At 56.6% G+C, this 57,406-nt stretch carries 51 protein-coding genes, 2 tRNA genes and 3 pseudogenes (2 of these 56 only partly in view); 13 read left to right on the forward strand and 43 right to left on the reverse strand.

The window, feature by feature from the left end; all coding sequences use genetic code 11:
- From secA to ACZ1GM_RS09905, 3 genes and pseudogenes are all read right to left on the reverse strand, one after another.
- A pseudogene (gene secA, locus ACZ1GM_RS09895) lies at positions 1–1,579 on the reverse strand (preprotein translocase subunit SecA); it reaches 1,191 nt to the left of the window's first position.
- Positions 1,580–1,670: 91 nt separating this feature from the next.
- Positions 1,671–1,892, reverse strand: coding sequence for a hypothetical protein (locus ACZ1GM_RS09900; RefSeq protein WP_472676311.1), 222 nt, complete (start codon positions 1,890–1,892; stop codon positions 1,671–1,673).
- A 116-nt stretch (positions 1,893–2,008) separates the two neighbouring features.
- Positions 2,009–2,338 carry a TonB family protein gene (locus tag ACZ1GM_RS09905; RefSeq protein ID WP_472676312.1) on the reverse strand — a complete coding sequence of 110 codons (330 nt, stop codon included), beginning with the start codon at positions 2,336–2,338 and terminating at the stop codon, positions 2,009–2,011.
- 82 nt (positions 2,339–2,420) lie between these two features.
- Between ACZ1GM_RS09905 and argJ the strand changes: the two genes are divergently transcribed.
- Both argJ and ACZ1GM_RS09915 read left to right on the forward strand, forming a co-directional pair.
- Positions 2,421–3,647: a bifunctional glutamate N-acetyltransferase/amino-acid acetyltransferase ArgJ gene (gene argJ / locus ACZ1GM_RS09910; protein ID WP_472676313.1), complete on the forward strand. Its 1,227-nt coding sequence runs from the start codon at positions 2,421–2,423 to the stop codon at positions 3,645–3,647.
- Entirely contained in the window at positions 3,647–4,459 is an 813-nt protein-coding gene (locus tag ACZ1GM_RS09915; RefSeq protein ID WP_472678541.1) for an inositol monophosphatase family protein, read from the forward strand. The genes argJ and ACZ1GM_RS09915 overlap by 1 nt, the downstream gene beginning before the upstream one ends.
- A 52-nt stretch (positions 4,460–4,511) precedes the next feature.
- On the opposite strand, the gene trxA is transcribed toward ACZ1GM_RS09915, so the two are convergent.
- The 9 genes from trxA to ACZ1GM_RS09960 form a co-directional block, all read right to left on the reverse strand.
- Positions 4,512–4,832, reverse strand: a complete 321-nt coding sequence (gene trxA, locus ACZ1GM_RS09920) for a thioredoxin (protein WP_472676314.1) — start codon at positions 4,830–4,832, stop codon at positions 4,512–4,514.
- A 48-nt stretch (positions 4,833–4,880) separates the two neighbouring features.
- Positions 4,881–8,375: a double-strand break repair helicase AddA gene (addA, locus tag ACZ1GM_RS09925; RefSeq protein ID WP_472676315.1), complete on the reverse strand. Its 3,495-nt coding sequence runs from the start codon at positions 8,373–8,375 to the stop codon at positions 4,881–4,883.
- Complete coding sequence (gene addB, locus ACZ1GM_RS09930) at positions 8,372–11,410, reverse strand: double-strand break repair protein AddB (protein WP_472676316.1); 3,039 nt, start codon at positions 11,408–11,410, stop codon at positions 8,372–8,374. The genes addA and addB overlap by 4 nt, the downstream gene beginning before the upstream one ends.
- Entirely contained in the window at positions 11,403–12,125 is a 723-nt protein-coding gene (locus ACZ1GM_RS09935; RefSeq protein WP_472676317.1) for a nucleotidyltransferase family protein, read from the reverse strand. Before ACZ1GM_RS09935 ends, addB begins: the two co-directional genes overlap by 8 nt.
- Complete coding sequence (locus tag ACZ1GM_RS09940) at positions 12,122–13,105, reverse strand: aminoglycoside phosphotransferase family protein (protein WP_472676318.1); 984 nt, start codon at positions 13,103–13,105, stop codon at positions 12,122–12,124. The genes ACZ1GM_RS09935 and ACZ1GM_RS09940 overlap by 4 nt, the downstream gene beginning before the upstream one ends.
- The gene (tsaE, locus tag ACZ1GM_RS09945; RefSeq protein ID WP_472676319.1) at positions 13,102–13,539 is read right to left on the reverse strand and encodes a tRNA (adenosine(37)-N6)-threonylcarbamoyltransferase complex ATPase subunit type 1 TsaE; all 438 of its coding nucleotides are present in this window, start codon (positions 13,537–13,539) and stop codon (positions 13,102–13,104) included. The genes ACZ1GM_RS09940 and tsaE overlap by 4 nt, the downstream gene beginning before the upstream one ends.
- A gap of 8 nt (positions 13,540–13,547) precedes the next feature.
- Positions 13,548–15,893 carry a sensor histidine kinase gene (locus ACZ1GM_RS09950; RefSeq protein ID WP_472676320.1) on the reverse strand — a complete coding sequence of 782 codons (2,346 nt, stop codon included), beginning with the start codon at positions 15,891–15,893 and terminating at the stop codon, positions 13,548–13,550.
- Between the two features lie 98 nt (positions 15,894–15,991).
- Positions 15,992–17,401, reverse strand: coding sequence for an adenosylhomocysteinase (ahcY, locus tag ACZ1GM_RS09955; protein WP_472676321.1), 1,410 nt, complete (start codon positions 17,399–17,401; stop codon positions 15,992–15,994).
- Between the two features lie 158 nt (positions 17,402–17,559).
- Positions 17,560–18,021 carry an S-adenosyl-L-homocysteine hydrolase gene (locus ACZ1GM_RS09960; RefSeq protein ID WP_472676322.1) on the reverse strand — a complete coding sequence of 154 codons (462 nt, stop codon included), beginning with the start codon at positions 18,019–18,021 and terminating at the stop codon, positions 17,560–17,562.
- Between the two features lie 234 nt (positions 18,022–18,255).
- Here ACZ1GM_RS09960 and ACZ1GM_RS09965 point away from each other — a divergent pair, with 234 nt between their 5' ends.
- Positions 18,256–18,735 (forward strand): redoxin family protein, encoded by a 480-nt coding sequence (locus ACZ1GM_RS09965; protein WP_472676323.1) that lies wholly within the window; start codon positions 18,256–18,258, stop codon positions 18,733–18,735.
- A gap of 97 nt (positions 18,736–18,832) precedes the next feature.
- Here ACZ1GM_RS09965 and folE read toward each other — a convergent pair whose 3' ends face one another.
- From folE to ACZ1GM_RS09985, 4 genes are all read right to left on the reverse strand, one after another.
- Positions 18,833–19,450, reverse strand: coding sequence for a GTP cyclohydrolase I FolE (gene folE, locus ACZ1GM_RS09970; RefSeq protein WP_472676324.1), 618 nt, complete (start codon positions 19,448–19,450; stop codon positions 18,833–18,835).
- Positions 19,451–19,626: 176 nt separating this feature from the next.
- Positions 19,627–20,118, reverse strand: coding sequence for a hemerythrin domain-containing protein (locus ACZ1GM_RS09975; RefSeq protein WP_472676325.1), 492 nt, complete (start codon positions 20,116–20,118; stop codon positions 19,627–19,629).
- A 290-nt stretch (positions 20,119–20,408) separates the two neighbouring features.
- Positions 20,409–20,485, reverse strand: a tRNA-Arg gene (locus tag ACZ1GM_RS09980).
- A gap of 79 nt (positions 20,486–20,564) precedes the next feature.
- Positions 20,565–20,981, reverse strand: a complete 417-nt coding sequence (locus ACZ1GM_RS09985; RefSeq protein WP_472676326.1) for an NUDIX domain-containing protein — start codon at positions 20,979–20,981, stop codon at positions 20,565–20,567.
- A gap of 89 nt (positions 20,982–21,070) precedes the next feature.
- Between ACZ1GM_RS09985 and ACZ1GM_RS09990 the strand changes: the two genes are divergently transcribed.
- Positions 21,071–21,271, forward strand: coding sequence for a Flp family type IVb pilin (locus ACZ1GM_RS09990; RefSeq protein WP_472676327.1), 201 nt, complete (start codon positions 21,071–21,073; stop codon positions 21,269–21,271).
- A gap of 102 nt (positions 21,272–21,373) precedes the next feature.
- Positions 21,374–21,559 (forward strand): Flp family type IVb pilin, encoded by a 186-nt coding sequence (locus tag ACZ1GM_RS09995; protein ID WP_472676328.1) that lies wholly within the window; start codon positions 21,374–21,376, stop codon positions 21,557–21,559.
- A gap of 107 nt (positions 21,560–21,666) precedes the next feature.
- Here the strand turns inward: ACZ1GM_RS09995 and ACZ1GM_RS10000 are convergent.
- The 5 genes and pseudogenes from ACZ1GM_RS10000 to ACZ1GM_RS10020 form a co-directional block, all read right to left on the reverse strand.
- Positions 21,667–23,144 (reverse strand): annotated as a pseudogene (locus ACZ1GM_RS10000) (M48 family metalloprotease).
- 122 nt (positions 23,145–23,266) lie between these two features.
- Positions 23,267–24,211 (reverse strand): acetyl-CoA carboxylase carboxyltransferase subunit alpha, encoded by a 945-nt coding sequence (locus ACZ1GM_RS10005; protein WP_472676329.1) that lies wholly within the window; start codon positions 24,209–24,211, stop codon positions 23,267–23,269.
- A gap of 10 nt (positions 24,212–24,221) precedes the next feature.
- A pseudogene (locus ACZ1GM_RS10010) lies at positions 24,222–25,096 on the reverse strand (tyrosine recombinase).
- An 8-nt stretch (positions 25,097–25,104) separates the two neighbouring features.
- Positions 25,105–25,743 carry a hypothetical protein gene (locus ACZ1GM_RS10015; RefSeq protein WP_472676330.1) on the reverse strand — a complete coding sequence of 213 codons (639 nt, stop codon included), beginning with the start codon at positions 25,741–25,743 and terminating at the stop codon, positions 25,105–25,107.
- Positions 25,700–26,875, reverse strand: coding sequence for a hypothetical protein (locus ACZ1GM_RS10020; protein WP_472676331.1), 1,176 nt, complete (start codon positions 26,873–26,875; stop codon positions 25,700–25,702). The genes ACZ1GM_RS10015 and ACZ1GM_RS10020 overlap by 44 nt, the downstream gene beginning before the upstream one ends.
- Before the next feature lie 327 nt (positions 26,876–27,202).
- Between ACZ1GM_RS10020 and ACZ1GM_RS10025 the strand changes: the two genes are divergently transcribed.
- Both ACZ1GM_RS10025 and aroB read left to right on the forward strand, forming a co-directional pair.
- The gene (locus ACZ1GM_RS10025) at positions 27,203–27,769 is read left to right on the forward strand and encodes a shikimate kinase (protein WP_472676332.1); all 567 of its coding nucleotides are present in this window, start codon (positions 27,203–27,205) and stop codon (positions 27,767–27,769) included.
- Positions 27,760–28,866, forward strand: a complete 1,107-nt coding sequence (gene aroB / locus ACZ1GM_RS10030; RefSeq protein ID WP_472676333.1) for a 3-dehydroquinate synthase — start codon at positions 27,760–27,762, stop codon at positions 28,864–28,866. The genes ACZ1GM_RS10025 and aroB overlap by 10 nt, the downstream gene beginning before the upstream one ends.
- 21 nt (positions 28,867–28,887) lie before the next feature.
- Here the strand turns inward: aroB and ACZ1GM_RS10035 are convergent, their stop codons facing one another.
- From ACZ1GM_RS10035 to ACZ1GM_RS10105, 15 genes are all read right to left on the reverse strand, one after another.
- On the reverse strand, positions 28,888–29,262 hold the full coding sequence (locus ACZ1GM_RS10035) for a tRNA-binding protein (protein ID WP_472676334.1): 375 nt from the start codon (positions 29,260–29,262) through the stop codon (positions 28,888–28,890).
- A gap of 71 nt (positions 29,263–29,333) precedes the next feature.
- Positions 29,334–29,612, reverse strand: coding sequence for a hypothetical protein (locus ACZ1GM_RS10040; RefSeq protein WP_472676335.1), 279 nt, complete (start codon positions 29,610–29,612; stop codon positions 29,334–29,336).
- A 253-nt stretch (positions 29,613–29,865) separates the two neighbouring features.
- On the reverse strand, positions 29,866–31,905 hold the full coding sequence (locus tag ACZ1GM_RS10045; protein WP_472676336.1) for an ATP-binding protein: 2,040 nt from the start codon (positions 31,903–31,905) through the stop codon (positions 29,866–29,868).
- Between the two features lies 1 nt (position 31,906).
- Positions 31,907–32,707: a heme-dependent oxidative N-demethylase family protein gene (locus ACZ1GM_RS10050; protein WP_472676337.1), complete on the reverse strand. Its 801-nt coding sequence runs from the start codon at positions 32,705–32,707 to the stop codon at positions 31,907–31,909.
- 1 nt (position 32,708) lies between these two features.
- Entirely contained in the window at positions 32,709–33,719 is a 1,011-nt protein-coding gene (bioB, locus tag ACZ1GM_RS10055) for a biotin synthase BioB (protein WP_472676338.1), read from the reverse strand.
- A 408-nt stretch (positions 33,720–34,127) separates the two neighbouring features.
- Positions 34,128–35,414 (reverse strand): O-acetylhomoserine aminocarboxypropyltransferase, encoded by a 1,287-nt coding sequence (locus ACZ1GM_RS10060; RefSeq protein WP_472676339.1) that lies wholly within the window; start codon positions 35,412–35,414, stop codon positions 34,128–34,130.
- Between the two features lie 237 nt (positions 35,415–35,651).
- Positions 35,652–35,915 carry a DUF2442 domain-containing protein gene (locus tag ACZ1GM_RS10065; protein ID WP_472676340.1) on the reverse strand — a complete coding sequence of 88 codons (264 nt, stop codon included), beginning with the start codon at positions 35,913–35,915 and terminating at the stop codon, positions 35,652–35,654.
- Positions 35,899–36,132: a DUF4160 domain-containing protein gene (locus ACZ1GM_RS10070; RefSeq protein ID WP_472676341.1), complete on the reverse strand. Its 234-nt coding sequence runs from the start codon at positions 36,130–36,132 to the stop codon at positions 35,899–35,901. The genes ACZ1GM_RS10065 and ACZ1GM_RS10070 overlap by 17 nt, the downstream gene beginning before the upstream one ends.
- A gap of 2 nt (positions 36,133–36,134) precedes the next feature.
- Complete coding sequence (scpA, locus tag ACZ1GM_RS10075; protein WP_472676342.1) at positions 36,135–38,285, reverse strand: methylmalonyl-CoA mutase; 2,151 nt, start codon at positions 38,283–38,285, stop codon at positions 36,135–36,137.
- A 60-nt stretch (positions 38,286–38,345) separates the two neighbouring features.
- Positions 38,346–39,143, reverse strand: a complete 798-nt coding sequence (locus ACZ1GM_RS10080; protein WP_472676343.1) for an enoyl-CoA hydratase-related protein — start codon at positions 39,141–39,143, stop codon at positions 38,346–38,348.
- 210 nt (positions 39,144–39,353) lie between these two features.
- Entirely contained in the window at positions 39,354–39,788 is a 435-nt protein-coding gene (gene mce, locus ACZ1GM_RS10085; protein ID WP_472676344.1) for a methylmalonyl-CoA epimerase, read from the reverse strand.
- 80 nt (positions 39,789–39,868) lie between these two features.
- Positions 39,869–40,171, reverse strand: coding sequence for a GIY-YIG nuclease family protein (locus tag ACZ1GM_RS10090; RefSeq protein WP_472678542.1), 303 nt, complete (start codon positions 40,169–40,171; stop codon positions 39,869–39,871).
- Between the two features lie 97 nt (positions 40,172–40,268).
- Positions 40,269–40,493 carry a hypothetical protein gene (locus ACZ1GM_RS10095; protein WP_472676345.1) on the reverse strand — a complete coding sequence of 75 codons (225 nt, stop codon included), beginning with the start codon at positions 40,491–40,493 and terminating at the stop codon, positions 40,269–40,271.
- Positions 40,494–40,499: 6 nt separating this feature from the next.
- Positions 40,500–42,029, reverse strand: coding sequence for an acyl-CoA carboxylase subunit beta (locus tag ACZ1GM_RS10100; RefSeq protein WP_472678543.1), 1,530 nt, complete (start codon positions 42,027–42,029; stop codon positions 40,500–40,502).
- Between the two features lie 102 nt (positions 42,030–42,131).
- Positions 42,132–42,881, reverse strand: a complete 750-nt coding sequence (locus tag ACZ1GM_RS10105; RefSeq protein ID WP_472676346.1) for a TlyA family RNA methyltransferase — start codon at positions 42,879–42,881, stop codon at positions 42,132–42,134.
- On the opposite strand from ACZ1GM_RS10105, the gene ACZ1GM_RS10110 reads away from it, so the two are divergent.
- The 4 genes from ACZ1GM_RS10110 (at position 42,881) to ACZ1GM_RS10125 (ending at position 46,830) form a co-directional block, all read left to right on the forward strand.
- Positions 42,881–43,486 carry a hypothetical protein gene (locus ACZ1GM_RS10110; RefSeq protein WP_472676347.1) on the forward strand — a complete coding sequence of 202 codons (606 nt, stop codon included), beginning with the start codon at positions 42,881–42,883 and terminating at the stop codon, positions 43,484–43,486. The genes ACZ1GM_RS10105 and ACZ1GM_RS10110 overlap by 1 nt on opposite strands.
- A 652-nt stretch (positions 43,487–44,138) precedes the next feature.
- Positions 44,139–45,218, forward strand: coding sequence for a branched-chain amino acid aminotransferase (locus tag ACZ1GM_RS10115; protein WP_472676348.1), 1,080 nt, complete (start codon positions 44,139–44,141; stop codon positions 45,216–45,218).
- Complete coding sequence (gene trhO, locus ACZ1GM_RS10120) at positions 45,215–46,156, forward strand: oxygen-dependent tRNA uridine(34) hydroxylase TrhO (protein WP_472676349.1); 942 nt, start codon at positions 45,215–45,217, stop codon at positions 46,154–46,156. Before ACZ1GM_RS10115 ends, trhO begins: the two co-directional genes overlap by 4 nt.
- Complete coding sequence (locus tag ACZ1GM_RS10125) at positions 46,153–46,830, forward strand: glutathione S-transferase (protein WP_472676350.1); 678 nt, start codon at positions 46,153–46,155, stop codon at positions 46,828–46,830. The genes trhO and ACZ1GM_RS10125 overlap by 4 nt, the downstream gene beginning before the upstream one ends.
- Here ACZ1GM_RS10125 and ACZ1GM_RS10130 read toward each other — a convergent pair.
- On the reverse strand, positions 46,806–47,708 hold the full coding sequence (locus ACZ1GM_RS10130) for a LysR family transcriptional regulator (RefSeq protein WP_472676351.1): 903 nt from the start codon (positions 47,706–47,708) through the stop codon (positions 46,806–46,808). The two genes, ACZ1GM_RS10125 and ACZ1GM_RS10130, sit on opposite strands and share 25 nt — an antisense overlap.
- 111 nt (positions 47,709–47,819) lie before the next feature.
- Between ACZ1GM_RS10130 and ACZ1GM_RS10135 the strand changes: the two genes are divergently transcribed.
- Positions 47,820–48,521, forward strand: a complete 702-nt coding sequence (locus ACZ1GM_RS10135; protein WP_472676352.1) for a pirin family protein — start codon at positions 47,820–47,822, stop codon at positions 48,519–48,521.
- A 63-nt stretch (positions 48,522–48,584) separates the two neighbouring features.
- On the opposite strand, the gene ACZ1GM_RS10140 is transcribed toward ACZ1GM_RS10135, so the two are convergent.
- Both ACZ1GM_RS10140 and ACZ1GM_RS10145 read right to left on the reverse strand, forming a co-directional pair.
- A complete protein-coding gene (locus ACZ1GM_RS10140) occupies positions 48,585–50,657 on the reverse strand; it encodes an NAD(+) synthase (RefSeq protein ID WP_472678544.1) in 2,073 nt (690 codons plus the stop codon).
- Between the two features lie 295 nt (positions 50,658–50,952).
- The gene (locus tag ACZ1GM_RS10145; RefSeq protein WP_472676353.1) at positions 50,953–51,954 is read right to left on the reverse strand and encodes a DNA topoisomerase IB; all 1,002 of its coding nucleotides are present in this window, start codon (positions 51,952–51,954) and stop codon (positions 50,953–50,955) included.
- Positions 51,955–52,057: 103 nt separating this feature from the next.
- Here ACZ1GM_RS10145 and yghU point away from each other — a divergent pair, with 103 nt between their 5' ends.
- Positions 52,058–52,909, forward strand: coding sequence for a glutathione-dependent disulfide-bond oxidoreductase (gene yghU / locus ACZ1GM_RS10150; protein WP_472676354.1), 852 nt, complete (start codon positions 52,058–52,060; stop codon positions 52,907–52,909).
- A gap of 114 nt (positions 52,910–53,023) precedes the next feature.
- On the opposite strand, the gene argE is transcribed toward yghU, so the two are convergent.
- The 4 genes from argE to ACZ1GM_RS10170 form a co-directional block, all read right to left on the reverse strand.
- Complete coding sequence (gene argE / locus ACZ1GM_RS10155) at positions 53,024–54,187, reverse strand: acetylornithine deacetylase (RefSeq protein WP_472676355.1); 1,164 nt, start codon at positions 54,185–54,187, stop codon at positions 53,024–53,026.
- Between the two features lie 61 nt (positions 54,188–54,248).
- Positions 54,249–54,323, reverse strand: a tRNA-Gln gene (locus tag ACZ1GM_RS10160).
- Between the two features lie 110 nt (positions 54,324–54,433).
- Positions 54,434–55,555, reverse strand: coding sequence for a tetratricopeptide repeat protein (locus ACZ1GM_RS10165; RefSeq protein WP_472676356.1), 1,122 nt, complete (start codon positions 55,553–55,555; stop codon positions 54,434–54,436).
- A 22-nt stretch (positions 55,556–55,577) separates the two neighbouring features.
- A protein-coding gene (locus ACZ1GM_RS10170; protein ID WP_472676357.1) for a flagellar biosynthesis protein FlhA crosses the window boundary here: on the reverse strand, positions 55,578–57,406 show its 3' portion. It continues 223 nt past the right edge of the window; the window shows 1,829 of its 2,052 coding nt (coding positions 224–2,052); its start codon lies off the right edge, out of view; the stop codon is at positions 55,578–55,580.

A 57,406-nucleotide genomic window follows, 5' to 3' on the forward strand; every position in this document is an offset into this window, starting at 1 on the left:
CTCCGCATCCTTCGCCGGGCCGTCTTCCATCTCGCTCAGTTCGTCACCGATGCGGAATTCAATATTACCGCCCAGCTGAATATCCGTACCGCGCCCGGCCATGTTCGTCGCAATTGTTACGGCACCGATGCGGCCCGCCTGCGCGACAATATGCGCCTCACGCTCGTGCTGACGGGCGTTCAGGACTTCGTGCTTTACGCCTTCCTTGTCGAGAAACTGGCTAAGCAATTCGGACTTTTCGATAGAGACAGTGCCTACAAGAACGGGCTGACCGATCTCGTTCTTTTCCTTGATAGCTTTCGCAATCGCGGCGAACTTGTCCATCGTGTTCTTGTAGAACTGATCGTCCTCATCGATCCGCGCGACCGGCTTGTTAGTGGGGATTTCAGCGACGTTGAGCTTGTAAATGTCCCAGAATTCAGACGCCTCAGTGGCCGCCGTACCAGTCATGCCCGACAGCTTTGGATACATACGAAAATAGTTCTGAAATGTGATCGATGCCATCGTCTGGTTCTCGGGCTCGATCTTGGCCTTTTCCTTGGCTTCCACCGCCTGATGCAGGCCGTTTGACCAGCGCCGACCATCCATCATCCGACTCGGTAAACTCATCAATGATTACAACCTTGTCGTCTTTGACGATGTAGTCGATGTCGCGCTTGAACATGATGTTCGCTTTGAGCGCCTGATCGAGGTGGTGCACCACCTGCGTGTTCTCAACGTCATAAAGGTTATCGGTTTCAAGGAGACCTGCCTCACGCAGCTTGGCCTCGATCGCATCCGTGCCCTCTTCAGTCCAAGTGATGTTCTTGGTCTTTTCATCTGCCTCGTACCATTCTGGATCGAGGTCATTGACGATCTCATCAATCGCTACATACAGTTCTGACTTATCCTCCGTCGGGCCAGAAATGATCAACGGTGTCCGCGCTTCGTCGATCAGGATCGAATCAACCTCATCGACAATCGCGTAGTTAAACGGGCGCTGCACCATCTGGGCGCGCTCATGCTTCATATTGTCGCGCAGATAGTCGAAACCAAACTCGTTATTCGTACCATACGTGATGTCAGCATTGTAGGCATCGCGCCGCTCAAATTCGTTGAGATTAGGGATAATTACGCCGACCGTCAGACCGAGGAAACGGTAAATCTGACCCATCCATTCTGCGTCACGACTGGCAAGATAGTCATTAACGGTAACGACGTGGACGCCCTTACCCTCAATCGCATTCAAGTACGTCGCGAGAGTCGCAACCAGAGTTTTACCTTCACCGGTGCGCATCTCGGCGATTTCACCGCGGTGAAGAACGATTCCACCGACCATCTGCGTATCAAAATGCCGCATGCCGAGCACACGTTTGGAGGTTTCGCGAACTGTGGCAAACGCCTCTGGCAGAATGTCGTCTAAAGTTTTGCCGTCAGCTAATTGGCCGCGAAACTTGTCCGTCTGCGCAGCAAGCTCCTCGTCAGAGAGAGCCGTGATCTGATCTTCCAGCGCGTTCACCTGCGCGACAACCTTGTTCATCGAGCGCACGTAACGATCGTTAGACGAACCGAAGAAGGTCTTCATAATGGCATCAAACATGGATGGGTGCCCTTAAAAGTAGTATATAAAAGAGTTGGTTGGCGCGCCACATTGTGCGCACACTCACAAAAAATTGAAGATGTGAAGAGCTCTATTCGAGCGAGAGATCGACGCCCAGCTGTACTGTCGGCAAGAAGATGCGAACAGGTTCTGCATTCTCACAAGGGCGCGCAGGGGTTTCACGGTCACGCTTTCCACGCTTCTCGTGATGGCATTCGCAACGCCTCTCTTTCTTGGCATGCGTCTGCTTGTCATCAGCCTCTATCTGAGTGCTAAAAGCCTCAACCAGATTGGCCTGCGCTGGAGCGGACACGTACCGCAAGACCGGTCATGAGCGCAAAGCAGGCCAAGAGACGACGTAACATCATTCCGCAGCATATAGACGCTAACTCGTAAAAAATCTACCTCGCCAATTGATCGTCTCGCGGATTACTCAATATCATCCAAAGCGGTGGAGCCAGAGCTTCGCGAAACAAGGCAATTGGTCACTAGCCCATTCTCAGCGACGTCGAGAACATAGCTTACCGTTCCCTCGATACCATTTTTCCACTCAGAGCTAGGATAGTCCGAGTCTTTGATTAGGTCCCAGAAACCGCGCTTGGGTCTCGGATCCCGATTTGCTGGCGGAACCGCAATTGCTGGAGGAGCTGGAACCTCATAGAGTTCTACCGCCTCTGCCGCTTCGTCTGCCGATTGTGCCGTCGCGGGTGCAACACCCAATGTTCCAATCGCCAGCGCGACTGCGCAAAATCTGGTCATTTACTCTCCCGCCCTTATCAAATGCAGCGCCTTAGAAGGATTGCAATTGCTGCTTTATGAAGCACGCTTTAGAGCGCTCGCTATGGACTTACCACCCTCACCGCTCGCCAAACCCTTTCCAGATATGCCAGCGATTGGCGGTGTAACTGCACGCACCGTTCGCGCCGGTTACAAAGATTGGGACCGCTCAGATCTGACACTAATCGAGCTGGAAGAAGGCACCGCACTTGCGGGCGTCTTTACGCAGAGCGCCTGCGCTTCGAGCGAGGTGGAGCTGGGCCGCGAGCAGGTAAAAGCTGGCAAAGCCAGAGCGCTGGTCGTCAATGCCGGCAACTCAAATGCTTTCACCGGGTATCGCGGACGAGAAGCGGTCGAACAGATAATGGCGCAGGTCGCCGACGGCATAGGATGCGAAGCGTCTGAAGTATTTGTGTCGTCCACGGGCGTTATCGGTGTTCCGTTGCCCAAAGATGTTGCAAGCACTGGTGTTGCGGCAGCGCTTAGCACGCAACCTTGCGGATGGGAGGACGTGGCCAACGCAATCGGCACCACCGACACTTTCGCGAAGGGTGCGGCCGCGTCAGCGATGATAGAGAGTAAGCGGGTCGAAATTGCTGGCGTAATCAAAGGCAGTGGTATGATTGCGCCCGACATGGCCACGATGCTGGGCTATATTTTTACAGATGCAACGATCGTACCGAGCCTGCTTCAAGAAATGCTCACCAAAGCGAATGCAGTGACTTTTTCCTGCATCACGGTTGATGGTGACACGTCGACCAGTGACACCATTATGATCTTCGCAACTGGGCAAAGCGGCGCGCCCACCATCAGCACATGGAGCGATGCAGGAGCAGATGCGTTCTACGCCGCTTTACTCTCAGTCTGCCGTGAACTCGCTCAATTGGTTGTTCGCGACGGCGAAGGAGCAACCAAATTCATCACCATCGCAGTATCCGGGGCAGAAACAGACCAAAGCGCGCGCCGCATTGGCCTTTCCATCGCCAACTCTCCGCTTGTGAAGACGGCGATTGCAGGCGGTGATGCCAATTGGGGCCGTGTTGTGATGGCGGTGGGCAAAGCCGGGGAGCCCGCCAATCGCGATACGCTTTCTATCGGATTTGGTGGAACGTGGGCGGCAAAAGACGGGTTGCCGCTCGATGATTATGACGAAGCACCTGTTGCCGAGCATCTCAAGGGCGACGAGATTGGTATAGAAGTTGATATTGGCATTGGCCCTGGACGGGCAACCGTCTGGACTTGCGATCTAACACACGGATATATAACTATTAATGCGGATTATCGATCATGATGACCGCTCTTGATCGAGACGTCCTCGCACTAATGCAATCAGTCGCCCAGAAAACGATAATGCCGCGCTATAAGAACCTTCGCAGCGAAGATGTGATCGAAAAAGCGGCGGATGATCTGGTCACCGTAGCTGATCGCGAAGCCGAGGCGATGTTATCAGATGGCCTCGCGAAAATTCGTCCAGACTTGGCTATAATTGGCGAAGAAGCCGCGCATGCTGATCCGAGTGTGATGGATAGCCTGTCGCGCCCTTGCTGGATTATAGATCCTATTGACGGGACCAGCAATTTCGCGCGTGGTTCAGGCCATTTTGCGATCATGATCGCGATGGCCGAGGCGGGCGAAACCCAATCTGGATGGATATACGACCCGCGTCGCGAACGCCTGTGTCACGCCAGGCTCGGCAAAGGTGCATTCATTGATGGTGAGCGCATTGAAGCGAAATCGAGCGGCGCGACACCCCCTACCCTTGCCGCAATGACAAAGTTTATGGCGAGTGATCAACGCGCCCTATTCGAGGCTGAAATCGCGCCACATTACACACTCGTTGATGCGCCGGGCTGCGCAGCAGAGCAATATCCTCTCACCGCGCTAGGCGAGCATGAACTCGCGATCTACGAGCGCACGCTACCTTGGGACCATGCAGCGGGATGCCTATTCCTCAACGAAGCAGGTGGCACATGCCTCCGCCCCGATGCCTCGCACTATCGGGTCGATAGCGGCCGCAAAGGTATGATCGGAGCGTCTAGCCGTGCTTTATTTGACGAACTGACAGAACGCCTCTTGGCGGCAGGATATGCGCCCGCCGCCTGAGGTTTTGGGTTGGCCATAGCCGGAAGAGCGAGCCACCAACGCTAATAAGAACTTATAGCGCGCTTTCGATCCATGCCTTAAGCTGGCTTTTGGGCGTCGCACCCTTTTGCTCAGCTACAATCTCGCCATTCTTGTAAATCGCAAGATACGGAATGCCCTGAATACCGAGCTTCGTCGCAATGTCCGTGTTATCGACGATGTCGACCTTTGCGATCGTCACCTGATCAGCCAACTCATCGCTGATTTCTTCAAGTGCCGGGGCAATCATCTTGCACGGTCCGCACCAATCTGCCCAGAAGTCGACCAGAACTGGTTTGTCCGCCTCAAGCACATCTGCCTGAAAACTAGCATCGGTAACATTCACTGTTGCCATGGAAATTCTCCAAGTTTGTATTGCCGTAGAGATGGGTATGGTTCGCCGCTACTCAAGCGCCGGGAGCACAAAGCTTTCCTGCTTATCTGCGAAGCGGGTCTTGTATGGCGCGAGCATATCCGCCGACAAGGCGAAGAGCTGCGGCGTCTGTGTATAGAGCACCGCCGCCTGTACCGCGCGGTCTGGGTAAATCACCTCTAGCGCGGCGGTGTAGGCGGCCATCTGCTTGAGTATACTGTCAGGAATAGCATCTTGGGTCAGCGGAGGTCGCCGCGCAGTTTTAAAGTCGACCACAACAACGCGATCCGCAGTAACCAAAAGCCGATCCGCGATTCCAGTGATCACTTGCCCCTCCACCACAGCAGACAGGGGAACCTCCGCCAAGGCGCCGGGCGCAAAGATATCTGCAAAGTCCGGGTCTGTGACCACAGCGAGGCTTTGCGTTAGCATTTCTTGTCGCGCATCGTCAGGCAAGTCTGGTGCCTGCCTTGCCAGCCATGTGGTGGCGGTCGTTTCTCGCTGACCCGCTGGGACATCCGGCAAACGCTCAAGCAGCGCATGGATCAACACACCGCGCCGCGCCGCTCCACTCGGCTGCTCGGGTAACAGCGGCGGGTCGCTGCCCTCCATTTCGCCAAGACCAGATGGCGCGAGCGGTTTTGGTGGACGCGGTTCCTCTGGCGCAGGCCGCATCAGCCAATCAGGTAGCTGTGCGCTGCTATCAGCTTCAGACTGTCGTGTGGGCACCACAGCGTCGCTAAGCTTGCCCCATTCTCGCCGCGCGCCCCAGATCGCGTCCTCAAGCGGCTCCAGCTCAAAAAGCGGGATCAGTCTGGAATACCAGCTATCTTCGTGAGCAACGCCACGTTTCGCATCACGCGATCCGAGCGAGCCTGCCACAAACAGCGCCTCTTCCGCACGGGTCATAGCCACATAAAGCAAACGCCAGTGCTCTTCGGTCTCCGATTTCTGGGCGTTATCATGTGCCCGTGCGACAACACCAACAAGCTGCTCCTTGCGCAAGGCCGGCACAGGAACCTTCTTGCCCGATGTCCCATCAAGCTGAGGCTCCTCCAACACCAGATCGCGTGGCGAATCCGGTCCCATCGCAGCATCTGCAAGAATGACTATCGGTGCCTGCAGGCCTTTGGAGCCATGCACAGTCATCACACGAACTTGATCGCGGGCCTCACCAGCTTCTCGCTTCAGCTCCCCGTCACCTGCATCAAACCAACGAATGAAGCCTTGGAGGCTCGCAGTTTGCGCTGCGGCAAAAGCATTTGCTGCATTGAGAAGCTCATCAATCGGATCGTTGGCTTCTGAGCCCAGTCTCGCCACCAGCCGACGTCGCCCATCAAGCGGCCCGGTCAAAATCCAATGTAGCAACGCTTGTGGCATTTCGAAATCGGCGCGCCGCAAGATTTCGCGCAAACTCGTCAGAGTCTCTATGACCAACGGAGAATCGCTCGCTCGTAAATGCTCCCAAAGCGACATCTTCACTTCGGGATTGCGATAGCCGTGCTCCAGCAAATCCTCTTGGCTCCAGCCACATAGCGGTGAAACAAGCAGGCAAGCCAAGTTCAAATCGTCAAGGGGCTGCGCAGCGAACCGTAATGCTGCCATCAGGTCTTGAACGGCCAGAGGCGCACCTAATCTCAATCGGTCAACGCCCGCAACTGCAACGCCATAAGTATATAGCCTCGCAACTATCAGCGAGGCCAGCTCTCGTCTTTTGCGCACGAGCACCATTACGTCGCCAGGTGTTGCACGGCGCGCTATGCCCGGCTTTTCACCTTTCACCAGCGGGAAGCCATCGTCCATCCACGCCTTGATTTGCCGTGCGATATTGTCAGCCAACTTACGATCATGGCGTGAAAGCCAGGTCTCTTCACCGACGTCGTCTTGATCTTCGCCATCAACGACCAGGTTCCATTGCGCAACAAGCCCAGGCCTATCATCGCCAATATGCTCCGGCGGCACGCTATCCAGCCCAAATTCTTCGTGACCAACCGCAGCAATAGCACGATCAACAAAGGTCAACACAGGTTGTGCGGTGCGGAACGAGCGATCAAGATCAAGGCCTTGGAGGCGCCGCTTCTTCGGACCTCCGCGCATAGTTTCCACGCTATCAGCAACTTGATCCATTTGTGTCGCAACGCGCCGCTGTGCCTCGGCGAAATTCTCTGGGCTGGTGCCCTGGAAACCGAAGATCGCCTGTTTATAGTCACCTACAGTGAAGATCGTGCGGATCGCGTCACCGCGCGCGCCCTCACCGCTGAAGAAATCGCTAATCAGACCATCAATGATCGACCATTGCACCTGATTGGTATCCTGCGCTTCATCAATCAGGATGTGGTCGAAACTGCGATCAAGTTTGTAACGGATCCAGTCGGACAGCTCGCTATTGCTCAATAGGTCTGCGGCGCGCTGAATCTGATCGTCAAAATCTACCAAGCCTTCGCGCTGCTTCGTCTGATCCCATCTGAGTGCAAATTTGCGACCGAGCGAAAGTTGCGAAACAAGAAAGTCGGCAAGTTCCAGCAAGACCTTGCGCTGACTGGCCGTTTTGATCCCTTCCAGAACCGTATTGATATGCATTGCATAAGCGGGATCAATTTTCTCAAGATTGGAAAGACGACTAGGCAAACCCGCCTTGGTCAGGATCGTGCCGAAGAATGTGTGCAAGGTTGCAAGGCGTGTCGCGGGATCGGCCACCAGCCAATCAGAGCATGCGTCGGCGTTTGCGATGCCCGTCTTGCTGCCCCATTCAGCATTGATGGCCGCACATACTCTAAGCCCTTCCACGGGGAATACATCATCGGCGCATGCTGCCTCCGCCCATGCGCTATCGGCATCTGTTGGCATCCCAAGCAACCGGCAGATACGCGACCGCATTGGAGCAGCGAGTTCAGTCGGCGCGCGCCATAACGCGCCAAATCCCGCACATCGCATCAACCAGCTGCGCACGCTGTCCGCACCCTTGGCGCGGCTCATTTGCGCGACAGCGCTCAGGGTTTCGTGATCATTTTGTTTCTCTGCGTCGGCCAGCAAATCGCCAAGTACCTCTTCGCTCAGCAACTCGCGTTCACGATCTTCCATTGCCCGAGCACCGGGAATAATACCCGCTTCTTCTGGAAATGCCGCCAGCAAATACTGCGCGAAGGCATGAATGGTGTCGATCCGCAAACCGCCACCAGGGCAATCGAGAACACTTGCAAACAGAGAACGCGCGCGTGCCTGAGTCTCAGGACCAACCGGGGCGCCCAAATGGCTCAATTCCTCTGCAAGTTTCGTAGCGGGCAAACGCACCCAACGCGCCAGTACCTCATTCACGCGGACCGCCATTTCGGTCGCGCCGGCCTTGGTGAAAGTAAGGCAGAGGATATCGGAAGGCTGCACGTGCTTTTCGAGCAAGAGCCGCAAAACGCGGGCCGAGAGAACCTGAGTTTTTCCGGTACCCGCCGATGCAGATAACCATACGCTGTCGCGTGGGTCGACCGCGTCGCGTTGTGCGCCGTGCAGTTGGTATACCGCGCCGCTCACGGTTTTTCGTCCTCGGCCATGTGCGGCAGCCATTCCTCCAGTCGCATCAATTGATCATAGTCAGAATAGCCGCTGAAATCTGGATTAAGTTTAGCCGTGAAGGGCTCTGCACCGGTGATAAAGCGAGCAATCGCATCACGCAGGTGCTTGTCAGCGATAGGCAGGAAATCCTCCGGCGCAACGCCACTTCGCTTGTTACCGACCTTCACCGGTGTTTCGATGTACCCAAACTCCGGGCCATCTCCGCTGCTTTTCGCTTTGCCTAGGGACCAATACTCAAACGCGGTGGGATCACCGGCAATGCCGCTAAACCCTCCATCACGCGCAATCAGGCCCAACAATCCCAACTGCAGTGCAAACCCTTCTTCGACCATCGCAGAAGATGGCGGCTTGCCCGTTTTGTAATCAACAATGCCCAGGGTTCCGTCTTCCATGCGATCAAGTCGGTCCGCCCGGCCATGCACGCGCACGCCATCGACATACATATGCCCGTCGACTTCTACATCCAGGACCTCACGGTCATCATAGCTTGAAACCGTGGTCTCGATCCATTCGAGCGCCGCGAGCAATCGAGGTTGCCACAATCCACGCATCAACGGATGAGCGTTTTTTTCATCCATCACAGCATCCATGATGGGTGCCAGTCGGGCGGTGGGATCGGACTTGCGTGCCTTGTGCCAACGCTCCAGTATCAAATGCGCCACCTGCCCCTGCCACGCTGCCGATGGCTCCGCTTCAAGCGGATCAAGCACCGGCAGGCCGAGTATAGACCGCGCGTAGAATTGGTAGGGATCACCCCGCAGACGATCCAGCGCAGTCACACCTAAAGATACATTCCGTTGAGCCTCGGTGGGATTAGGCATTGGCCGCGCATACATATCTGGCTGAGGTTGTGGGCGGGCAAGCTGCTGAGCCAGTTGTACCGCATCTTTCTCGAGATGACGCGGCTGTAAGTCGCCAAGCAATGCTTGCACGCGAAGCAGAAACCGCGACGGAATTGTTGGCCCGGCTTCATCGCGCGCGGCTCTGCTCAGGATGACCTCTGGTGCGCCCAATGCGCCGGCCAGATCATGCGCCGACAAGCCTAAACGGAAATCTGCGCCCGGTACGCCCAACGCACGAAGAACCGGAGGGGCGAGCAACGCATCCGTTCCGCTACGCGGCGGCCAGACGCCTTCATTCAGGCCCGCACATATGACCATATCCGCGCGGCTCAAACGCGATTCCAGCAAACCATAGACCGCAACGCGCGCATGTCCGCCATAGGGCGGTCGTACCGCAATCTGCTCCATTGCATCGCGCAAGACTATTTCGGCTTCGACACGCTGAATGCTTGTCCCCGATCCGGCGGAATAATGCTGCAAATCCTCGACAAACCGCGCGAGTGCGCGCCCATCCTCGCGGGCCCAGACGCGCTCACCGCATAGTCTCTCAGCACTGCGGGTGAGTGCGGCAAGTATCGCCGAGAGAGTTGTCTCTTCGGATAGCTCCAGCAGTGGGGCCAGCGCTCCAGAAAATGCCTCCCACCACTCAGAGACCTGCGGGTTTTTCTTAGCAATTATCGCAACCAGAGCGTCAATCGGCTCGATGCCAGAACGGGGGCGAGGACCACGCAGTTTACGCTCTAGCAAGCGCGCATGACGCAGCCAGATACCGCGCTCCATTCCGCCGTTGACCAAGGGGTGCATAGCAAGCGCCATCAGCGCGACTGGCGATATGCCGCTTGCTGCAATCTCGGCGCAGAGCAGGAACGCTCGGCCTGCAGCAGTTTGCGATAGTGGGCGACCAGCTGAATCGTCAGCCTCAATATCCCAGCGGCGCAGATGCTGAACAACACGCCGAGCCAGCCCCCGATCCGGCGTGATGATCGCAATACGCTTTTGCGGTTCTTCCAATGCCTGACGCACCAAGACCGCAACGGCCTGCGCTTCTTCTTCCGGGTTGGCGCTCTGCATGATACGAACACCAGAAAGCCGACGTTTTTCGGCGGGCAGTGACACCCAGTCCCGGCTTGCTTTAGGAGGCAGAAAAATCGCGGAGATCGCATGACTGCGCTCTGGCTCCGCTGCGCTCATCCCCTTGCGATGCCAGGGGCGGACCTCCTCACGCGCCACGCCCATCCGGTTGAGTAGCAGCTTCAGATGATACTGAGGGTGTGTGACTGCATCAAGCCGACCGAAAGCCTCATCATCGGGCGCTTGCTTTGCACCTGCAGGGCCAAGTTCACCCCATACCTCTTCGCTCATAGTTTGATCGAGGTCGGGTAGTATCACCGCACCGTTGGGCAATTCACTAATGACCCGCAGCATCCTCGCGAGCGCCGGTGCGGCACTGGTAACGCCTGCGGCGATAATGTGCGTTTGCGGCGGCTCCGCCTTCCAGCGCTGTGCCGCCTTGTCGAACAGCAGGTTGCGCCGGGTCGCGCCATCGACTGCACCCCATTTCTGAAGCTGCTCCAACCACGCATCCTGCACGCCAATGAACGTGTGCAGCGAGCGTATCCAATGTGCAGACAGATCGCCCAGCCGATCAAGAACGGCTTGCCCTACCAAATCACGCGGCGGAACTTCTTCAATCAATAGCCGGTCCATGGTCGCAGCGAACTCGCGCGCAAGGCGAAGCGCAGTTGCGCCTTTGGGAGCATCACCGCGACTTTGTTTGCTAAGCTCAGCCTCAATCATTTGCGCGAGCGCCAGCCAGCGGCGCGTTGGCTCAATAGCCGGAGGAATGTCATTTGCGCCAAGGGGATCGAGCAGCGCACCTAGCGCTTCATCCAGGTCGAGATCGCCCACTACGACCATTCGGGGCATGAGCAGACCGGACTGATCGTTAGCCCCAGCATGCCGAATGAAGGCCTCGTTCACGAGGCGTTGAGCGCGCGTGCTGGGCAACAACAGTGTTAGCTGTGCAAGACCAAAAACCGGATCATTGTAACGAGGGACGAGACCGGCAACGAGTGCGTCAACAAACCCCCTATGGGCCGCAATGGAGTAAACCTCTGGGCGTGTTTTCGTGTCGGGAGTGCCCTCACCCACGCCTGAGCGCATCCTCTGTTGGTGCAATAGCTTGGGGTGTTCCGACTTCAAACCAGGTGCCCGTGAAAGCGACGCCGAACAATCGCCCTTCTTCCATGGCTCGGTTCCACAGGATGTTGGTAGAAAACTTGCCATCAGGCGCGTCACGCAGCAACCGATGGGAAACCAGCTGTATGCCCGTGTAAATAAATGGGGCAATGCGACTGGGCACGCGGCGTTTCAACCGACCGAGACCATCCATGCCGAAATCGCCCTTGCCGCTGAAATTCATCGCCTGATCGTGCGATACCAGCAGCAGAAGTGCGTCCATTTCATCCGGGTTCCAACGCCCGGATAAATCGGCAAAGGCATCGCGCGGACCATCCAGCCAGATGTTGTCAGCATTGCAGCAAAAGAATGGATCAGGCAGCATATCTTCGCTGAATGCCTTGATCATTCCGCCACCCGTTTCGAGCAATAGCTCCCGCTCATCAGAGATCGCAATCGAGGGTGAAGTGCGCTCCAAGACGTGCGCTTCCAATGCATCAGCTAGATAATGCACATTGATTATTGCTTTGGCGAGGCCAGCATCCTGCAGGCGGTCAAGCGCATGATCGATGAGAGGTTTGCCCGCTACGCGTACCATCGGCTTGGGCTGAGTAGCGGTCAACGGACGCATACGCTTGCCCATGCCTGCGGCCATGATCATAGCTGTGTCCGACACCAGTTTAGTCATGAAATGCCTGCGCCGTTTCTGTTACGGACCTGTTGCGGAATATTCTGATCAAACCAGGCCGCAATAGGCGCAAGCGCAGGGTGCGCAAGATCGCGTTCCATCAAGGCCCAGACCCGCGGGATCATGGAAAGGTAACGCTCTTTGCCATCGCGTTTGGCGAGCCGCGTAAAGATGCCAACGATCTTCGCATTTCGTTGCGCACCAAGCCGCGCATAGTCGGCTTCAAAATCGGAGCCCGGATCAGTTGCGGCGATATAGCGATCCAGCATTTTGCGCTCCAAATCCGGCGCAACATCTCTGCGCGCATCCTGCAGCAACGAGACAAGATCGTAAGCGGCATGGCCGACAAGCGCGTCCTGAAAATCAATCAAGCCCTGCGATCCATCAGTTGGTAACATGATGTTTTCCGCATGGTAGTCTCTGAGGACTGTAACGCCTGGCACTTGCCGAGCCGTCATAGCCGCGAGTGTATCATCCCACGCCCTGACATAGGAATCGGTATCGACGCTCAAACCCATTGCCGGAAAATACCATTCGGTCAGCAACGCGGCTTCCCGTTGATAAACCGCCATGTCATATGGGTCGAACGGACCCGCTGGCTTGTCATGAAGAGCAATCAGCGCGTCTATCGCGTCTGCATAAACCCGTTCTTCCCGATCAGGGTGAGCATCAATATGTTCGCGCACGCGATCATCGCCGAAATCCTCTGTCAGCACCCACCCTTTCGCCGTATCATCAGCAATTATGCGAGGGGCTCGCATACCCTGCGCACGCAGATAGCGTGCAACTTTCAGAAATGGTGCTGGGTCCTCCTCTGGAGGTGGAGCAAACATCAACATCGCGGTCTCGCCATCCCGGCGAAGGCGAAAATATCGCCGAAACGATGCATCTCCGGGCAATGGCTCAATCGCAACGCCGGTCTCGGCGCCCCAACCGGCAGATTGAACGAACTCTTCTAGTCCATCGGGCAACTTGCTCATGGGAAACGGCTTTGCCAACCGATGCCTGCTTCGACAATGGCCTGACGGCCATCACCCACGGTTTCCAGCGTAATCGCAAGACAAGATGGTTCATGTGAAAAACCACCGGCATTCTCAGGCCACTCTGCAATCAGAACTGCGCCCTCGCGATAGTCGTCTAGGCCCAGCTCTTGCACCTCGCTCGCGTGTTTCAGCCGATAAAAATCGGCATGCACAAGTGGCGTAGTCAAATGCTCGTAAGTTTCAAGGATAGTGAATGTCGGAGACGGCACTTCGCCCGCGTGGCCGAGTGCCGCGATAATCGCGCGAGCCAAAGTCGTTTTTCCCGCCCCTAAATCGCCAGTCAGGGACACCACATCGCCCGCTTTGAGGTGCACAGAAATCTGCTGCCCGAAGGCGGTCATAGCAGCCAAATCAGGCAAATATCTGATCACGGCTTGCGTCACGGCAGCGTGATTGTCGCCGTTGTCCCCACACCCTTGCGTGAGACGATTTCCAGCGTTCCATCATGGGCTTCAACGAGTTGACGGACCAGAGGAATACCTAGCCCACTGCGCCGCTCAATGCCCTTGCCATCGTGAGTCGGTCGAATGCCTTCCAAAGCACGCCCAAGCTCGTGCGGGCTCATGCCCTTGCCATTGTCCGAAATGACGATCCGGGTGGCCCCTTTGGACTTCTTCATATCGACCAGGATTTTGCCATCGCGTGGCGTCGCGGCGATAGCGTTATCGAGTAAGTGCCCTATGGCGCGCCGCAATTGTTGGGGATCGGCGCTGATTTTCTTGTCCGGATCACCGCGCAGATCCAGTGTCAGCCCACCGTCAAGGATTGTCTTCTCACGCTTGCGAGCAATCTGCGCGACCAGGGGCAATAGCTCGAACTTGGATTTCGAAAGCGGCATTAGACCCGCCTCGCTCTGCGACAGATCGAGCACATTTTCGACCTGCTCTGTCAGCTTGCCGACAGAAATCGCGATGGCCTCAACATACTCCTTAGCTTGCGGGGACAGCTCACCGACCGCGCCGCTGGTCAGCAGCTCTGCAAACCCGCCAATAGTCGTTAGCGGTGTTCGGAATTCATAACTCATATTTGCAAGGAAGCGAGTCATCACCGCATCCGCTTCTTCCAGAGCCCGATTTCGTTCTCGCAACGCCTCCTCTGCATCGCGCGAAGCGGTGACATCAAGTACCGTTAACAGCCCGTTTCCATCAGGCAGCGGAACCCCCTCGTACTGCAGACTTCGCCCGTCCGACAGCTCGGCAGACCCCTGACTTTTCTTGCGATCCAAAGTCGCCGCACGAATGACAGTGTTAAGCTGCGAGACTTTATCAGGATGCGTTAGGTTCTTGCTGATGGCATTCAGCAGATCCTCGGCTTGTGGGTGACCATCCAGCACTTCATCTTCCAATCCCCAAACGCCAGGGAAACCACGGTTCCAAAGTTCGAGACTGCCATCAGGGGCAAAGACCGCCAATGCCTCGAATAAATTGTCAAAGGTTGCCGTGCGCGTACGTAAAAGCGTGTCCCGCGTCGCCGACAGCGCAAGCTGCTCTGTCAGGTCTTCAGCGATCATAACCAGGCCACCATCAGGCATAGGCTGCGCTACAATCCGCAAGTGTGTACTATCTCTTAGAGTCCACGTCTCTTCCTGAGTAGTGTCCGTTGCAAACCACTCGCCCATTTCGGTACGCCATGCAGGAAAATCGCGCACCTCAGGCGTGCGCCCATTGTCGCGGGCAACCATCAACATCTGCTCAAAACCGGTGCGCTCATTGACGATTCCCGGTGGAAGTAAAAAGACACGGTGGAAAGGCTGGTTCGCAAATATCATGCGCCGCTCGGCATCAAACTGCGCGACGCCAATCGATAGCTGATCGAGCATGGATCGCTGCGCTTCGCGGAATGCGCGAAACTCTCGTGCCTGCTCCTCCATCTCCTCGATATCGACGGCGTATCCTGCAATACCCTCTTCGCCCAAAGGAAGGTCAGTGACGCGCAGGCTTCGACGTGCACCATTGATAGTTGCGGTAACGATCCGCTCAATCGGCTGTCGTCGTTCGCCAGCCTGTTGGGCGACCTTGGCCGCGCTCACACCATTCACTTCTTCGACAAGCTCAATCTGCTTGGTGACAGCGGCATCCGGTGTGTCAGCCCCCACGGCAGCAACATAGGCGCTATTCACCAGTCTCAGACGTAAATCATTTCCCCGAAACCACATGGGCATAGGGGCCGCTTCAATAAGGCCAACCAGCGCACCAAAATCTTCCTTTGCACGGCTTGCCTCATCGCGAAGCACCCTCAGCTCCTCTTCACTTTCGGTGAAGTCAAAGACCCAAATCAAAGCCGCCCCGCTTGGCGAAACAGACGGGTCCGCCAGCATCCCACGCAAACCCAATGCCTTTCTGGATCCGGGAGGGGTCAGGTTTATCCTAAACGGCGCAGCGGTCCGTTGGGTGTGCCGAACCTTGTCGGTCAACTCTTCGAGTTGCGCCTCTGTCAGCCCTTGTGTTTGTGATCCGTCCGCCAGCTCGCTGAGATATTCGGGCATCGCATCGAGCCCCAGCCAACCGGCCAACCGATCGGGCCCTTCGAGGCGACCATCCGCGCGGACGAGCAATGGCACTGCGGGCGAGTCTTCGATCATCCGGGAAAGTCGCCGGGCGTTGCGCCGCGTTGCTTCTGCATTGGCAACACGCGCACTCGCCCTGATCATCGCCCAACCGGCACCGACCGTCCATAAGGCCAAAAGCAGGCCAAACAGCGCAAGAAATGAGGGCGAGACTTCCATCACCCTTGAGCTATTCCTCAACCCCGGGCGATGCAATGCCCCGGACGGTAAAAATACCGCCGGAACAGTGCAGTTATGCCGGTTTAGTCGCGGATTTTTTAGTAGCGGTAATGCTCAGGCTTAAACGGGCCGTTGGCAGGCACACCGATATAATCAGCTTGCTGTTGCGAGAGTTTGGTCAGTTTCACACCCAATTTATCAAGATGCAGCGCCGCAACTTTCTCGTCGAGATGCTTTGGCAGAACATAAACGTCGTTCTCATATTTGGATTCGTTCTCCCAAAGCTCGATCTGAGCAAGCACCTGATTGGTGAAAGAGCAGCTCATCACAAAGCTTGGATGCCCGGTCGCGCATGCCAGATTGACCAGACGCCCCTTCGCAAGAACGATGATCTCTTTGCCATCAGGGAATTTCACTAGGTCAGTACCCGGCTTAAGCTCAGTCCACTCGTAATTGTCGAGCGCGGAAATCTGAATCTCGCTGTCAAAGTGACCGATATTGCAAACAATGCTCATCGGCTTCATCGCCTTCATGTGTTCGGCGGTGATCACGTCTTCATTACCGGTGGTTGTCACGAAGATGTCAGCGCGGGTCACCGCTTCTTCCATAGTGACAACTTCGAAGCCATCCATCGCGGCTTGCAGCGCGCAGATCGGGTCGATCTCGGTCACAAGAACGCGAGCTCCGCCATTGCGGAGCGATTGCGCAGAACCCTTGCCCACATCACCAAATCCGGCGACGCACGCCACCTTACCCGACAACATCACGTCAGTCGCGCGGCGGATCGCATCGACCAGCGATTCGCGGCAACCATACAGATTGTCGAATTTTGACTTCGTCACACTGTCATTCACATTGATCGCCGGGAATGGCAGCTTGCCCTCTTTCGCGAGGTGATAAAGGCGGTGAACGCCAGTGGTCGTTTCTTCCGAGACGCCTTTGATCGCCTGGACGGAACGGGTCAGATAGCCGGGCTTGCGCTTCACAAATTCTTTCAGGGCGCGCTGGAACTCAATTTCCTCAGCATTGGCTGGTTCGGGCAATTCTTCGCCAGCCTCGATACGTGCGCCCCATAGGGCAAACATGGTCGCATCCCCGCCATCATCCAGAATGAGGTTCGTGGTCAGGTCAGGATCGTCATTGGTAGACCAGTCAAAAATTCTGCCGACGTAATCCCAATATTCCGCCAAGCTTTCGCCCTTCACAGCAAACACTGGAATATCCTGCGCCGCGATCGCCGCAGCAGCATGATCTTGCGTCGAGTAGATATTGCAGGTGGCCCAACGCACCTCCGCGCCCAGGGCAACAAGTGTTTCGATCAGAACTGCTGTCTGGATCGTCATATGGAGCGAGCCCGTGATCCGCGAGCCTTTGAGAGGCTGTGAGGCGCCATATTCTTCACGCGTTGCCATAAGGCCCGGCATTTCAGTCTCAGCGATGCGAATTTCTTCGCGGCCATAGTCAGCCAAGCCAATGTCTTTAATGATGAAATCGGTAAATTCTGTCACGGGAGAGTCCTTCGAAGAGCTGGTGCAGCCACAAAAAAGCGCGGGCCACAATCGTGCCCGCGCCTTAGCGTCGACCCATGGGAAGTGCAAATATAAAGATGTCTTTATATTTGCGGTGGTGGGTACCTAAATCCCGTCAGATATTGTTTGTTTTCAGATTAGCGAGCGGCCAAGTTAGCCAATGGCTGGGCGGACAGAAGCTCTGTCGCTCTTTGCGACAACCGACCACTATCACGGTCCGCGATAAGCTCTTGCGTTACTTGTTTAAGCTCAGCGCAACCCAGCCATGGGTGCCCTTGCCCGTATTGGTTGGCCATGCCTACGCTGATCTTGTCCAGCGCGCGCTTTGCTCCTCGGCTGCCATGGCGATGCGCCAAATTTGTTCGCAAATGCCTCCCGGCCTTGTTCAGCGTAGGTAGATGTGCCGCCGAAAACTGCCGATAATCCGCCTGAAAATTGTCTTTACCCGTACGACACCGCAACGACGTCACCATTAACATGATGTCGAGTTTGCGGATATTCTCTGCATTGCCAGTCACTGGATCGGCAGCAGCAGCCTGAGGCATTGCGAGCCCGACCCCTGCGATCATCGCGACCGCCATGTGTTTCCACATAGTCATTATCTTGGTCTCCCCTGTTCACGGGGTTACCCGGCCCCGTCGACAACCAAGGTGACGCATACTGTTTACCGGGAGTTAAACAGCGAGAGTAAATCGGTGGTAACCATAGAAATATGCAGCACGGCAGGCGCAAATCAGCTTTGCTTGCTCTGCCAAGCTTGAAGACGCTGCGATCATCGCTAAGTCGGTGCCGATACGACCAATCACCCCGAAACAAGCATGGAGTGCACGAAAATGACGATATCCGTTGGCGAAAAGCTGCCCGAAGTAACGCTGGTGAAAGCAACTGCCGAAGGCCCTGAGCAGGTTCAGTCGAGCGAATATTTCGCGGGCAAGAAAGTCGCGCTCTTTTCTGTGCCGGGGGCGTTTACGCCGACATGCTCAGCGCAGCATCTTCCCGGCTTCGTCGAGAAAGCAGCGGATCTCAAAGCTAAAGGCGTTGACGAGATTGTTGGAACAGCGGTGAACGACGCCTTCGTGATGGGTGCTTGGAACCAGGCTGCAGGTAGTGATGACATTACAATGCTGGCCGATGGTAATGCCGAATTTGCAGAGGCCGTGGGCCTAACCATGGATGGCAGCGGCTTCGGCATGGGCAAGCGCGGACAGCGTTTCTCCATGGTCGTGAATGACGGTGTGGTGGAGCAGCTCAATGTCGAAGCACCGGGCGACTTTTCGGTCTCCAGTGCAGAGCATATGCTTGGCCAACTCTGAGCGTCGTACCTCTCTAAAGAAATGCAAAAGCCGGAGCGCGCGTGACGGCTCCGGCTTTTTTGTTGTTTCCTCATGGGGGCTTAGGCGTAATCGCCCGTCACCCATAACCCATCAGTGCCATCACTTCCTTGCGGCTACGCGGGTCATCAAGGAAGCAGCCATGAAGGCGTGAGGTGATCATGCCAACGCCCGGTGTGCGGACACCGCGGCCCGTCATGCAACCATGCTGTGCCTCAAGCACCACCGCGACGCCATGCGGCTCCAGATGGTCCCAAATACACTGCGCGACTTCCGCCGTCAGCCGCTCTTGAATCTGCAACCGCCGGGCATAACCATGCAGCACCCGAGCAAGCTTTGAGATACCAACCACCTTGTTGCGTGGCAGGTACGCGATTGCCGCCTTCCCCGTAATTGGAGCCATGTGATGTTCGCAATGACTCTGAAACGGAATATCCTTTAGCAGTACAACCTCGTCATAACCGCCCACCTCGTGAAATACGCGGCTCATATGAACCGCCGGATCCTCATCATTACCTTGGCAATATTCTTTCCAAGCACGAGCCACGCGCTTTGGTGTGTCTTTCAAGCCCTCGCGATCAGGATCATCGCCTGACCAACGTAGTAATGTGCGAATCGCGTCCTGCACGTCCTCTGGCACGGGAAGTTTTCCCGTCTCCGGATTCTCGTACTCATCGTGATCGTGCGCGTGGGCCATTCGAGGGGTCTCCTGTTTTTGCAGCTGACCTGCAATTACGGACCCACTCGCCGAAAAGTTGCAAATTGGCAATGGGATAGGCTCTCTGTGGCCTGCACCTTATGATTGGCTGTGAGGAAGGCATAAAAAAGGGCCGACCAGATGGCCGACCCTTCGCATATCAAATTGGGCTTCGGTTATTCTTTCGCGTCTGAAAGTGCTTCCGATGTCACCTCCGCATCGGCCATCTCGATCTTTTTGCGGCGCTCAAACACTTTGGTCATGTGTTCCTTGTCATTCTCGTCAATATGCTCTGCAAAGTCGGGGAAGTGGTCCTCTTCCTCCTCTTCAATGTGGTGTCGGTAGCGGTGGTCAAATTCCTTGAACTTTTGCAGCCAAGCGCCCGATGCCATGTCGGTAGCGGCTAGGTCATTCAACATTTCGTCGATCTCCTGATGCTCAGCCACGGAATGCCGCGTGTCATCAGTAGTCGGTGGTTTGCGCAACATCGTTGAATAGAGCGCCTGCTCCTCAGCCGCAGCATGACCTTTCAGTTCTTTGGTCAGCTGGGTGAACAACTGCTCACGCTCCTCGCTTTCGCCGCTCGTTTCCAATAATTTGTCGAGCAGCTCACGATGTTTGTCGTGGTCTTTTTCAAGCCGCGCAAAGATCTCTTTCGTATCACTCATGATCGTATCCTCGTGCTGTTGAAGTGTGTGATATTTCAACAGACGGCAGCCAATCATGTTCCGAGAAAGTCCGCGACGCCGACTTTCGAGCAAAAAAGGCCGCCCCTATTGGGATGGCCTCTTTGACCGCTCAAGCAGCGCGTTGCGCGGTAGCGGAAAATGTTTGGCGCGCCCGGAAGGATTGTCCTCGCGCCTAAATGCGCTCGTTCATCTCGGCTGCGCCTCGATTCCGTTTCAAATCAATCCAACGGCACAACCAAAAAAGCCACCCCTATCGGGATGGCCTTTTTTGGCGCGCCCGGAAGGATTCGAACCTCCGACCGCCTGGTTCGTAGCCAGGTACTCTATCCAGCTGAGCTACGGGCGCGCTTTGGAGCGCGGCACATAGGCAGGGTGTACGCGCTTGGCAATCCCAAAGTGCCGCGCATGAGTGAAAATTCTACTCTTTATATATGAGGGAAGAGCTGAGACTGAAGCTCGCAGTCCAATGGCGGCTTGGCCAACTTGCTAATCTCATTGGGCGTAAACCAGCCTATCTCTCCGCCTTCAAGCGCGACGGGATCACCCACCCAGCGTGAGCATGTGTAAAGTGTAATGACAATCTGCGGCAAAGGAGCAGTTGCCGTTGAACGGGCATTGCCAACTTCTCGCAAGTCTTCGCATTGAACTGCGATTCCCAACTCCTCTGAAACCTCACGAATCAAAGCATTTTCAAAGACTTCGTTTAATTCGACCTTGCCGCCAGGAAACTCCCAAAGACCACCGTGATGCTTGTTCAACGGCCTGCGATGCATCAACCAAAGCCCGTCTTTTCGGTGCAAAGCGATCGCAACCACCGTCATGATTGTCGGGATATTTTCCACGTTAACTTCTCGCTGAAACACTTCTTTAACGCGTCACTCCCTATTTGCTCAATCGTCAACTCGTAATTCGACAATTGGGGCAAACAACGATGTTCAAATTTTTGAAAAAGCTTGGACAAGATACCAAGGGGGCAACGGCTGTCGAATACGGGCTGATTCTTGCTCTCATATTCCTCTCAATGCTTGGAGCACTTCAAGTATTCGGCGCGGAATCAATCGGAATGTGGAATCGGATTTCCGACACCATCACTTCCGTATCGAGCTCAAGTGAAGAAGATGGCGGAAGTTAGATTTCGATTAGGAATTTATCAACTTCTACCTTCGATAAGACAAGCACTTGCTCCTCTACAGAGGGCAGGACGGGTACCGAAGACTGAACCAGGAGACTAACAATGAAATTCTTTAACAAACTCGCTCGCAACGAAGACGGCGCAACTGCAATTGAGTACGGCCTGATCGCTGCACTTATCGCTGTTGCTGCTATCACTGCAATGCAGAGCCTCGGCGGCCAGCTTTCAACTACTTTTGGCGACGTTGCTACGGCAATGGAAAACGCTGAAGAAGAAAGCGGCTCGTAAGCCACTTCTTAGTTCGTAAGAGCTAAAGCACAAAAAGAGAGCGGCGGAGGGCAACCTCCGCCGCTTTTCTTTTGCCCTAACAAGATCTGGAAAACGGCCTCCAACAATCAGCGCCCGCGCACCACGATCTTCACCTTCTGCCCAGCCTGCAACTGGTCGCTGCTACTCAACCCATTGAGCACACGAAAGCGTGCCTCCTGGCCCGAATCATATGCCATCCGTCGGGCAAGCGAGGATACAGTCTGCACACGCTGCACCGTCACAACATCAACGACTCGCGGGACTACATTAGCGGCCTCACTCTGAGACACGCGACGCATGGATTGAAACATGCCATTGAAGACATTCGCCCGACCAGCAGGGGCAATCGCCTGAAAATGGTAGGCCCGATTATCGGCAAATTCGTAAGCGAAAACCACAACATCGACCTGATTCTGGCCGGTGTTGACCCGGGCTGTCCCGTAAGCAGCGGGGATTCCATTAACGGTCGTGCGCTGGATATTTTGCGGGCGCAGCTGCTGATTCTCTCCACCAAGCTGCGTAAACACGGTGTTGATGTAGGTATCCAGGTTGCCGTTATATGTGCCCAGCGTCATCTGAGCGCGGCCACTTTGGCCGTTAATGCTCACTGCGCGGGTACCATTGACCATGTAAAACCCATCGGGAGCGGTGAAGGCCAAACGCAATTCTGGATGAATAAAGGTGTTACCTTCAATCACGCCCTGCTCTGGATCATCGCCATATACCAAACCATCAATACGCGAGAGGAATGTGTCACGATTGGTGATTCCCGTCGCTAGGCCCTGCGCCTTGCCTGCTGCTGTCCGAACGCGACTCGCCGGATCAGGGTGTGTGCTCGCCCATTCTGGTACGCGAGCATTGCCCCGCCCCTGCAACTGCGAGATCGAGTGAGTTTTGTGCTGCTAGGCTCGCAAGTACGGTCGACATCGCCCGCGGATCATAGCCAGCGCGCTGGAGATACTGAATCCCCAGGTCATCGGCTTCAAGCTCCTGACTGCGAGAGAACCTGAGCGTAAGTAGCTGTGACCCCTGCAAAAATCCGCGACTCAGCGTATCGCCAACGCCGCTATTGCCGAGAAGAACGCCGGAAAGGATCGCACCGTACCGCGCCCAGAATACTGTTTCGCTGCGCCGCCGCCTGCCGACGCTGTGAATGGCGTGCTGCCACATGGCCAACCTCGTGGCCCAAAACCGCTGCAAGCTCCGCCTCATTGTTCATTAAGGCCACCAATTGGCGCGTCGAATAGACATAGCCTCCGGGGACAGCGAAAGCGTTGTTCACAGAGCTATTTAGCAGGGTAACCGTGAAGTCCTGCCGCGCGTTGCCAAGCCCCGAATGGACCGCAATATTCTTGCCAACCTGCTCAACATATTGCGCCTGAGGCGTAGTCATTGCCCCGCCAAATTCCGCAATCAGCTTCGGGTGGAATTCGGCACCTTGTTGCGCTTCGGATTGTGTGATTGGCGCCGATGCGCTTGGGATCGCACCACCGCCCATACAACCCGAGAGGGCCACGGCGCTCAGTGAGGCAAGGATTACAGACCGGTAATTGCGGCGAGACATGGCTTTTTCTCCAGATAAGCTGGTGCTTCAAACGAGATAGCACCCCATTTACCTTTTGATAACCAACGGTCGCCGTCAATTGTTCCGACGGTATGTGATTGTAAAACCGCGTTAAGCGGAAACTAGGAAGCGATTTTAAGGAAGCGCTCTTCGCGCAGATGCCTCAGCTCCTTGGCCGGGGTTCCTGCTAGCGCGCCCAGCTCCTTGTTAATCGCTCTACCCAATGCTTCCGCGGCGCCTTGAGGGTCACGATGCGCTCCACCGACAGGTTCTTTCACGATCCGGTCAATAACACCGAGACGCTTAAGGTCCTGCGCCGTGACCTTCAGCGCCTCTGCTGCATCTGATGCCCGTTCGGCTGTTCGCCACAAGATAGACGCGCACCCTTCCGGCGATATGACTGAGTAGATTGCATGCTCAAACATGAGCACACGCTCCGCGCTCGCAAGCGCGACTGCTCCGCCCGAACCGCCCTCGCCCACAATGGCTGAAACCATCGGCACTGGCAGCCCCAAACACGCCTCGGTCGCCCGGGCGATTGCTTCCGCTTGGCCGCGTTCCTCAGCTTCAATTCCGGGGAAAGCACCCGATGTATCGACAAGCGTAACAACGGGGAGGCTATGCCGTCCGGCAAGCTCCATCAATCGTATGGCCTTGCGATAGCCCTCTGGCTTACCCATGCCGAAATTGTGTTTGAGACGACTCTCGGTGTCGTTCCCTTTTTCATGGCCGATCAACATGACGCGCCGGCCATGCAACTTTGCAAAACCGCCCAGTATCGCCTGATCATCGCCATAGGCGCGGTCACCGCCGAGTGGCATAAAATCCTCAAACGCATGCGCCACAAAATCGCGGAAATGCGGGCGAGCGGGATGCCGCGCCACCTGCGTTTTCTGCCATGGGGTGAGCGAGGCGTAGGTACTTGAAAGCAAGCTCGCGCTCTTTGCCTCAAGCTTTTTCAGCTCAGCGCTAATATCGACAGAGTCGTCTTCGGCTGATGCACGCAATTCGGCAATGCGCTCATCCAGCTTGGCGATCGGCTTTTCAAATTCGAGATAAGAACTCATCGCCTGCCCGCTAGTCCTTCAATCGCTGCTGCGCAAGCGGGTGACGGGTATTCACCAACTCAACCAGCCGGGCGCTGTCGACGTGAGTGTAAATCTGAGTGGTCGCGATATCGGCGTGCCCGAGCAATGTTTGGAGCGCGCGCAGGTCGGCCCCACCCTCCAACAAATGCGTCGCGAATGCGTGACGTAACACGTGCGGGCTCAACCTCTCAGGCGGCAGATCAGCGCGTACCGCCAGCTCTTTTAGCATCTGGAAAAGACGCACACGCGTTAGATGTCCGTTTCGCGAGGGAAACAAGTGAGGTGAATCCTGTGTCCGAATAGTCATCCATGTCGACAAGGCTCGTTTGGCGCGCGCGCTGACCGGCACCATCCGGGCTTGCCCCCTTTTCCCATCACCGTCAAGAATGGTGCATCGCGCGGGATCGCCGAGACCGGCAGGGACACCAGTTCTGTTGCCCGCAATCCGGAGCCATAGAGCAATTCCAGCAAAGCCAGCATGCGTACCGCCGCTGGCCTCTTACTCTGCGCTTCACTTTCCGCCTGACCAAACAGTTTTGCGACTTGATCATGCGAGAGGATTTTCGGCAGTGACCGGCGCGCAGATGGACGAGGCAAACCAGAGCTAGGGTCATCCTCACGTAGCCCCTCATCCTGCAAGAACCCGAAAAACTGACGCAAGGCAGAGGCCTTTCGCGCTAGTGTCGACGGAGCGAGGTCAGCCCATTCCTTCGCCAAGTTCTGAACTGCCGCCTTATCCGCAGTGGCCAGTGCCCCTGTTAATTCATCGGCTTGCGCAAGATCACGACGATATGCCAGCAAAGTGTTTTGAGCAGCCCCACGTTCCGCCGCGAGCATGGCAAGGAAGTCGTCGATCTCGTTCATGCGAACAGCTAAGCCGTTCGCGCAACGGCTTCTGCGGCGATCATCCGTGCCTCTGCATCAAGGCCAACCCGTTCAAGCGAGCGCACGATATGGTACAGATGCAGTGCTGTCATCTTGTCCCAACTCGAACCCTGCATACCCAGCCCCGCTAGCAAGCTTACGAGAGTTGGATTGCCAGCATCCGCAGCTGCGCTGATCGCCTGTGTCCATCGGGTCGAACGCCCGAAATTCACTTCCAACCGTTCAGAGTACTCAGTGATTTCTGCGTCTTCGACCCGCCCCATGGCAGTAAGTCCTGCAAGCAGCATTTGCGATTGATGCTGGCCAGCACTCTCATCCTGATCAAGAAAAGATGCCAATTGACCATCGCTGACCGGCTGCGAACGACTTTGCTGCGCAACCGCCAGCATACCCCAGGCAGCGCTACCCTGAGGGACAATGCGCGCCCACCGCATCGCGTCGCGATCAAGCCCAGCAGCCAGCATAGAAGAAATCAAGCTTGGTGCACTCTCCAGCAAATCCTCTGAGACCGGCAGGCGCGCCGCAGCATATGCGGTCAATACCTGCCGCCCAAATAGCGTCGCGTCATCGCCCTGCCAAACGTCATTGATCGCGGCAAGGCGATCGAGCCGGGCTGCTCTCGACATAGGCCGCGCGCAGGCGGGCTGCGGTGACAGCAGCCTCACTCTGTCCCCTGCCAAGCGCGAAGATCTGGCTGTAAAGGTCGACCATAGCAGCGGCGGACAAGATGCCCTGAGCAGCGGCACCCTGTGCTGCGACTGCCCGCTGCCCCAAAGGCATCATCGGCGCTGTCGCGAGTGCGTTTCGATAGTAACTGCCTGCATCGTCCATGAGGCCTTCCGGGATGTCCTCTCGCAGTGCATTTGCGAGCGCAAAACGCATGGGCGTAATGGTTTCGACGCCTTCCCATTCCACATTGACGCCGCGCCTGGCCAATCCGGCTGCACCAGCATAACGGCGCGCCAAAAGGCCATCGATTTCAGCAACTTCCTCATCAGACATCAAGCGACGCAGGTCACGTGCCGCGCGCGATCCTTCACCGGCATAAGCGGCGCAAATGCCCTTCAACAGCTTCCAGTCGCCGTCATCACGATCAGTGTCTGACAACCGCACTGCGGGGCACGCTCCCACCAGATCCGCGGTGCCGACATAGGCATCGACTGCCGCATTGAGCAGCGCATCATCATAGTTACCTGTGTCGACATCTTGCACCAGAGTGCGCGCGACGTTGTGTTCGCCGAGACGGTTGAGCAACGCTGCACGCAGCCCAGCAAATTCCACCGGGTTCATGCCCACAGGCGCATCGAGACGGCTCGCCACAGTCCGCCGAAGCAAAATATGGCCCCATCGCGAAACAAGCGGACGCTGAGTCCCCGCAATCGCGGCTCTGACAAGCGATGCTGGCTGCTGGGACAATGATTTCTCAGGAAACCCGCCCTCGGCGGTGTCGATGATCCCCACCCGTTCCAACTTACGGCGCGCGGCTGGCGGAATGTCATAACTCGGCGCTAGTCCAAGAAGATCATCAAGGTCATCTTCTGACATGGCCTCAAGCTCTTCAATCGATGGAAGTCCCGAGATATCCAGCGACGGATCAGCAGAAACCTGAGGCACTTGGGGTAGTGGCTGAATAGTCGATGTAGTTGTGCTGGTTGAAGAGGTATCGGGGGTGGTTGACGCGCTAGGCGCAGTCGTTTGCGTCGGAGTAGGCGTGGTTGTGGGTGCGGGTGCCGGCTCACCAAACCCAGGTGGCAGCAAATCTGTCGAGCCGGTCTTGAGCCATCACCAAAGTTGAACCCAATGCCAACACACCAGCTCCAGTCATCAACGCAAATCGCATCATTGGCTTCGCTCCGGTACGGGAATAGTTTGTTCAATCTGATGCAACGGTTCTTCGCCCCCATCAAACCATGCGAGAAATAGGAGCGCGATCATGACGGCAAGAAGCACCAACCATGTGCGTTTCCCAATCTTCGGCAAGGTTCGTATTTCCTCAACTGTTCTCTTTCGCCGATGCAAAGGCTTCATCGTGCCTAAGCCCATCTAGCTTGCACCTGCTCTAGCCCATCTATAGGCGCAGCTTCAATGACCGTCATTCATGAACCTGATGAAGAATACATTGCCCGGATCAAGCAACGGCTCGATCGTCCCCTCGCGCTGATCGGCCTTATGGGGTGCGGGAAGTCCACTATCGGGCGAAGATTGGCGAAGCTGCTTGATATGGACTTTGTCGACGCCGACGAAGAGATCGAGGAAGCTGCACAGCTGAGCGTTTCGGAGATTTTCGAGCAGTTTGGTGAGGACTATTTCCGCGATGGAGAGCGCCGCGTGATTGCGCGTTTGATGGAGGAAAAGTCTGGCGTCCTCGCGACCGGTGGCGGGGCGTTTATGAATGCCGAAACGCGTGCTCTTATCCTTGAAAAAGGTATCGCGGTCTGGCTCGATTGCGACATTGAGACTTTGGTGGAACGAACGTCACGTCGGGATACTCGCCCCTTGCTGAAGACCGGCGACCCACACGAAATTCTGACGCGCCTGAAAGATGAACGCAGCGCCGCATACTCGCAGGCACAGGTCCACGTCGTGACAGGCGATTTCCCACACGATCAAACGGTTATGCAAGTGCTAGAGGCGATCAACCAATGGCTGTAATCCCTGTGGAATTGGCTGGTCGCGCCTATGACGTGCACGTTGCGGGCGGATTGCTCGCGCGTACAGGTGAACTCGCAGAGCCATTCTTGCGCAAGTCGCGTGTGCCTGTGGTCGCGGACGCATCGGCTCGCGCGCATTGGGGCGAAGCCCTGGCGAAATCTCTCGCAGCGGCTGGCAAAGAGCCGGTCTGGTACGATGTGGAACCGGGCGAAAGCTCAAAAAGCTGGGACAGTCTGGCGAAGCTGACCGATTGGCTGCTTGCCGAAGGGGTCGAGCGCGGCGATCATGTGCTGGCGCTAGGCGGGGGCGTGGTCGGCGACCTCACCGGGTTCGCCTGCGCCATCCTGAAACGCGGATGCGGGTTTGTACAAATTCCCACTACATTGCTGGCGCAAGTCGACAGTTCGGTTGGCGGAAAAACAGCGATCAACACGAGCGCCGGAAAGAACCTGATCGGCGCATTTCATCAACCGTCGCTGGTGCTGGCGGATCTCGACGTTTTGAGCACGCTACCGGCACGCGAGTTAGGCGCAGGATATGCGGAAGTACTCAAATATGGAGTGCTCGGTGATGAAGAGTTTTTTGACTGGCTTTCTGAGTATGGTCAGCAGGTTATGGCGCTCAAGCCAGAACCGCTCGAACATGCAGTCGCCACCAGCGTTGCGGCGAAGGCGCGCATCGTGGCCGAAGATGAGAAAGAGCTGAGCGGCAGGCGCGCTTTGCTCAATCTTGGCCACACATTTGGGCACGCATTAGAGGCAGAAACCGGCTTTTCGTCAGAGCTTTTGCATGGTGAAGCGGTGGCATTGGGAATGGTTCTCGCGGCGCGCTACTCAGCGAGGCGCGGGAATCTGGGACCGGACGAAGCTGAGCGTGTCACGAAGACCGTCGGCGATGTCGGGCTACGCGCAGAGATCACTGAGCTAAGCCTGTCTTGCGATGGCGCAAAGCTGGTCGATCATATGCGTCATGACAAGAAGATGGATGCCGGCACACTGCCATTTCTGCTGCTGAACGGCATAGGGGACGCCTTCATGGCCAAAGACGTGTCGCTGGATGATGTGGCGGTATTCTTGGACGAACAGCTCGCAAGCTAAACTGAACTTCCGCTGCCAGCGCTAAAAAAGGCGCGACCCGTTGGGCACAGCGCGCTCTGGCATCGCCAACACGACTTCGCTGGCCTCGTCAGCGAACCCCAAAGTCAAAACCTCTGACATGGCGGGGCCAATCTGACGCGGTGGGAAATTCACGACCGCGGCGACTTGTCGGCCGACCAGATCAGCGATCTTGTAATTCGCGATGATTTGCGCGCAGCTTTTTCGCTCGCCAATCGCGGGACCGAAATCGATCCTGAGTTTGGCCGAAGGATTGCGTGCTTCAGGGAACAGTTCGGCAGCTACTATGGTGCCGATCCGGATGTCGACCTTTAGAAAATCCTCAAAGGTAATCTCAGGTTCTTTGGAAGCGGCGGGGTCGTGCGTAAGATGAGCCATGCGCAGTGGCTATCACCCTCCAGATAGCATTGCCACACGAGCGCGCTCTTTATCAGCCGGGTGAGCCCGGCTCAGCTCGCTTCGCGTTGCGGGAACTTGGTAACCTTGCCCGATTTGATTAACGACTGCTCGTTATCTTCGCCCTGCTCGCTCATCATCGCGTCATGCTCAGCGAAAAGTCGTTCCAGCTCAACGCGTTTTTCCAGCAACGTGTGCGCAATACCCGGTGCGAGGCTCTCACCATCACCGATCTTGCCCAGCATCGATGCTATATCGCTACGCGTCGCTTCTTCGGGTGTCTTGAAAAACAGACCCTTAGTGTCAAAAAATCCAATGCCCTTGCGTGCCATAACTAAACTCCTGTTTCCCTCCGTAGCGACTCGAAGAAACTGAAGTGTCGGCTCAAAATCGGGGTAAAGCTAGTACACAGCCGACAGGTTATTTGCGGCGTCACAAAACGAGATCGCTCAGGTCACAAAGATTAACGCAAGAACGCGCTCACTATTCAATTTCGCTACGCCAGAGTGACAGAAAATAACCAGAAATGCTTCTTTCCTTGCCCGGCAGCAATACAGAAGTTCAAACGTAAATTTATTGCAAGTTTTACACAAGCTCCAGAATTACAGCATCAACCGCCAGACTTTCACCTTCGCCAGCATTGATTTTGCCGATGGTAGCCTGTTCTTCAGCGCGCAGGATGTTTTCCATTTTCATCGCTTCGACCGTCGCAAGCGGTTGACCGGGCTGCACTTCATCACCCTCAGCCACATGCAATTTCACGAGCAAACCAGGCATCGGGCAGATGAGCATTTTTGAAAGATCTGGTGGCTCCTTCTCGATCATTTGGCTCGCGAGATGCGCGATGCGGGTCTGCAGGATCCGTAGATCGTGCGTGCTGCCACGCGTCGTGATTGCATAGCCTGTAGGCGATGGCGCGAGCTGAATGGTCATGCCTTCGCCAGGCTCCTCTTCAGTGCCGCCCAGCTCAAGGTCAACCATCACGTCGCCAGGTGTGTACATCATGTCAAGCATCACAGGTTCGCCATCGACCGTGACCGCGTCTTCTTCCAGCACAACATGATAGTCTGTGTCGTCAATGCGCACTGTCCAGTCACCCGGTGGGTAGAGATCGCCGCTAAGCTGCTGGTCGATCCGGCGGGCGCGGTCCGCATCTGCGGTCGCGATCACGCCTCCGACTGCGGCTAATCCTCGCTTGAGGTCGTCTGATGCTGCGGCCCCATCAAATCCATCAGGATATTCTTCGGCGATGAAGCCGGTGGTCAGTTCGCCAGAGCGGAACCGATCATGCTGCATTATCGCGCTGAGGAAATCGACATTATGGCCAAGGCCCTGAATCCGGAAAGCATCAAGCGCTTCGATCTGTTTGTCCGCTGCTTCGTCGCGGGTCTCGCCCCACGTGATAAGCTTTGCGATCATCGGATCGTAGAACATGCTGACTTCGCCGCCTTCATAGACACCATCGTCAATCCGGACGCCATCTACGCCGCGCCGGCCATTGGCGCTGCCATCGTCAGTCCAGCCTTCCAGCGGGGGCTGATACGCAACCAAGCGACCTGTGCTTGGCAGAAAACCGCGATAGGGATCTTCGGCATAGACACGGTTCTCAATCGCCCAACCGTCTATGCCGATTTCGTTTTGTTTCAGATCGAGCTTTTCACCCGCCGCGACGCGGATCATCTGCTCCACCAGATCAACGCCGGTGATCGCTTCGGTAACCGGGTGCTCGACCTGGAGCCGGGTATTCATTTCGAGGAAGTAAAAACTCTCGCCGGTCTTGTCCGCTCCACTAACGATCAACTCCACCGTGCCCGCAGAATGGTAGTCTACCGCAGCCGAAAGGGCGACGGATTGCTCACCCATCGCTTTGCGCATTTTGGGCGTAACGAAGGGAGAAGGAGCCTCTTCGACAACCTTTTGATGGCGCCTCTGGATCGAGCATTCGCGCTCGTTCAAATAGACGATATTACCATGCTTATCTCCAAGTATCTGGATTTCGATATGGCGGGGATCTTCGATAAACTTCTCGATGAAAACCCGGTCATCGCCAAAGGAGTTGAGGCCCTCGCGCTTGGTTGCTTCAAAGCCTTCTTCCACATCGGTGTCGGAATAGGCGAGCCGCATGCCTTTACCCCCGCCACCCGCAGAGGCCTTCATCATCACCGGATAGCCGATGTCATTGCTGATCTCGATCGCATGGGTCGTATCGCGAATTTCGCCGACAAAGCCGGGCACCACATTGACGCCCGCTTCCTTAGCAAGCTTCTTGGATTCGATCTTGTCACCCATCGCGGCAATCGCGCCGGGAGGCGGGCCGATAAAGGCGATGCCTTCCGCTTCGAGCGCTTCCACAAAGCTCGCACGTTCTGAGAGGAACCCGTATCCGGGATGCACAGCCTCAGCCCCGGTTTCTTTGCAGGCTGCGATGATCTTGTCCGCAATCAGATAGCTTTCCGCAGCTGGCGGCGGGCCAATATGCACCGCTTCATCCGCCATTTTTACAAAGGGCGCGCGGGCATCCGCATCGGAATAGACTGAGACGGTCGCGATACCCATCCGGCGAGCAGTCTTGATTACGCGGCACGCAATTTCACCGCGGTTTGCAATCAGTATCTTTTTGAACATGCTAGTTTGCATCCCCTTTGTGCCGCACCGCATAGCGGATTAACGCGTCTGCGTAAGCCCCTGTTCCTCGCCGTTCGCCTTCCCCTTGCACAAGGCTCCGCACAGCGGATGCGAGCATCGCGATATTGCTGTCACTGAGCGATCTCAGCGACGAGACATAAATTCCGATGGTGAAGAGGATTCCGCCCGTTTCTGGCAGACGTCGGAGGGTTTGACGCTCAGATCTTACGAACAGGGTTTCGTCAGCATTGGCGGGCGTAACATGAGCGAAGTCTTCTTCTGCGCTCTCGCCAGCCACCCAGCGCATCGCCCCGGTTGGCGCGATGAACCAATTGCATCGACCATAGATCGGCCCGGGTTTGAGCGTGTCCATAAATCGATCAACTCCGGTCGCGAGCTGCTCCTCATACCCGGCAATCGGCGCATGGAGCGCGCGCAGCGGCAGGCCGATCTTGTCAGCAGGCGACCAATCTGATGGCCATGCAACCGCTGCGCCAATCAAACGATATTGATCGTCTTTTTCGGCCTTGGTCAGCAGACACATGTCTTCGTGATGCGCCCTAGCCGCCTCGGCCAAGCCTCCTGACGCGCCCACCATTGCCGCCAATTCACGGCCCGGAGCCTCAGCCACCGGAGCCAGTTGAATACCGTCAGGATAGTTCGCAAAACCCGCCGTCCGTGCTGCCACATCAGGTTCAGGCTGCAGCCACTCTGCCTTACTTAGTTTGACCAACCCCATTTTGAGCTGCCCGCCGCCGCGCGCTTTGGGAAGCAATGCATCGACCGAGAAGCCGAGAGACACGCTATTCCGCCGGCTCCGCCACTTTGCGAGCTCGTGCCGGTTCCTCCTGCTGCAACGCGGTCAGGCCCAGTTTCGCGAACAGCGCCCCGTCGCTATCGTCGCCCGCATTGGGCGCGGTGAGCAATTTGTCGCCAGTGAAGATCGAGTTCGCACCCGCGAGGAAGCACAGCGCCTGCGTCGCTTCGCTCATGCTCTCACGACCAGCAGAAAGCCGCACCATACTCATCGGCATCGTAATCCGCGCCACCGCGACCGTCCGGACGAATTCAATATCATCGATTTTCGCCAGCGGCGTGTCAGCGAGCATATCTCCCAGCACCGTGCCCTTCACTGGCACCAGCGCATTAACCGGCACGCTTTCGGGATGCTGCTCCAGCGTCGAGAGCGTATGGATAAAGCCCACGCGGTCCTCGCGCGTTTCGCCCATGCCGACAATCCCGCCGCTGCACACATTGATGCCTGCACTGCGCACATGATCCAGCGTGTCGAGACGGCACTGGAAATCACGCGTGGAAATCACCCGCTCGTAATATTCCGGCGAGCTGTCGATATTGTGATTGTAATAATCGAGGCCGGCCTCGGCGAGCTGCTGCGCCTGATGCGGCTCCAGCATGCCCAGCGTCATGCAGGTCTCAAGCCCCATGTCACGAACGCCCTCTACGATCTTGATAATTGCGGGCATGTCGCGGTCTTTGGGATTGCGCCACGCCGCACCCATGCAGAACCGCTGAGAGCCTGCATCTTTCGCCTCAGCCGCGCGTTGCAACACAGCCTGCACGTCCATCAGCTTGGTCGCTTCCACCCCACTGTCAGCTTTGACGGACTGAGAGCAATAGCCGCAATCTTCCGGACAGCCGCCGGTCTTGATGCTCAGCAAAGTGCACAGCTGAATCTGTTCCGGCGGATGGTTCTCGCGGTGGACCGAGGCCGCTTGGAACAGCAATTCTGTGAAGGGGAGATCAAAAAGCTCCGCGATTTCCTCGCGGCTCCAGTCGTATTTCAATTCAGTCATTTTTTGGCTTTCCCCGCCGACCATCAGTAGCTCGGCTTGTAGGTGAATGGGCACTCGTCTAGCCGCTCGGCATCGACAGTGAAGGATTGGACGCTGCGACCAGTGAAGTATCTACATTCGATTCTCTTATCGATTATCGCCTCACGAACGATCCCAAAACTCACTGAACCCGGAACTATAACACCATCATATCGGTCCTCTCCAACCAACACACGATAACCGGAAACCAATAGCAGTATATTCAGCGTTGCTAGAATAAGCAGACCGAAAAATAGATACTTGAGAGGTTCGCGCCTCACCTCGCCACAACCTTCGTCATTGCGAGCGTAGTGAAGCAATCCAGAGCGTCTCGCGATGTGCCTCTGGATTGCCGCGGCGACTGCGTCGCCTCGCAATGACGATAGGAAATCACACCCCCAAAGCCTGCGCCAAATCGGCTTTGATATCGTCGATATGCTCAATACCGACCGATACGCGGATTACATCAGGTCCCGCGCCTGCGTCCACAAGCTCTTGCCCCTCCAACTGGCTGTGCGTTGTCGAGGCCGGGTGAATGATCAGGCTGCGCGTGTCGCCGATATTGGCAAGATGGCTGAACAGCTCAACATTGCTGACCATTGCCTTGCCCGCCTCATAACCGCCCTTCAAACCGAAGGTGAATACAGCACCGCCTTGACCACCAAGATATTTCTGCGCGTGGGAGTGATAGGGGTTGTCCTGCAGACCGGCATAGCTCACCCACTCAACCTGCGGCTGATCCTGCAACCATTCAGCCAGTGCTTTGGCATTCGCACAATGCCGCTCCATCCGCAGCTGCAGTGTTTCCATGCCCGTCAGCGCGAGAAATGCGTTCATCGGGGCCATTGCCGGGCCAAGATCGCGCAGGCCCAGCACGCGGCACCCGATGATGAAGGCAATCGGGCCGATCGGCTCCAACGCATCGACCAGCACCGCCCCATGATACGAACCATTGGGCTGCGTCAGCGATGGGTATTTGTCGCCCTGCGCCTTCCAATCGAACTTGCCGCTATCGACGATAACACCGCCAATCGCATTGCCATGGCCGTTGAGGAATTTGGTGGTCGAATGCACGACAATGTCCGCGCCGTGTTCAAACGGGCGGCACAGCGCCGGGGTGGCCATGGTGTTATCGACCATCAGCGGCACACCGCCATCATGCGCGATATTCGCAATCGCCTCAATATCGCTCACCACCCCGCCAGGATTGGCGAGGCTCTCGATGAATACAACGCGCGTCTTGTCGTCCATCGCCGCGCGGACATTTTCCGGGTCATCGGCATCGACAAAGCGGGTTTCCCAGCCGAATTTCTTGAACGCTTCGCCAAGTTGATTGAGCGACCCGCCGTAAAGCTTCTTCGCCGCAACGATGTTGCAATCCGGTTCCATCAGCGTGTGAAACGCGATCAGCTGCGCCGCGTGCCCCGATGCGACACCCAGCGCGCCAACGCCGCCCTCCAGCGCGGTGATTTTCTTCTCCAGCGCATCGTTGGTGGGGTTCATGATGCGCGAATAGATGTTCCCGAATTCGCTGAGGTTGAACAAGTTTGCGGCATGATCGGGGCTGTCAAAGACATAACCCGCCGTCTGATAGATCGGCGTGATCCGAGCATTGGTGGTTGGATCAGGCTCGCAACCGGCATGTACGGCGAGGGTTTCGGGTTTGTGTTGGGTCATTAGGTGGCCCCTTCATTAAATCAGATTCAACGCTGCGTTATCTCAGCATCTTCGTTGTAGGCTTGGCTCGACGTCTAGCAATGAACCAACCCATTGTAGCGAACAATCCGAGAATGATGACAGTCCCTGATACTTTGACCCAAAAGCTATCGCTACTGAGCCAAAGTAGGATGAGCGGAACATTACAGGCTATCAGCAAAAGAGTCCTCAACACCCTATACAACCAATCGGAAAGCATCACCCCGCCCCTTCAACCGCAGGTGCGCCGCGTAGCAGACCCTCAGTACTCAAATCCTCATCAATATCGGGCCAGTGAATGCCATAGCCAGCGCCCGCCTTCTCCCAATTGGCGCGCTGTTTTGCCGAGGCTTTTGAAAGGCGCGGATACCAGGCTATGGGCACGGAGATTGTTCGCCCATCCATCAAATCAACAATCAGGCACGCCTCGTCAAAGCGCACATCCATTACCCGTTCGTCTGTCAGTCTAGCCGAAATATTCATGCCACGCCTCCGTCAACGCCTGATCATGCTGAGCCACAATTTTTACAATGTCATTGATTTCATGCGCGCGAAAGCCCCTGCTTTTGGCGACTTCACATCGCCCAAGCCACACCTTGATAGTGGCGTCTCCACGATCGATGTGAACATGTGGCGGCTCGTTCGGCTCGTGACTATAAAAATAGAATCTGAAGCCACCAACGCGCAGAATTGTCGGCATCGCTACTCCGCTGCCTCATCTAGCTCATCCAATGGCGGCATATTGTGTCCCAAGAGCCGCAGCATGTCTGCACCGCATTCGACAACATTTGAGCCTGGGCCGTAAATGCCTTGTACTCCGGCATCGCGCAGGAAGTCATAGTCCTGTGGCGGGATAACGCCGCCCGCAACAACTTTGATATCGCTGCGCCCGGCGTCTTTCAGCAGGCTGATGAGTTCAGGGATCAGCGTCTTGTGACCCGCCGCAAGCGAACTCGCACCAATCGCATCAACACCGTTTTCCAGTGCCAGCTCCATCGCCTCTTGCGGGGTCTGGAATAGCGGGCCGGAGACGACCTCAAAGCCCATATCGGCAAAGGCGCTCGCGATCACATTCGCGCCGCGATCATGGCCATCCTGCCCCATCTTGGCGACCATGATCTTAGGCTTTCGACCAAGCCTGCGTTCGACCGCCTGTACACCATCGGTGACCTGCGCCCAGCGTCGATCAAACTCATAGGCAGTCTTGTAGACGCCGGTGACGGGTTTTGGCGTCGCGTCATGACGACCAAACACCTCCTCCATCGCCGCGGAAATCTCGCCCAGCGTCGCATCGTGCCGCGCGGCCTCGACGGCCAGCTCCAGCACATTGCCGCCGCCTGAGGAGCCTTCGGTCAGAGCCTTCAAAGCCGCTTGACACGCTGCCTCGTCACGGCCTGCGCGAACTTGCTTAAGGCGCTCAATCTGACCGGTGCGAACCTTGTGATTGTCAACCTCGAGCGTGTCGATCTGCTCTTCTTCAGCGAGGCGATATTTGTTCACGCCGACGATGACCGTATCGCCCTTGTCGATGCCGGTCTGCTTTTCCGCCGCCGCGCGCTCTATCGCCGCCTTGGGCGCGCCGGTTGCGACATAGGCGGTCATTCCGCCCGCTTGCTCAACCTCGGCGATGATCTTTTCCGATTCCTCGACCAGTTTCGCGGTCAGCGCCTCTATGTAATAGCTACCCCCCAACGGATCGACGACGTCGGTTATGCCGCTCTCTTCTTGCAGGACTAGCTGTGTGTTGCGGGCAATTCGCGCGCTGAAATCCGTCGGCAGGGCAATTGCTTCATCCAGCGCGTTGGTATGCAGTGATTGCGTGCCGCCCAATGTCGCCGCCATCGCCTCCACCGTGGTGCGGATAACATTGTTATACGGGTCTTGTTCTTGGAGAGACACGCCTGACGTCTGGCAATGGGTGCGCAGCATTTTGGAACGTTCAGATTTCGCCCCCAGCCCGTCCATCACGCGCCACCACAATGTCCGCGCCGCACGCAGTTTGGCGATCTCCATGAAGAAGTTCATGCCAATGCCGAAGAAGAACGAGAGCCGCCCCGCAAATGCATCGATATCCAGCCCCGTTGCCATGGCCCGCTCGGCATATTCCTTGCCATCGGCGATGGTGAAGGCAAGCTCCTGCACCGCTGTCGCCCCCGCCTCATGCATGTGATAGCCCGAAATCGAAATACTGTTGAACTTCGGCATGTTGGCGGATGTATATGTGATAATGTCTGAGACGATCCGCATGCTTGGCTCGGGCGGATAGATATAGGTATTGCGGACCATGAACTCTTTGAGAATATCGTTTTGAATGGTCCCGGAAAGCTGCTCTGTCGACACGCCCTGACGCTCGCCCGCAACGATGTAAAACGCCATGACCGGGATCACCGCGCCATTCATCGTCATGCTGACCGACATGGTGTCGAGCGGGATCTGATCGAACAGGATTTCCATGTCGGCAACCGTATCAATCGCAACACCAGCCTTGCCAACATCGCCCACCACGCGGGGGTGATCGCTGTCATAGCCCCGATGTGTCGCGAGATCGAAAGCGACCGACAGCCCCTTTTGACCAGCCGCCAGATTGCGGCGGTAGAACGCGTTGGATTCCTCAGCCGTTGAGAAGCCCGCATATTGGCGGATCGTCCAGGGACGGCCCGCATACATGCTCGCCTTTACCCCGCGCGTAAACGGGGCAAAACCCGGCAGGCCGGGATCAAGATCGGCGGTATCTTCGCCGGTATAGAGCGGCTTGATAGTGAAGCCTTCAGGCATATCGCGCGACAAGTCGCGGTCGCGCGATTCCTTATCAGCCAAGGCTTCCCAGTCGGAAACAGTCGGTTTTTGCGTCATGCCGCGGCTCTTAACACACTTGCCGTGCGGGAAAAGTAGCCTCGGAAAAATTTGTCCAGACTAATTCCCTTTGAATTGAGCCTTGCGCTTTTGCAGGAAGGCCATCCCCCCTTCCATCGCGTCGGCGCTCGCCCCGGCGAGTTTTTGCCCCTCCGCCTCGGCGATAAACACCTGTTGCACGGTGCCATCCATCGCCAGATTGATGTTCTCCTTCATGGTCTTGAGCGCGAGCGTTGGACCATTGGCGAGTTTTTCAGCCAAAGCGTGCGCTTCATCCATCAGCGCTGCGCCATCAACCGCCTTGTAAATCAGACCCCATTCCTCAGCCTGCTCCGCACCGATTTTCTCGCCCAGCATCATCATGCGGGTTGCGCGTGCACGGCCAATTGCGCGGGCCAGCATCCAAGTCGATCCGCCATCGGGCACAAGCCCGATATTGACGAAGGCCTGCAGAAAATAGGCTTTCTTCGCCGCGATGGTAAAATCCGCCGCCAGCGCCAGCGAGCAACCAACGCCCGCCGCCGGACCATTGACCGCGCAGATGACGGGAACCGGCGCGCGCAAAACCTGGCTGATCGCGGGGTTATAGTGGTTTTGCAGCGCCTGATGGCTACCGCCTTTTGATCCCAGTGCACTGCCTTCACCGCGGGCCGACAAGTCCGCACCAGAGCAGAAACCCTTGCCCTCGCCTGTGATGAGCACCGCGCGTGCCCTGTTTTCTCCGGTGCCCAGATCATAGAATGCCTGACCAATCTCATCCGCCATTTGCGGCGGCATGGCATTCAGGCGCTCTGGTCGGTTCAGCGTGATGGTTTTGAGCGGGCCGTTATTCTCAACGACGATGGTTTCGTAAGACACGCGTCTCTCTCCCGGGGATGTCTTTCAGAGTTTCAGTTTGCAACGGACACTGGCGCGAATGGATTGCTGTGGCAAGTCCGCTAGGGCGCGCGGCGTCTAATCGGTATGTGCATTGTTCAAAATCGTCATTCCCGCGAAGGCGGGAGCCCAGCTCGCGACGGGTGTGGCTCCGCTCTGGATCCCCGCCTTCGCGGGGATGACGGGTAGGAGCTAGTGCCCCTCTGTCGGCGTTTCCAAAATCTCCGTCAGTATCCCGCCCATATCTTTCGGGTGGACGAAGAAGATCGGCGTGCCATGCGCACCGATGCGGGTCGGGCCGAGCACGCGTTTGCCTTGTGCCTCAAACTCCGTGCGGGCGGCTTCGATGTCAGGCACTTCGAAACAGACATGATGCTGACCGCCAGAGGGGTTTTTGGCGAGAAACGCGCTGACGGCAGTGTCGTCATTCAGAGGCTGGATCAACTCCATCTGCGTGCCATCCATGCCGGAGTCCGTGGGCGTATCAACAAAGATGATCTTGAGGCCATCCTGCGGAACATCCGCATCGTGAAAGCTCGTCGCGCCCATAACATCGCGCCAAAACGCCACCGCCGCTTCCATATCGGGCACAACAACGCCAATGTGATTAAGTCTGCCGAGTTTCATTGTTCTTCCATTCTTGTCATTGCAAGGCGCGTAGCGGAGTCGAAGACGGCCCGGAGGGCCACCAAGCAATCCAGCCTGCGTCATCCATGAACCACACCCTCATACAAGTCGCGCCAATCGGGGTTCAATTCCTCGATCAAAACAAGTTTCTTGTGGCGACTTCCCGCCTTGATCTGCTTCTCTCGCAGGATAGCGCTCTCAATGTCACCATGCTGTTCAAACCAGACCAGCATTTTGCAGCCATAGCGTTTGGTGAAACTGTCAGCCACGCCTTCCCGATGCTGCCAGGCCCGCTGCGGTAAATCCGAGGTCACACCGATATACAAAGTGCCATTGCGCTTGTTCGCCATGATGTAGACGTATGGGTCGATCTCTCTCGTCATTGCGAGGAGTGAAACGACGAAGCAATCCAGTCCCGCCGCATTCTGGATTGCCGCGCGACCTGCGGTCGCTCGCAATGACGGTTAAGTCTGCCGAGTTTCATAATTCCCCATCCAATAAGAGCCAGATTGCCGCTATCATCAAACCTCCGGCCAGCATCAGATTCCAACGTTGAGCTCGTTTGAAATGGCTGGGAGCTAAGTGTTCGTCTTCTAAGCCAGATATATCGTAAGTATTGTTGCCAGTTAGGTAGCCTATGAGCCATTTTAGGCCAAAAACTAAAGCAAAGCCGAGGCACAAATAGACCCTGATGTCATCGCTCATGATGACTCACAACGGAATATTATCGTGCTTTTTCCATGGGTTCTCAAGCTGCTTATTACGCAGTTTGCGAAGGCCCAGAGCGATCCGTTTGCGGGTTGAATGCGGGTAAATCACCTCGTCAATATAGCCGCGCTGCGCCGCTACGAACGGGTTGGCGAAGCGATCCTCATATTCCGCCGTTTTCTCCGCGATTTTGTCAGGATCATCGCGGTCCTGACGGAAGATAATCTCCACCGCGCCCTTCGCGCCCATCACCGCGATCTCGGCGGTCGGCCATGCGTAATTCAAATCGCCGCGCAGGTGCTTACTCGCCATCACGTCATAGGCCCCGCCATAGGCCTTGCGCGTGATCACCGTGATCTTCGGCACCGTCGCCTCGGCATAGGCAAACAACAGCTTCGCACCGTGCTTGATGATACCATTATGCTCTTGGTCGGTGCCGGGCAGGAAGCCGGGCACATCGACAAAAGTCAGGATCGGGATTTCAAACGCATCACAGAAGCGCACAAAGCGCGCGGCTTTCTTTGACGAGTTAATGTCGAGCACGCCCGCAAGCACCATTGGCTGGTTCGCGACGACGCCCACCGTGCGTCCCTCAACCCGGCCAAAACCGCAAATGATATTGCCCGCATGGGCTGGCTGGATCTCGAAAAATTCGCCCTCGTCCAGCGTTTTACGGATGACCTCATGCATATCATAGGGTTGATTGGCATTGTCGGGGATTAGCGTGTCGAGGCTGTCCTCCTGTCGATCCCACGGATCGTCCGTGGGTCGCTCGGGCACGTCCTCACGATTGGACAGTGGCAGGAAGTCGTAGAAATTGCGCACCGCCAACAGCGTTTCGATGTCATTCTCAAACGCATTGTCCGCAACGCTGGTCTTGGTAGTGTGCGTGACCGCCCCGCCCAGCTCTTCCTGCGTCACAACTTCGTTGGTCACCGTTTTCACCACGTCCGGGCCGGTGACGAACATATAGCTGCTGTCTTTCACCATAAAGATGAAGTCAGTCATCGCAGGCGAGTACACTGCACCGCCCGCACATGGGCCCATAATGACGCTGATCTGCGGCACAACGCCGCTCGCCAGCACATTACGCTGGAACACGTCAGCATAGCCGCCAAGGCTCGCGACCCCTTCCTGAATGCGCGCACCGCCGCTGTCATTGAGGCCGATAACCGGCGCACCGACCTTCATCGCGGTTTCCATCACCTTGCAGATTTTCTCTGCATGACGTTTGGAAAGAGAGCCACCGAACACGGTGAAATCTTGGGAGAAAACATAGACCAGCCGGCCATTGATCGTGCCGCTGCCTGTAACCACACCATCGCCGGGAATCTTCTGCTTTTCCATGCCGAAATCGGTGCAGTCATGCTCGACATAGGTGTCCAGCTCTTCAAAGCTGTCCTCATCAAGCAGCACATCCAGCCGTTCGCGCGCGGTCAGCTTGCCCTTGGCATGTTGCGCATCAATCCGCTTCTGCCCGCCGCCCATATGTGCGGCTTCGCGGCGGTTCTCTAGTTCTTTTAGATTGGCCATTCCGGCGACATTGGCGGACATTGAGTTCCCCTGAAGTGTTGTTGTGTGGCGGTTAGCGAGCGAGAACGGCCACCGTCAACATTGGTAGCGCTATGTTCGCCGTCATGATCGCTGCGCGGAGATAAGAAATTCCACATTGCCCTCTGGCCCGGTGATCGGGCTTTCGACGATACCGTCGACCGAGAAGTCTTTGCTCTCAATCCACACGCGAACTTCATTGCAGACGCGGCTGTGCAAAGTTGGGTCGCTGACGACGCCTTTCTTGCCGACTTCCTCGCGCGCCACCTCGAATTGCGGTTTGATTAGAGCAACCAGCTGGCATTGCTGCGCAGCCAGTTCAAGTGGGCGTTCCAGCACCTTCGCCAGGCCTATAAAGCTGGCATCGCACACCACCCAATTGCAGGGCCGCTTGATGTGATCGGGCGTTAGAATACGCGCGCTGGTTTGCTCAAGCACGGTCACACGCTCATCCTGACGCAGCTTCCAGGCAAGCTGGTTGGTGCCGCTATCGACCGCGACAACATGGGCGGCCCCGCCCTGCAATAACACGTCGGTAAAGCCTCCGGTCGAGCTGCCAATATCCATCGCGGTGACGCCAGCAGGATCGAGACGAAAATGCTCGATTGCGTGGGCCAGCTTTATCCCGCCCCGGCTGACCCATGGGTGATCGCGGCCACGCACCTCCAGCGGAGTATCCTCCGCCAATTGCTGCCCGGATTTCTCAAGCTTTTTCTCGCCTGAAAACACCAGTCCTGCCATCACCAGCGCCTGGGCACGCGTGCGGCTTTCGACCAGCCCACGGTCGACAAGCATCTGATCAAGGCGTTTTTTCGGCATTGCAGGAAAAGCCATTGGACGAATCAGAAGCAGCGGGCAATGGAGCGAGTATGAAATCAATCTACGGATACTTCGCTGGTGGCCTTGCTCTAACTTTCGCTTTGGCAGCATGTATTCCTGCGCCTGCGCCATCTGACACCCCAGCGCCTACTCCAACACCCGTCCAAACCGTAACTGAGGCACCGACGCCCACTCCGGCGCCAGTGCGACGCGCCTCACTACCAGCAAACTGGATCGATCAACCGCAAAGTGCAGGAGACTGGTCGTATGGCGCCGATCCTGATGTGACGATCGCGCATTTCTCTGAGAGCGGCACCGAGGTAACTGCGCCTTTCGTGATTGTGTGCGAGCTTTCTTCACAAGCGATAACTCTCGGCCGCCGGGGCAATCGCGAAGCCCAATCTATGATTATTGCTACAGAGACGGTTGAGCGCCGCGTCAATGTGCAGCACATGCCCCGGACAAGGGATTTGGTCGGTGTGACCCTATCCGCAAATGACCCGTTGCTCGATGCGATGGCGATGACGCGCGGGCGATTTGGGATCGCGGTCGATGGCGTGCCAAACCTCTATTTGCCTGCATGGGCGGAAGTGACGCGTGTGATCGAAGACTGTAGGTAAGGGGTTTTTGTTTAGCCTCAAGCGCCGGCGTTCGCGTTCGCTCACTTGGCTTCCCGGCCTAACGGTACCGACGGGCAGTCGCCCTTGCGGCTCGCTGGTCGCTCGCCGGACTTGCAGTGAATCGGTGCGTATCACCGCAAGGCCAAAGGCCGTCCGCAGCGGTGCGGACTTGTCCGCAAGCCGCGAGGATATCGCAGCACGGAGGTGCTGCGGCAAAACAACCAAGCCAGATCTCGCATTCTGACGCGGGAAAACTAAAATTCAAGCCTTGTTTTTGCGCCGCAATAGACTCACATTACGAATCAAGATCAGCGGCGAACGCGATCTTGAGCCCCGGTGAAACGCGGCTCTAGCTCAATAGCGCGAAAGGAGGTGATCCGATGTCTCATGGTTCAGTAGAGAGGTCGGCAAGTTTCCGCACGAGGCATTATCGGTAGCATTCTATTACCGATAAAGGCTTTGTGAGCGGCACTTCTGGCCGCTGACCATGTTTAGGGCGGTTCCTTACTTTGGTGAGGGCCGCCCTTCTCATTATTTGAAGGATACACTCATGACCTCCGTCATGAGCTTGCCTAGCCACCCGCGCCCTCCACCCTTCCAAACACAAATCTCCTTCTTGCCCTCACCAGCGCTCCCCACTAATTGCACCACCATGGAATTTACTCGCATACCTCACCCCGCGCCGGTCGACACGCAGACTCGCGAAAAGCTGATCGCTGACCCTGGCTTTGGCAAGGTCTTCACCGATCATATGGCCGTGATTGAGTACGATGAGGCGAAAGGTGGCTGGCACGCTGCATCACTCGGCCCGCGCGAACCAATTGCGCTGGATCCCGCTGCGAGCGTGCTGCATTATGCGCAGGAAATTTTCGAGGGGATGAAAGCCTACCGACAGGCAGATGGCGGGATGGCGCTGTTCCGCCCGGAAGAGAACGCACGGCGTTTCAACGCGAGCGCCCGGCGCATGGCGATGCCGGAATTGCCGGAGGAACTGTTTCTCGAAGCGATCAAGCTGGTGGTCGATGCGGACCAAGACTGGTTTCCGCCAGTCGAAGGCGGCTCTCTTTACATCCGGCCATTTATGGTCGCGACGGAGGCTTTTCTGGGTGTCCGCCCAGCCAAGCAGTACAAATTTATCGTCATCCTCAGCCCCGCTGGCAATTACTTCAAATCGGGCGTTCCAGCGGTCAGCATCTGGCAATCGGAATACACGCGCGCGGCCCCCGGCGGCACTGGCGCGGCCAAAACTGGCGGCAACTATGCGGCGAGCCTCGTTCCTACCGGAGAAGCGTTTGAGAGGGGCCACGACCAAGTGCTGTTCCTCGATGCGGTAGAAAAGAAATGGGTCGAGGAACTGGGCGGCATGAATCTGTTCTTTGTCATGCGCGATGGCCGCGTGGTAACCCCGCCACTTACCGGCACAATCCTGCCCGGCATCACCCGCGAAAGCCTGATGAAGTTGCTCAGCGAAGAGGGTCGCGATGTGCGCGAAGAACCTTATTCGATTGACCAATGGCGCGCCGATGCGGCAAGCGGCGATCTGGTCGAGGTAATGGCATGCGGCACCGCAGCGGTCGTCACTCCCGTCGGCAAGGTTGACAGCAAGGATGGCGAATTTGTGATCGGCAATGGCGGACCCGGCGAACTTACGAGCAAGATCCGCGAGCGTCTGGTCGGTATCCAACGCGGCAGCATCGAAGACACCCATGGCTGGGTGATGAGGCTGGGGTGACTACTCCCTCAATCACCGTCGCGGCGCTGTATCATTTCGTCCGTTTTGACGATCCGCCCGCGCTGAAAGATCCGCTGCTCGCCGCTTGCGAAGAGGCAGGAATAAAGGGCACGCTGCTGCTCGCGAAGGAAGGCATTAACGGCACCATTGCGGGCGGCGAGAACGCGATCATCGCGGTGCTTGAATATATCCGTCAGATACCTGGCTGCGCTGATCTGGAGGTCAAGTTCAGCAACGCCGATGAAATGCCGTTCAATCGGATGAAAGTGCGGCTCAAGCGCGAAATCGTCACCATGGGCGAACCCGATATCGACCCGCGCTACAGCGTCGGGCGCTATGTCGAGCCGCAAGACTGGAACGCGCTCATCAGCGATCCTGATACGGTCGTGATCGACACCCGCAATGATTATGAGGTTGCGGTCGGAACCTTCGAAGGGGCAGTTGATCCCAAAACCAAAAGCTTTCGCGATTTCCCTGCCTGGTTCCGCGAGCATCGCGAGGAATTGCTCGAAGGAAAGAAGAAAGTCGCGATGTTCTGCACCGGCGGCATTCGTTGCGAAAAGTCGACCAGCTTCCTACGCAAGGAAGGCATTGAGGATGTGTTCCATCTGAAAGGCGGCATACTCAAATACCTCGAAACCGTGCCCGAAGACAAAAGCACTTGGGAAGGCGAGTGCTTCGTATTTGATCAGCGAGTCTCGGTGAAGCACGGGCTGGAATTGGGCAGCTATGGACAATGCTTTGCCTGCCGTATGCCGTTGACTGAAGAGGAGATGGCGTCCGAAGATTACGCACCCGGGGTTTCCTGCCCGCACTGCATTGACGATCGCGATGATGCGCAGCGCGCTCGCTATGCCGAGCGGCAGAAACAACAGCAATTGGCCAAAGCGCGCGGTGAGGTTCATGTCGGTGCAGAACTGGATGAAAAGGACAGGTGACCCAGTATCCTCCCATCCTCTACAGCTTCCGCCGCTGCCCCTATGCGATGCGGGCGCGGATGGCGTTGTGGAGCGCGGGAATCACGACAATCCTGCGCGAGGTAAAGCTAGCAGATAAACCTGCTGCTTTGTTCGAGGCGTCACCCAAAGGCACTGTGCCGGTGCTGGTATCGTTTGATGGTCCTGTGCTGGAGGAGAGCATCGATGTCATGCGCTGGGCGTTGGCGCAAAATGATCCGGACGGCTGGCTGAAAGGTGACGACGCCGCGCTGATTGAGCGCAATGACGGGCCATTTAAACGCAGCCTCGACCGCTACAAATACCCTACGCGCTATCCTGATGAGACGAGCGGCGATGAAGAGACCTTCCGCCTTGACCATCGTGAGCAAGGCTTGGCCGTGTTGCGTGATTTAAATGTGCGACTGACCGATCAGGCCCAGCTTTGCGGCGGAGCCCCTACCCTTGCAGATATTGCTCTATTTCCGTTTATTCGACAATTCGCGAATACGGACCGAGGATGGTTCGACGGGCTGGACCTGCCCAATTTGCAGCGCTGGCTGGAAGGGCATCTTGGCTCCGACTTGTTCAAGTCTGTAATGACCAAATACGCGCCGTGGAAAGCGGGCGATGAGCCGATCACCTTTGGCCCTCAGCGCGCGCATTCACCCAACTGATCGCGAATTGCATCGATTAGCCAACTTGTGGCGGGGCCGGGATTGGTATCTCGTCGCCACAACGCGCTGAGCGTATAAAAGTCACCTGGTTTTTCCGGCAGATCAAGCTCGACAAGTTTGCCAGATTTCAGATCATCGGCGACCTGATGGCGCGGCATATTGCCCCAGCCAATCCCCTCTTTCAGCAGTGCATACTTCGCGCCGAGATCGCCAAGCCGCCAGGTCAGGGGGCTCAGCACCGAGAACGAACGCCCTTGTGTGAGATCAGAGCGGTCCGATAAAATCAGCTGCAATTGCTCGCGGCTTGCACCAGGTTGAACAGCGTCGACCGCGAGTGGGTGATCCGGTGCCGCAACAGGAATGAGTTCAATTTCGCCGACTGCCTGTCGCTCGAAAGCCGGGTTATCGCCAATGACCGGCCCGCCAATCGCCAGCTGCGCCCCTTCATCGAGCAGGCATGCCGCGACTGCACCCAGCCCCTCAATCCGAAGCTCCAAAGAAACTGTCGGAAACATAGCGCGAAATGCGCGCAAGACCTGAGCGGTGACATCGCCCGGCATCATAACGTCCACGACCAAGGACACCTGACTTTCCAGGCCTGCATGCAAGCTCTGGGTCTTCGCCAGCAATGTGTCGACGCGGTCAACCACACTTTGCGCCTCGGCCAATAATCCTTCGCCAGCTTTGGTCAGTACCGGTTTGCGTGAACCCTCGCGATCGAACAATGTAACCGCAAGCTGCGCCTCCAATTGCGCGACGCCATAGCTAATCGCGGAGATCGCCCGGCCCATGCGGCGAGCGGCGGCGCCAAAGCTCCCCTCCTCCACCACGGCGAGAAAGATGCGCAGTTGATCGAGAGTGGGATCGCCGAGCCTCATCCATATATGTTCTGATAATTTGAACATTTTAACAAGTTTTATCTCAGTTATCAGGACATCTTTTTGCGCCTACCTCACCATCAACACAGCAACCCCGATGGGAGACAAGCAATGATCGAACTTCGTCCATTTGATAGCCTCGGCAGCGCAAATCACGGCTGGCTTAATGCACATCACCACTTTTCTTTCGCCAGCTACCACGACCCATCTCGCGTGAACTGGGGTTCCCTGCGCGTCTGGAATGATGACACGATTGCGCCCGGAACCGGCTTCCCGACTCACCCGCATAACGACATGGAAATCATCACCTATGTTCGCAAAGGCGCGATTACGCACCGCGACAGCATGGGCAATGAAGGCCGTACTGAAGCTGGTGACGTACAAGTCATGAGCGCCGGCACCGGCGTACAACATTCGGAATATAATCTGGAAGATGAAGAAACCCAAATCTTCCAGATCTGGATCATACCAAGCGAACACGGTGGAGAACCAAATTGGGGGGCACGTCCGTTTCCCAAAAGTGATCGCGCTGGTGCTTTCGTACCGCTCGCCAGCGGTATCACGAACGACAGCGATGCGCTTTCCATTCGCACGGACGCACGCGTGCTCGGCGCGACAATCAAAGCTGGCGAAAGCGTAACGTATGACATCGCTGATGCATCACGGCACCTCTATCTGGTGCCTGCCACGGGCGCACTTCGGGTCGAGGACGTAGAGGCCCTCGCCCGCGATGGTGTCGCCATCACGGGGCAGGATAGCGTGACAATCACCGCCATTGAGGACAGTGAGGTTATTCTGGTCGACGCGGCCTAAACTTCGCTTGCCGCTGATCGTTCCTGACGTCGCGACCATGTAATCAGCGTGCCGGATGGCCGTTTAGCTGTCCGGCACGTTTGCGTTGAGGTCATCAAGCCACACATCAGCAACCGCATCGGACGGCGCGCGCCAGTCTCCGCGCGGTGATAGCGCACCCATAGAGCTGACTTTCGGACCGTTTGGCAACGCACTCCGCTTGAACTGACTGAAGCCAAAGAATCGACGCAAGAAGTTCTCCAGCCATGCCTTCAGCGTCGCCAGATCATACTCATTCTTGCGCGCATCGGAAAAGCCTGCTGGCCACAAGCCAGCGTCGGCATTGCGCCACGCATGATAGGCGAGAAACGCGATCTTGCTGGGCCGCTGTCCGTAGCGAATCGTGTGATGAAGGAAGAAGTCATTGAGCTCGTATGGTCCAATGCGGTCTTCGGTGCTTTGGATCGTGCCATCCTCGCCAGCTGGCACAAGCTCTGGTGAGATTTCAGTGTCGAGCACTGCCCCCAGCACCTCACCACACATATCGTGGAACTGCTTCGTCTCAATCGTCCATCTGATAAGATATTGAATAAGCGTTTTCGGAACGCCAGCATTGACGCCATAGTGGCTCATGTGGTCGCCGACGCCATAAGTGCACCAGCCAAGCGCAAGCTCCGACAAATCGCCAGTGCCAACAACGAAGCCGCTGTGATGCCCGGCAAGACGGAACAGATAATCTGTGCGCAATCCCGCCTGCACATTCTCAAACGTGACATCATATGCCGGCTCGCCATCAGCAAAGGGATGGTCCATATCTTTCAGCATCTGCTCAGCCGCTGGTTTGATGTCGATTTCCTCGGCGGTGATCTCCATCGCCTCCATCAATTTCCACGCGTTCGATTTGGTATGATCGGACGTCGCGAAACCGGGCATCGTATATCCACGAATGGTGCTGAGTGGCAGGCTCAGGCGGTCACATGCCTTCGCCGCAACGATCAATGCGTGCGTTGAATCGAGCCCGCCCGAAATACCAATCACCAAGCTCTTGGCATGGGTCGCCTCGATCCGGCGGATCAGTGCATCAACCTGGATGTTGAAAGCTTCGTAGCAATCTTCGTCTAGGGTCGATTGGCTGTTCGGAACGAATGGGAACCGGCGCACTGGCCGGATCAGCCCAATATCGCGGGGATCGTTCTTGTCGGCACCGGCATGATTGAATTCGATATGACGAAAGAAGTCTTCCGGTCGGTCATGCGCTTCAGCAGCATCTGCAAATGTCTGATTCCGGGTGCGTTCTGAGACAATCCGTTGTGTGTCGATGTCGACAACACATAGCTCGGGCTCGCGATCAAAGCGTTCGCTTTCAGCTAGTAATTCACCCATCTCATAGATCACACCCTGCCCATCCCAGGCCAAGTCTGTGGTGCTCTCGCCGTGACCGCTTGCCGAATAGACATACGCACAAATCGAACGCGCGCTGCTGGATCGGCAATGCAGATGCCGATCATCTGCGCGGCCAATCGTAATTGGCGATGCTGAAAGGTTGCAGAGGATGTGCGCCCCTGCCAGCGCAGCGAGCGTCCCCGGTGGATTGGGTGCCCAAAAATCCTCGCAAATTTCCACGCCGATGGTGAAGTCGGGGAGGTTGGCCGCCGAAAATACCAAATCCGTTCCAAACGGTGCTTCTGTGCCGTTCACCAAAATCGACAGCCCCTGACAGTTGCGGTAGTGGGCAAAATAGCGCTTCTCATAGAATTCGCGGTAGTTCGGCAGATAGCTTTTAGGGATGACGCCCAGCAGCTCGCCACTCGCAATGACGAGCGCGCAATTGTAGATTTTGTCACCGCGCTTAATGGGCGCTCCTATAACCAGAACCGGGGTAATGTCCGCGCTCGCCATCACCACTCGCGCCACCGCATCCTCAACACGATCAAGCAGAGCCTGCTGCAACAGAAGATCATCGATGGCGTAGGCGGACAGCGTCAGCTCTGGATAAACGACCAAATCGGCGTTCAGATCATGTGCCTTGCGCGCCTCCGCGATCACGCTGTCCGTGTTGAACGCAACGTCGGCTGGCCGCACGCACGGAGTGGCAGTGGCGACCCTCACAAAACCGTGCGTGTGCAAATCATAGAATGGGTGAATTGCTTTGGTCATTCGATTTGCCCTTTGTGGGGATGCCAGAGATGGGTTGGAGGTGGGTTCAGAGGGTGCCGGTTCGAGCCAGTCAGCCGGCTCGCAAACGCCCAATTCCGCAAGTCGTTTCTGCACTGGCGCGCGGGCGATTTTGCCCTTCGCCTCCCAGCCATAAACTGTGCGGCTTGGCCAAGAATTAGGCGCGCCATAACGCTCGCCGAATTCCTCAGCAGAAAGCGGCGGATCATGGCTATCCCGCCATTGCCGGATCTTGTTGCCTGCACGATGCATGAGTCCTCAGTATCCCCAAAGGATACTATGCGGCAAGCAATTTCTCAGCCGTCGGCGCCTCTTCAAGCAGGTCGATCAGCAGACGTTCCTCACGGCTGAGCCACTGCGTCGCGCGTGGCATAGATAAAATGTCCTGACACAGTGGTTCGTCGTCCAACAGCGCCAGCACTGCGGGGTGAATATAGCTCTTGCGCGTAACCGCAGGCGTATTGCCCAGCTTTTCCGCAACGCATTCCAGCATATCGCTCATGTGCAATTGACCTTCAGCTTCCACAATGCACTGCAAGCCTTCGACACTCGCATGCCATGTGCGGAAATTCTTTGCGGTAAATCGCTCCCCCATTGTCTCAGCGATGTAGTCATTCACATCGCCAGAGCCGACCGGATGCCGCGCGTCATCTTCATCGATGAACTGAAAAAGGTTTTGCCCTGGCAAATCCTGCATACGACGAACAGCTCGTGCCAGGCTCGCATCCGTAACCGACACTTTTCGATCCTGTCCGCCTTTCGCTCTATAGCTGAGCCGCAAGGTTTTACCGGTTAGCTTGAGATGGTCCTGTCGCAGTGTTGTTGCGCCAAAGCTCTTATTGCTTTTCGTATACGCCTCGTGACCAACGCGAATGGCACCGAGATCCAAAAGACGCACAACGCTCGCTATGGTGCGCTCGCGCGTTAAGGCGCGCTGCGACAGATCATCTGCCACGCGCTTGCGAACCAGCGGCAGCAATCGCCCGAAGGCGATGCAATTGTCGAACTTGCTGGCCTCTTGCTGGATACGAAACTGAGGGTGATAACGATATTGTTTGCGACCGCGCGCATCTTTGCCGGTCGCAAGAATGTGGCCATTGGGTGCTGGGCAAAACCAGGCGTCACCATATGCCGGCGGCAGGGCTATGGCGTTCAACCTCTCCCGCTCTTTTTGATCGGTGATCAGGTTACCTTTTGGGTCATAATAAGCCCAACCCTTTCCTGCACCCTTACGAGTGATACCGGGTAAACTGTCATCGACATAGATAAGCTCAGCCATAGTCTACTAAATACTCGCGGGCGCGTAACTAAGTTCCGAAAACTTGCGAACTCAGAGCACAGACCCTAGCGCCGAGCTAAACACATTTTCAGGAGCACAAGAGATGGCAGATCCCACTTACACCCCGCCCGAAGTTTGGACTCACGACGCCGAAAATGGCGGAAAATTTGCCAGCATCAACCGCCCGACGGCGGGCGCGCGTGAGGAGAAGGATCTGCCGATTGGAGAGCATGACTTCCAGCTCTATTCGCTTGCGACACCCAATGGTGTGAAAGCGACAATCATGCTGGAAGAGCTGCTTGAAGCGGGCCATTCGGGCGCTGAATATGACGCCTGGACCATCAATATTGGCGATGGCGCGCAATTCACCTCTGGCTTTGTCGATCTCAATCCCAATTCGAAAATTCCTGCATTGCTTGACCGTAGTGGCGACCAGCCGATCCGCATTTTTGAAAGCGGCGCAATCCTGATGCATCTGGCGGAAAAGTTTGGCGCGTTCCTGCCGACTAATCATACCCGTGCAGAAGTGCTGAGCTGGCTGTTCTGGCAGGTAGGCAGCGCGCCGTTTATTGGCGGCGGCTTCGGGCATTTTTACGCCTATGCGCCCGAAAAATACGAATACCCTATCAACCGCTATGCCATGGAGGCAAAACGCCTCTTCGACGTCGCGGATCAGCGGCTTGCGCAAAGCGAATTTCTAGGCGGCGCTGACTATACCATCGCCGACATCGCGACCCTCCCTTGGTTTGCACCGTTCGTTACTGGCAACATTTATGGCGAGGCCCGCAAGTTCCTATCCATCCACGAATACACGCATGTAGAGCGCTGGGCGAACCAATTGCTGGAACGACCAGCGGTGAAGCGTGGCCGGATCGTCAACAAGGCGTGGGGCGAGGAAGACGAACAGTTGCTTGAGCGTCATTCCGCCGCTGATTTTGACGGGAAGAAGCTGTAAATCTGTTTGGCGGAGCCACCAGCACCCTCCACCCTTCCACCCGGAGCCTACCGGATTATTTTTCGGGCGGAAGGGTGGAGGGTGCGGGTGGCTGGGTACATAGCTCTGCTATTTTCAAGCCAATTCTTCGGCAAGACGGGCCATAAATTTTGCGCCTGCCTCAAACTGATCCAGCGCAATCCACTCATCGGGTTGGTGCGCCTGCTCGATTGAGCCCGGGCCGCAGATCAGAGTCGGGAAGCCGGCCTGTTGAAACTGCCCCCCTTCGGTCGCGTAGGATACGTTTGACGGCGGCAAATTCTCGCCGGTCAGCCTTCGCACGAATGCCACCGCATCCTCGCTCCCGCCAGATGTCATAGGGGGCGCATCGGCTAGCCGAGCGATCGCAATCCCAGACTCCGGGAAACGTGCCTGCATGCTTGCAGCGAGTTCCTCGGCTCTCTGCATAAACGGCGCAAGTATCTTGCTCGCCGAATGGCCCGGCGGGCACCGCAGATCGAATTCGAACCGCGCTTTGCCAGCGAGAATATTGGCAGCCTCTCCGCCTTCCATCACGCCAACTGTGAGTGTTGGGTATGGCGGATCAAACCCGTTTTCCGGATCAGCATTGGCGCGCAGATCGTCTGCGATTGTCATCAGGCAATGCATCAGCTCAATCGCCATAGCATTGGCCGAAATTCCGTGATCGACCAGCGAGCTATGCGCCTCAACCCCGCGGACCTGAACCTCATGAACGGTGATGCCCTTATGCCCTGTCACAATCCGCATGGATGTGGGTTCGCCCACAATTGCGAGGCGCGGTGCAGGCACGGTCTGCGCCATCCGATCAATCATGGCTGGCGCACCCTTGCAGCCCACCTCTTCATCATAACTGATTGCAAGATGGACAGGCTTTGAACCATGCACAAATTGCGGAACCCAAGCGAGCGCGAGCGCTATAAACCCCTTCATGTCAGATGTGCCGCGCCCGTAAAGTTTGCCAGCATCCTCATGAACCACCCACGGATCGGTGGTCCAATCCTGACCGTCCACGGGAACTACATCGCTGTGCCCCGACAGGATCACTCCGCCAGCCACCATCGGGCCGCAAGTAGCAAAGAGATTGGCCTTGTCGCCGTTCTCATTGGGCACGCGCTGGGCAGCCACGCCATGCTCCGCCAGATACGCTTCGACCCAATCGATGAGCGCAAGATTGCTGTTGCGTGATGTCGTATCGAACGCGATCAGGCGATCAAGAATAGCGCGTGCATCTTCCAGCGAAGGGGCAAAATCGGTCATTTCGCATGCCTAGCGGGAGCATCCGCTGCTTGTCATTGCATTTTCGTAAGAAGTGATAGCTTGGCTGGGGTGGCAGGGATCGAACCTGCGAATGCCGATACCAAAAACCGGTGCCTTACCACTTGGCCACACCCCAGCAGCTACGCTTCATTCACAACTATGTCCGATAGAATCAATCGGGCCTGTGATTGAAGAAGGCCTCCGTTATTCACCGTGCCTGAAAAACACAAGGGAAAAACTGAGGTTTTAGGTAGTACCCAAGGCCTTGATAAGTTCATCCATCAGTGTCGCACCATTGGGCAGGATCGGTTGCTGAGAGGCGATGCGGAAAATCTGCTCTGCCTTTTCCTGATTGCCCTGCGATTGTTCCCACAACATCGCGGCCAGCGCGGTGGAAAATGCGTCGCGGTCGAGCCGCTTGGCCACCTCAATGCGTCGTTCAGCCGATTCTGTATCCCCTTGCAGCAATTCAATCACAGCGAGCGAGCCGTGCGCTTCACCAAAATTGTCATCATGCGTCAGAGCGGTTTCAAACCGCTCGCGCGCTTTATCCAAATCACCGCCAATGAAATGCGCCCAACCAGCCGCAATCCACGTGCCCAGATGATCGCCGAATTGCTCTGCGCCCTTATCGAGCCGAAGCGCGGCATTGGTGGCATTCCCTTCAGCCAGGTCCACAAGCCCCAGCCCGATCTCCGCTCGTGGATTATGCGCCCGGGTCGCCAGCGCCTTTTCATATTGCGCGCGGGCCACGTCCAGCTTGCGGTCACCCAAATCGAGCGTCGCCAGCGTGGTCAATGCATCTGGATGATCACCGCCCTTTTCCGCCGCTACGCGTGCCAGCTCAGGCCGGTCGACATCCATAGCGAGCACCGATGCTGCCGCTTGTAGAGGCCCGTAATCGGGATATCTTTCGAGATACGTTTCCATCTTCTCAGCCGCCTCATCAAACTGCCCCAATTCATGGCCAATTTGCAGATCGAGCATCGCTGCCTGCGGCAGTTCGGCAAGCACGTCGTCATCCAGCATTTCTGCAGCGCCCTCAAAATCCTTGTCCAGCGCCTTGCTCCAGGCGATATTGAACTTCAGTCCCGCATCGCCAAGGTTGTCATCCAACGCTCGCGAAAACCACTTTTGCGCAGACAGTTGGTCGCCGCTGCGCATGGCGGCAATCCCGGCAATATTGGCAGCGCCAGCCGCCAGCGGTTCAACCGCATCTATCTGCTTGAAAAACGCCGCCGCTTTGTCCGGCTTGTCAGCATCAAGCGCGGCCTGCGCACAATCATTCAGCAGCGCGAGGTTTTCGGGATCCGCCTCAAGGAAAGAACTGAGTTGGTCCAGCCGATCTTGCGCGTCTTGGGTTGCCATTATCATCTCTCCTTACGCCCCCTTATGCGACCGGCTCTGGTGCTTCTTGGTCCTGCAGCTTCACGACATCAAAACTGCTCAACGCAATCCGCATAGGAACCTCATCCACCGAGATCACCGAAAGTTGCGGGATAGTTCGCTGGGCCAGCCTCACCATACCGCGTCTGATCGGCCCTGCACACAGCAAAACGGGGTTCCGCCCTTGCCGGATCATTCTGTCGACGAGCGGCGCGAGCGCTTTCAGTAATTGCTCGGCAAGTCGGGGATCTGCGGCGATCAGGTTCTCCGAAATTCCCTCGCCCAATTGCGAAACGATGCGGTTTTCAATGCGCGGATCGAGGCTTAGCACGGCGAGATCAGAGTGGTGCCCACGCAGCGCGGAGCAGATCGTCACTGAGAGGCTCTGCCGGATCTTCTCGCTCAGCATAACCGGGTCCTTATCCTGTCGCCCAATATCGACCAACGTCTCAAGGATGATATCGATATTGGCGATCGACACCTTTTCTTGCAGCAGGTTTTGCAGAACCCGCTGCACATCCGATGCGGTCATGACATTTGGCACTAATTCTTCGATCAGGCCGGGCTGGCGTGCCCGCACTTGATCAAGCAGCTCCACCGTTGCGGCTCGTGTGAGCAATGCCGGGATCTCCGTCTTGATCACTTCGTTGAGATGCGTGGTCATCACGGTCTCGGGATCGACAACGCTATAGCCGGCTTCCCGCGCATCATCAGCTCGTGATGGTTCGATCCATACACCTTCCAAGCCAAATGCAGGGTCCCGGTCGGGAATGCCCTCCAACGCCCCAGAATGCTCGCCCTGTTTCAAGGCCAGCACCCGGTCGGGGTGGATTTGTCCATTGCCATAGGCATCTTTGTGAATGGATATCTGATAATCATGACCTCCCAGATCAGCATCTTCGGAGATGCTTACTTTGGGGTGTGACAGGCCAAAATTACGCTCGATTGTCTTGCGCTGTGTCGCGATGCGATCAAGCAACAGGGGTTGACGATCCTTCCATGCTTCCATCAACTCAGCGCCCAGCTTGAGCTCGATTGCCTGACCCTCAGCCACGGTACTCGTATCGCCAGCCTCGTCTTCTATCGCTTGTTCCAAAGCCTCCGCCTTCTTTGCATTGCGGATGCGTATCCACGCGACCAAAGCAACCACGCCGACAATAGCAATCGGCCATTTGGGCATGCCGGGCAGCAACATCATCACCAGCAGGATTCCTGCGACGATCAAGGGAATGCGCGGAACGCTTGAGAGCTGGTTGAAAATCTCAGTGCTCAGCTGCCGGTCAGCCGAAGAGCGCGTTACGATAATACCCGTTGCGACAGCGATAATCAGCGCGGGGAGCTGCGTCGCAATACCATCACCAATCGTCAGCAGGGTGAAGCGCTGCAGAGCCTCGCCCCAGCTCATGCCCATTTGCGCAACACCGACAATCAATCCGGCGATAATATCGATCAATATGATGATGATCCCGGCGATCGCATCACCCTTCACAAACTTCGATGCGCCGTCCATCGACCCGTAAAAGGCCGCCTCTTTCTCCAGATCTTCGCGGCGAGCCTGCGCCTCGTCTTGATCGATAAGGCCAAGGTTCAAATCGGCATCAATGCTCATCTGCTGACCTGGCATGGAATCGAGTGTGAACCTAGCAGCAACCTCTGAAACACGCTGTGCACCGCTGGTCACCACAACATATTGCACGACCACCAAAATCGCGAAGACGACAAGCCCGATAACGAAATTGCCCTGTACTGCGTAGGATCCGATGGAATCGATGACCTCGCCAGCATCGGCGCCGGTCAGGATAAGCCGCGTCGCCGCGACATTGAGCGATAATC

Source organism: Qipengyuania sp. JB2-7, from assembly GCF_055693485.1.

Excerpts from the sequence above, each read along its gene's own strand:
- ACZ1GM_RS09990 (WP_472676327.1), top strand. The coding sequence starts at position 21,071 with ATGTTCAAATTTTTGAAAAAGCTTGGACAAGATACCAAGGGGGCAACG.
- ACZ1GM_RS10135 (WP_472676352.1), top strand. The coding sequence starts at position 47,820 with ATGATCGAACTTCGTCCATTTGATAGCCTCGGCAGCGCAAATCACGGC.
- ACZ1GM_RS10065 (WP_472676340.1), bottom strand. The coding sequence starts at position 35,915 with ATGAATATTTCGGCTAGACTGACAGACGAACGGGTAATGGATGTGCGC.
- ACZ1GM_RS09950 (WP_472676320.1), bottom strand. The coding sequence starts at position 15,893 with ATGGAAGTCTCGCCCTCATTTCTTGCGCTGTTTGGCCTGCTTTTGGCC.
- ACZ1GM_RS10105 (WP_472676346.1), bottom strand. The coding sequence starts at position 42,881 with ATGGCTTTTCCTGCAATGCCGAAAAAACGCCTTGATCAGATGCTTGTC.
- ACZ1GM_RS10165 (WP_472676356.1), bottom strand. The coding sequence starts at position 55,555 with ATGGCAACCCAAGACGCGCAAGATCGGCTGGACCAACTCAGTTCTTTC.
- bioB (WP_472676338.1), bottom strand. The coding sequence starts at position 33,719 with ATGACTGAATTGAAATACGACTGGAGCCGCGAGGAAATCGCGGAGCTT.
- ACZ1GM_RS10015 (WP_472676330.1), bottom strand. The coding sequence starts at position 25,743 with ATGTCGAGAGCAGCCCGGCTCGATCGCCTTGCCGCGATCAATGACGTT.
- ACZ1GM_RS09905 (WP_472676312.1), bottom strand. The coding sequence starts at position 2,338 with ATGACCAGATTTTGCGCAGTCGCGCTGGCGATTGGAACATTGGGTGTT.
- ACZ1GM_RS10090 (WP_472678542.1), bottom strand. The coding sequence starts at position 40,171 with ATGACGAGAGAGATCGACCCATACGTCTACATCATGGCGAACAAGCGC.
- ACZ1GM_RS10095 (WP_472676345.1), bottom strand. The coding sequence starts at position 40,493 with ATGAGCGATGACATCAGGGTCTATTTGTGCCTCGGCTTTGCTTTAGTT.
- ACZ1GM_RS09995 (WP_472676328.1), top strand. The coding sequence starts at position 21,374 with ATGAAATTCTTTAACAAACTCGCTCGCAACGAAGACGGCGCAACTGCA.
- ACZ1GM_RS10140 (WP_472678544.1), bottom strand. The coding sequence starts at position 50,657 with ATGACCAAAGCAATTCACCCATTCTATGATTTGCACACGCACGGTTTT.
- mce (WP_472676344.1), bottom strand. The coding sequence starts at position 39,788 with ATGAAACTCGGCAGACTTAATCACATTGGCGTTGTTGTGCCCGATATG.
- yghU (WP_472676354.1), top strand. The coding sequence starts at position 52,058 with ATGGCAGATCCCACTTACACCCCGCCCGAAGTTTGGACTCACGACGCC.
- trxA (WP_472676314.1), bottom strand. The coding sequence starts at position 4,832 with ATGGCAACAGTGAATGTTACCGATGCTAGTTTTCAGGCAGATGTGCTT.
- ACZ1GM_RS09975 (WP_472676325.1), bottom strand. The coding sequence starts at position 20,118 with ATGAGTGATACGAAAGAGATCTTTGCGCGGCTTGAAAAAGACCACGAC.
- ACZ1GM_RS09965 (WP_472676323.1), top strand. The coding sequence starts at position 18,256 with ATGACGATATCCGTTGGCGAAAAGCTGCCCGAAGTAACGCTGGTGAAA.
- ACZ1GM_RS09915 (WP_472678541.1), top strand. The coding sequence starts at position 3,647 with ATGACCGCTCTTGATCGAGACGTCCTCGCACTAATGCAATCAGTCGCC.
- ACZ1GM_RS10045 (WP_472676336.1), bottom strand. The coding sequence starts at position 31,905 with ATGTTCAAAAAGATACTGATTGCAAACCGCGGTGAAATTGCGTGCCGC.
- folE (WP_472676324.1), bottom strand. The coding sequence starts at position 19,450 with ATGGCCCACGCGCACGATCACGATGAGTACGAGAATCCGGAGACGGGA.
- ACZ1GM_RS10035 (WP_472676334.1), bottom strand. The coding sequence starts at position 29,262 with ATGGCTCATCTTACGCACGACCCCGCCGCTTCCAAAGAACCTGAGATT.
- argJ (WP_472676313.1), top strand. The coding sequence starts at position 2,421 with ATGGACTTACCACCCTCACCGCTCGCCAAACCCTTTCCAGATATGCCA.
- ACZ1GM_RS09960 (WP_472676322.1), bottom strand. The coding sequence starts at position 18,021 with ATGACTATGTGGAAACACATGGCGGTCGCGATGATCGCAGGGGTCGGG.
- argE (WP_472676355.1), bottom strand. The coding sequence starts at position 54,187 with ATGACCGATTTTGCCCCTTCGCTGGAAGATGCACGCGCTATTCTTGAT.
- ACZ1GM_RS10145 (WP_472676353.1), bottom strand. The coding sequence starts at position 51,954 with ATGGCTGAGCTTATCTATGTCGATGACAGTTTACCCGGTATCACTCGT.
- ACZ1GM_RS10005 (WP_472676329.1), bottom strand. The coding sequence starts at position 24,211 with ATGAGTTCTTATCTCGAATTTGAAAAGCCGATCGCCAAGCTGGATGAG.
- ACZ1GM_RS10100 (WP_472678543.1), bottom strand. The coding sequence starts at position 42,029 with ATGGCCAATCTAAAAGAACTAGAGAACCGCCGCGAAGCCGCACATATG.
- ACZ1GM_RS10070 (WP_472676341.1), bottom strand. The coding sequence starts at position 36,132 with ATGCCGACAATTCTGCGCGTTGGTGGCTTCAGATTCTATTTTTATAGT.
- ACZ1GM_RS10060 (WP_472676339.1), bottom strand. The coding sequence starts at position 35,414 with ATGACCCAACACAAACCCGAAACCCTCGCCGTACATGCCGGTTGCGAG.
- ACZ1GM_RS10130 (WP_472676351.1), bottom strand. The coding sequence starts at position 47,708 with ATGAGGCTCGGCGATCCCACTCTCGATCAACTGCGCATCTTTCTCGCC.
- ACZ1GM_RS09935 (WP_472676317.1), bottom strand. The coding sequence starts at position 12,125 with ATGACTAAACTGGTGTCGGACACAGCTATGATCATGGCCGCAGGCATG.
- ACZ1GM_RS09940 (WP_472676318.1), bottom strand. The coding sequence starts at position 13,105 with ATGAGCAAGTTGCCCGATGGACTAGAAGAGTTCGTTCAATCTGCCGGT.
- aroB (WP_472676333.1), top strand. The coding sequence starts at position 27,760 with ATGGCTGTAATCCCTGTGGAATTGGCTGGTCGCGCCTATGACGTGCAC.
- scpA (WP_472676342.1), bottom strand. The coding sequence starts at position 38,285 with ATGACGCAAAAACCGACTGTTTCCGACTGGGAAGCCTTGGCTGATAAG.
- ACZ1GM_RS10040 (WP_472676335.1), bottom strand. The coding sequence starts at position 29,612 with ATGGCACGCAAGGGCATTGGATTTTTTGACACTAAGGGTCTGTTTTTC.
- ACZ1GM_RS10025 (WP_472676332.1), top strand. The coding sequence starts at position 27,203 with ATGACCGTCATTCATGAACCTGATGAAGAATACATTGCCCGGATCAAG.
- ACZ1GM_RS10115 (WP_472676348.1), top strand. The coding sequence starts at position 44,139 with ATGGAATTTACTCGCATACCTCACCCCGCGCCGGTCGACACGCAGACT.